The following is a 55,663-nucleotide window of genomic DNA, read 5'->3' as shown; positions in this document are numbered from 1 at the left end:
TATGTAACAGAAACGTGACAAAAAAAAGCCGCTCCGGAGAGCGGCAAGCCATTACTGGCTGAGGGAGCGTCGAATAATGTCCAGCGCCTTACGGAACTGCGCGTCAGGAATGGTGAGAGGGTAAAGGAAGCGGATCACGTTGCCGTAAACACCACAGCTCAGCAGCAACAGGCCCTCTTTCATCGCCTTGTCCTGCACCTGTTTGGTAAATTCCGGGGACGGCGCGCCGGTCTGCGGATCGTTGAATTCCACGGCGACCATCGCCCCCTGGGCGCGAACGTCGACGATATGTGGGCAATCGGCTTTGGCATTGTTCAGCACTTCCACCAGATGATGACCGAGCTTTGCGGCACGCGAACAAAGTTCCTCTTCGTCGATGATGTCGAGCACCGCATGCGCCGCCGCGACCGCCAGCGGGTTACCGGCGTAGGTGCCGCCGAGACCGCCAGGGGCCGGGGCGTCCATCACGTCGGCACGGCCCGCCACCGCTGACAGCGGCATCCCACCGGCCAGGCTTTTCGCCATGGTCATCAGGTCGGGCTTGACGTCGTAATGTTCCATCGCAAACAGTTTGCCGGTTCGGGCGAAGCCGGTCTGCACTTCATCGGCAATCAGCAGAATACCGTGGGTGTCACACAGCTTACGCAGAGCCTGCATAAAATCGGCAGGGGCGACGTTGAAACCACCCTCGCCCTGCACCGGCTCCAGAATAATGGCCGCGACCTGATCCGGGGCGATATCCGCTTTGAAGATGCGCTCCAGGCTGTGCATCGCATCAGCGGTGCTGACCCCGTGCGCCGCATTCGGGTACTGACCGTGGTAGACGGAACCCGGGAACGGGCCGAAACCGATTTTGTACGGGGCCACTTTGCCGGTCAGCGCCATGGTCATAAAGGTACGGCCGTGGAAGCCGCCGCCAAAGGTGATCAGCCCCGGGCGTTTGGTGTAGGCGCGGGCAATTTTCACCGCGTTTTCGACCGCTTCAGCGCCGGTGGAGAAGAATGCGGTTTTCGCCGGGCCGTTGACCGGCACACGGTCGTTGATGCGTTCGGCCAGCGAGATATAGCTTTCGTAAGGGACAATCTGATAGGCAGTGTGGGTGAAGGCCTGCAGCTGTTTTTCAATTGCCGCAACGATTTTGGGATGGCGATGGCCGGTGTTGAGCACCGCAATCCCGGCGGCGAAATCAATCACCTCGTTGCCTTCCACGTCCCACAGGGTGGAATTTTCGGCTTTCTCGGCATAGAAGCCACACATCACGCCAATCCCACGCGGTGTCGCCTGTAAGCGGCGCTGATTCAGTTCAGTGTTTTTCATCGACCTTACCCCATCTCAAATACGTTTAGTGTTAACAACTTTGAAACAATACAAGTGTTTTACTCTCTGAGCGGTTCTATAATCGAGTACCAGTTTTGAATAATTGAGGGATCCAATTGCGTTCTTTAGTGTGCGATCTCCTGCAACTGCGTCTGGATGAACAGCCTGACGATAAATTGCACAAGAAGCTGTACAACGCCGTGCGCCTGTCGATCCTCGACGGCAGCCTGCCACCACAAAGTCGCCTGCCGCCGTCCCGCGATCTCGCCAGCCAGTTACGCTTATCGCGCAACACGGTGCTGACCGTGTATGAGCAGTTGCTGGCCGAGGGCTATATCGTTTCCCGTTCCGGGAGCGGCACCTTCGTGGCGAAAACCGTGCCGGACGCGCTGCTGTTCGCTCCCGGCAGCCATCAGGAACATGCCAGCGACTCACGCAGCGTGAGCTTTTCAGAACGCGGCCAGGCGCTGCTGGCACACCGCCGCGCCAGTCCACGCCAGTGGGGTGCTTTTTTGCCCGGCGTGCCGGACGTGAACGAGTTTCCTCATGCCCTGCTGCGTAAAATCCATACCCGCATCAGCCGGAAACCGCAGGCAATGCAGCTCTCTTACAGTCCCTCCGGCGGCAGCCCGGCGCTGCAACAGGCGCTGATGGAGTATCTGCGGGTAGCGCGGTCGGTGCGCTGTACGCCGGACCAAATCCTGATAACCGAAGGCATTCATCAGGCCATTGATCTGGTATCACGCATGTTGTGTAACCCCGGGGATCGCGCATGGATTGAGGAGCCCGCCTATTGGGGCATTCGCAACGTGCTGCAGATGAATGGGGTAACGTTACAGGCGGTGGATGTCGACCTGAGCGGCATGAACCCACCAGAGCCGGGCCAGACGCCGCCCCGGCTGATTTTCGTGACGCCGTCGCATCAGTATCCGCTCGGCTGTGTGATGAGTCTCGAACGCCGTCAGCGTCTGCTGGCGGTGGCGCGACAAACCGGCAGCTGGATTGTGGAAGACGATTACGACAGTGAGTTTCGCTTCTCCGGCCAGCCAATCCCGGCTTTGCAGGGGCTGGTCGAAGACGCGCCGGTGATTTACATCGGCACCTTCAGTAAAACCATGTGGCCGGGTATGCGGTTGGGCTATGTGGTGCTCCCGCGTCCCCTGGCGCAATCATTACGCACCGCCCATGCCGAACTGTATCGCAGCGGCCGTTTGCTCGACCAGGACGCGCTGGCGCTGTTTATCCGCGAGGGACATTACACCGCCCATATTCGCCGGATGCGACTGCTGTATGCCCGCCGACGTCAGCGGCTGACGGGCCTGATAACCGATTATCTCGGCAAAGAGGCACTGAGCGAATTTAACGATAACGCCGGGCTGCATCTGGTACTGAAGCTCGACGCCGAGTGTGATGACGTGGCGCTGGCGCAAAAAGCCAATGAAAAAGGGGTGCTGGTGCGACCGCTGTCGCGGTATTACCTGAACAATGCAACGCAGCGCGGGCTGCTAATGGGGTTTGCGGCGATGCGCGAGGAAGAGATGGAGGGGGCGTTTAAGGTATTAATGGAGTGTATAACGACGGGATAATTTTTGATTGGGTGCGATCTGATGCCCTCACCCCAACCCTCTCCCCCAAGGAGAGGGAGCAAAAACTAAAAACGGCAACCTGAGGTTGCCGTTTTGCTTTTATTACGCTTCGATCGCCATACGCAATTTTTTCATTGCGTTCTTTTCAAGCTGACGCACACGCTCTGCGGACACGCCATAGCGGTCAGCCAGCTCCTGCAGCGTGGACTTGTTGTCTTCGTCCAGCCAGCGGGCGCGAATGATATCCTGGCTACGTTCGTCCAGGCCTTCCATCGCGTGAGTCAGTTTGTTCGCGGCCTGCTCTTCCCAGTTGTCGTCTTCAATGCCGTCGGCAAAGTTAGACGATTTATCCTGAAGGTAGAGCACCGGTGCGACAGAATTGCTTTCGGAATCATCGTCAGACGACATATCAAACGCCATGTCCTGTGCGGACATTCGCGATTCCATTTCACGCACGTCTTTGCTGGATACGCCCAGTTCACGCGCCACCATTTCGACTTCATCCTGATTAAACCAGCCCAGACGCTGCTTGGTTTTACGCAGGTTAAAGAACAGCTTACGCTGTGCTTTGGTAGTTGCGACTTTCACGATACGCCAGTTACGCAGAACGTATTCATGAATTTCGGCTTTGATCCAGTGCACGGCGAAAGAGACCAGACGCACACCCACTTCAGGGTTGAAGCGGCGCACGGCTTTCATCAGGCCGATGTTACCTTCCTGAATCAAATCCGCCTGCGGCAGGCCGTAGCCAGAGTAGTTACGAGCAACGTGAACAACAAAGCGCAGGTGAGACAGGATCAGCGTCTTCGCTGCTTCCAGATCGCCCTGGTAATGCAGCTTTTCCGCCAGTGCCCGTTCTTCATCAGCCGTCAACATCGGCCATGCGTTTGCCGCCCGGATATAGGAATCCAGGTTGCCAACAGGGGCTAAAGCTAAAGTTTGCATATCTTTGGTCATTCAAGTCCTCTCAATTTACGTCCTGGCCGTGCTACGTTCCCATCAGGCAACTTTCGGGCCAGTTGTTTCGTGCAGCGAGATTAACATTCACATTTTTATCAGACAGTGATGTTATCCACAAGTTCCATGCAACGGTGTGAATAGATTACGCACAAAATGTGACATCACGATGATAACGTTTGGACAGGGAAAGCAGATGGGTTTTGAAACTCTCCCTGCGAACAGGAATCTTCTTTGCAGCAGGGAGAGAGTATATCAGACTTTTTTTATTCCGGCGTAAAGTGGCGTAAATGTTGAACCGTCGCCAGCCAGGCGGCTACCCAGCCGATCATCGAGCAGACAATCAGCATCAGCAGACACTCGTCGAGACCTAAGCCGCTGAGTTCAAACTGGGTGCCGAAGACCTTGGCGACCTCGGTGACCGCCGATGACAAACGCAGCACCAGAATTTCAGACAGAATCAACGACAGGAACGCCCCGGAGAAACCAAGCAGCGCCCCGCCATACAGGAATGGACGCAGGATGAAACCGTCGGTCGCGCCAATCAGTTTCTGCACGTTAATGGTATCCCGACGGGCGAAGATGCTCAGACGCACGCTGTTACCGATGACGAGGAAGACCGCCGCCACCATCAGCACGCCAATCATTGCCGCCACGCGTCCGACCAGGCCGGTGATGGAAGACAAACGAGCAAACCAGCTGTCATCCATCCGCACTTCATCCACGCCCTGAATGCGGGATACGCGATCGCGCAGGGTGTTCAGCGAATCGGTGCCCTGGAAATCAAGCTTCGGAATGACCACCGCCACCGCAGGCAGCGGGTTCTCTTCAAGCATATCCAGCGCGCCGCCAAAGCCTGACCAGTTGCGGAACTCACCCAATGCTTCATCACGGGACAGGTAATTCACTTTGTCCACGCCCTGCTCGGCCTGCAGTTGCCCTACGACTCTCGCCGCAGCGTCATCGTCCAGCGTTTTTTCGAGATAGACCGTGATTTGCGGCGACGGATAATACTGTGAGGCCGCGGTATTCACGTTCTTGTAAACCATATAGCAGACGCTCGGCAGCGTCAGGGAGATGGCGATCACCATCACCGTCAGGAACGTGGCGATTGGTTTACTTTTGAGGTCCTGCAACGCGCCGTTAAACGCGTAACGTACCTGTTCGTTAAAGACGTTGGTTTTGCGCGAGTTCGGCTTCGGGGCCGGTTTCGCACGTTTCGGCGCATTGCCGCCGTTGTGACCGGTGCCACCGCCGTTACGCAACCGGTCAAAGCGGTTGCCGAACTGGCGGATGTGGTTCATCGCGTCGCGTTTATTCACCGTAGCCTCCGTGCAAATGCCCGTCGCTGAGGGTCAGCATACGGTATGAGCGGCTGGAGATCAGGCCCAGATCGTGGGTGGCCATCAGCACCGTCACCCCAACGCGGTTAAACTCTTCAAACAGGCGCAGAATACCTTCCGACAACGCCTCATCGAGGTTACCGGTCGGTTCATCCGCCAGCAGCACCGCGGGTTTGTTCACCACCGCACGGGCGATGCCCACGCGCTGCTGCTCCCCGCCTGAGAGCTGAATAGGCAGGTTCTTCGCTTTGTCGAGCAGCCCGACTTTATCCAACGCCGCCGATACGCGACGGCGGATATCATCGAAACTCGCCCCGGCGATAATCAGCGGGATCGCCACGTTATCGAACACGGTGCGGTCCATCAGCAGGTGGTGATCCTGGAAAATCATCCCAATCTGACGACGCAGGAACGGCACTTCGCGGCTTTTCAGACGGCTGATGTCATGCCCGCCGAACCAGATTTTCCCGGTGCTTGGGCGCTCGATACCGCAGATGAGCTTCAGCAGGGTACTTTTCCCCGCGCCGGAGTGGCCGGTCAGAAAGGCCATCTCACCCGGCTGCAGCTGGAAGTTAATCCCCTGCAGCGCTTGTCTCCCGCCGAGATAGGCTTTGCTGACTTGTTCAAAGCGAATCATTGTTAGTCCTCTCGGGCAAAAAGTGCCTCAATAAAATCGTCCGATTTAAACGGACGTAAATCTTCGATACGTTCGCCCACGCCAATGTAGCGAATCGGAATTCCGAACTGATCGGCCACCGAGAAGATAACGCCACCCTTGGCGGTCCCGTCCAGTTTAGTCAATGTGATGCCCGTCAGCCCAACCGCTTCATGGAACAGCTTCGCCTGACTGATGGCATTCTGACCGGTGCTGGCATCCAGCGTCAGCATAATTTCATGCGGTGCTTCTTCGTCCAGTTTTTTCATCACGCGGACGATTTTTTTCAACTCTTCCATCAGGTGCGATTTGTTCTGCAAACGCCCTGCGGTGTCGGCGATCAGCACATCAACGTTACGCGCTTTCGCCGCCTGAATCGCATCGAAAATGACCGATGCGGAATCTGCGCCGGTGTGCTGCGCAATTACCGGAATGTCGTTGCGCTGGCCCCAGACCTGGAGCTGCTCAACCGCGGCGGCACGGAAGGTATCGCCCGCCGCCAGCATCACCGATTTACCCTGCTGCTCAAACTGACGCGCCAGCTTGCCGATAGTGGTGGTTTTGCCCACCCCGTTGACGCCGACCATCAGAATAACAAACGGGGATTTGCCTTCAATATTAAGCGGTTCATCCACTTTTGCGAGGATTTCGCCCATTTCATCTTTCAGCAGACCGTACAGCGCTTCGGCATCGCGCAGCTGTTTGCGGCTCGCGCCTTCGGTCAGATTGGCAATGATTTTACGGGTGGTGTCCACGCCGACATCGGCAATCAACAGCTGTTCTTCCAGTTCTTCGAACAGATCATCATCGATTTTCTTGCCGCGGAACAGGCTGATAAATCCGGAACCGAGATTTTCTTTGGTTTTTAGCAGGCTGCGTTTGAGCCGCGCGAAAAAGCCCTCTTTGGTTGGGCGTTCCTGCTCCTGCTGTGGCTGCGCAGGTTCTTCGGCGTCTTCTTCAACCGTTTCTTGCGGCGCGTCAATGGCGTTTTCCGCGGCATCCGCGGCGGCCAGGGCCTGGGCTTCGAGTTCTTCGTCGCTCAGTTCGTCTTCCGCAAGTTCGTCTTCCGGGAGCACATCTTCCAGGATGACGGCTTCGACAACTTCGTCAATAACGGCTTCGGGTTCGACTTCGGGTTCAGGTTCGACTTCTGGCTCGGGTTCAGCTTCTGGCTCAGCCTCAACGTGAACCACAGCTTCAGCCTCAACGATGACCTCTTCCGGCTCGACGGGCTGCGGCGCGGCGCTGTGAACAACCTCTTCGGTCACCTCAACAACGTCGTTGGCAAACGCCTGAGTTTCGGTTTCACTGTGCGCAGTGACTTCCGCTTTCTGTTCCGCTTCGGCGACGGGCTCAACGGCGATATCTTCAACAGTTTCCTGTTCGATAACCGGTTCTACAGGTGCCTGCTGCGCTTCGCTTTGCTGCTGTTCGGCTTCCTGCTGCTGCTCTTCTTCTTTCTGTCCAAAGCCCAGCCAGGAGAAAAAGCCTCTTTTTTTATCTTTTGCCATTTGCGACCACGCTCTTCGCTGTTGATTCCCGGTACTGCGTCACTGCGCTATGTACATGGAAGCTAAAAAAATGATGAAATAGTCTATCACTTAACTTAACGCGCATCACCGCCTGGAAGAGTAATCCGGCATTGAGCTGAGCATAGATATGAAAAAACCAAACCACTCCGGCAGCGGCCAAATCCGCATTATAGGCGGGCAATGGCGGGGCCGTAAGCTCCCGGTACCCGACAGCCCAGGCCTGCGCCCGACCACCGACCGCGTCCGCGAGACGCTGTTTAACTGGCTTGCACCGTATATGGTCGATGCCCGCTGCCTCGACTGTTTCGCCGGAAGCGGCGCGCTGGGGCTGGAAGCGCTGTCCCGTTATGCCGGTAGCGCGACGCTGCTGGAGATGGAACGCCACGTGGCACAACAGCTACAAAAAAACCTCGCGACGCTGAACGCCAGCCATGCCAAAGTGGTGAATACCAACAGCTTAACGTTCCTGGCGCAGGCTGGCACGCCGCACGACGTGGTGTTTATCGACCCGCCGTTCCGTAAAGGACTGCTGGAAGAGACGCTAAATCTGCTGGAAACCCAGGGCTGGCTGGCGGATGATGCGCTTATCTACGTCGAAAGCGAAGTGGAAAACGGCCTACCGCCGGTGCCTGCACACTGGGATTTACACCGTGAGAAGGTGGCCGGTCAGGTCGCTTATCGTCTTTATCACCGTAAAGCACAAGGAAATAATGATGCTGCTTAATATAGGCCGTCTGCTGATGCTTTGCGTCTGGGCCTTCCTGGTTCTCAACGTGGTGCACCCGTTCAAATTTCCGGTCAATATCTTCGTCAACGTGGCGCTGATCTTCATGATCCTGATGCACGGCCTGCAAATGACGCTGCTGAAAGCCACGATGCCGAAAGATGGGCCACAAATGACCCGGGGCGAACAGGTTCGCGTGTTTCTGTTTGGGGTGTTTGAGCTGGTTGCGTGGCAGAAGAAGATGAAACTGACGCCGAAGAAAAAATGATTTTATGCGCGGCCGCCAACCGCGCCCGAAACCGTAGACCCGGCAACGTTACGCCGCCGGGCACCCCATCATGGCATCGTAAATGACACGAACCGCGAGCCTTTATAGCTCAGCGTGCCCTTATCCCCGACCGTTAACCGATCATAGGTTTTTTCTTCCAGACGGAAGGTCACTTCCAGCCCGCCGGTTTCCGGCTTAAAGCTCGCTTCATACCGGATATCGCTGCCCGCCGGGGCGACGATTTGCTGGCGCGAACGTCGCTCATTAATCACTTTTTGCCGCTTACTGGTCACCACCACCCGCTTTTGTTGCACCGGCGCGGCGTCGTTCTCCAGCTTCTCGCGACGCTGTTGCACGAAACGGAACGAGGCGGCGACGACGATAATCGCAACCACAATTACAAAAAAGAGCGGCATTTTGCTCATTGGAACGTTCTCTTGATGTCTGGTAAGAATTGGCGCAAAAGAGGATACCCCGCCCGACCCGGCATTGCCATCATCCCACTTGCGCCACTACACTGAACTGAAGAGAACTTATACATCAATAACAGATACAGGGACTTATTATGTTGTGGTCATTTATCGCGGTCTGTTTATCCGGTTGGCTGTACGTCGATGCGTCCTATCGCGGCCCGGTGTGGCAGCGTTGGGTGTTTAAACCCGTCACGCTTATCCTGTTGCTGCTGCTCGCCTGGCAAGCGCCCATGTTCAATGCCATCAGCTACCTGGTGCTGGCGGGCCTGTGTGCGTCACTGATTGGCGATGCGCTGACGCTGTTATCGCGTGAACGCCTGCTGTACGCCATCGGGGCCTTCTTCCTGTCGCATCTGCTGTATACGATTTGGTTTGCCAGCCAAATGACGCTGTCCTTCTTCTGGCCGCTGCCGCTGGTGCTGCTGGTGATTGGCGGGCTGTTGATCGCCGTTATCTGGTCACGGCTTGAGGAATTACGCCTGCCGATTTGCACGTTTATTGCGATGACGCTGGTGATGGTGTGGCTGGCCGGGGAACTGTGGTTCTTCCGCCCGGTCGATACCGCGCTATCGAGTTTCCTCGGCGCGACGCTGCTGCTGGTGAGCAATATCGTCTGGCTGGGCAGTCACTACCGCCGTCGTTTCCGCGCTGACACCGCCATTGCTTCGGCCTGCTACTTCGCCGGACACTTTTTGATTGTCCGGGCGCTTTACCTTTAAAAAGAAGCTTGACTCTGGAGTCGACTCCAAAGTGTATGCTCTGTGTTATTGAGAATTTTATCATTAACAGGAGAATGCCATGTCGACTCCAGAAACGGATGGCAAAAAGGTTCCCCAGTTCGCCTCATTCCAGCTCAAGCCGGTCACACCCGACGCAGAGAGCTGCGGCTGCGGCGAGACCTGTTCTGCCCCTGAGCAACTCCCCGCCCCACAGAGCGCGCACCGCTATAGCTGGCTAATCAGCGGCATGGACTGCGCGGCCTGTGCCCGAAAAGTCGAAAACGCCGTGCGTCAGCTGCCCGGCGTCAGCCAGGTGCAGGTGCTGTTCACCACCGAAAAACTGCTGGTCGATGCCGACCATGATATTCGCCCTCAGGTTGAAACCGCGGTCAGCCAGGCGGGCTACGCTCTGCGTGCCGAAGATGCGCCACAACAACCCGCCCCATCGCGTCTGCGTGAAAACCTGCCCCTGATAGTGCTGGTCGTGATGATGGCGCTGAGCTGGGGTCTGACGCAGGCAAACCATCCGTTGGGTAACCTGGCGTTTATCGCCACCACCCTGGTCGGCCTGTTCCCTATCGCCCGTCAGGCGCTGCGTTTGATAAAAAGCGGCAGCTGGTTTGCCATCGAAACGCTGATGAGCGTGGCGGCCCTCGGGGCGCTGTTCATTGGCGCGACCGCCGAAGCGGCGATGGTCCTGCTGCTGTTTATCATCGGCGAACGTCTTGAAGGCTGGGCCGCCAGCCGCGCCCGCAAAGGCGTCAGCGCGTTGATGGCCCTCAAACCCGACACCGCCATTCGGCTGCGTAACGGCCAACGTGAAACCGTGGCCCAGCGCGACTTACGCCCGGGCGACGTAATTGAAGTCGCCGCCGGGGGCCGTCTGCCAGCCGATTGCACCCTGGTGTCATCGTTCGCCAGCTTTGATGAAAGTGCGCTCACCGGGGAATCGGTGCCGGTCGAGCGTAGCCAGGGCGAAACCGTTCCAGCGGGTGCCACCAGCGTCGACAGACTGGTACAACTGAGCGTGGTATCAGAGCCCGGCGACAGCGCCATTGACCGCATCCTGCGTCTGATTGAAGAAGCAGAAGAGCGTCGGGCCCCTATCGAGCGTTTTATCGACAAATTCAGCCGCATCTACACCCCGGCGATTATGCTGGTCGCGCTGCTGGTTGCCGTTGTGCCGCCGCTGCTGGCGGGCGCGGAGTGGCAGCCGTGGATCTACAAAGGTCTGACCCTGCTGCTGATTGGCTGTCCGTGTGCGCTGGTGATTTCCACCCCGGCGGCGATCACTTCCGGGCTGGCGGCGGCTGCGCGCAGAGGGGCGTTAATCAAAGGTGGCGCTGCGCTGGAACAGCTCGGCAGCATTCAGCATATCGCGTTTGATAAAACCGGCACTCTGACGGTGGGTAAACCGCGCGTAACCGCTATCGTGCCGCTGAACGGTGCGACGGAAGCGTCCCTGCTGACGCTGGCCGCTGCGGTAGAACAGGGTTCCAGCCACCCGCTGGCCACGGCGATTGTGACGGAAGCCACTGCGCGTCAGCTTGCCCTGCCCCAGGCCCTGAACCAGCGCGCGCTGGCCGGGTCAGGTATCGAAGCGGACGTGGACGGCGAGAAGGTGCTGATTTGTGCCGGAGATAAATTCCCGAGCGGAGAACACGCCGCGCAGATTACCCAGCTTGAAGACGCCGGGCAGACGGTGGTGGTGGTGGTAAAAAACCAGAGGCTACAGGGCATTCTGGCGCTGCGCGATACCCTGCGTGACGATGCCCGGGAAGCGGTCACCGCCCTGCATGATATGGGCATCCAGGGGATTATCCTCACCGGTGACAACCCGCGTGCCGCCGCCGCAATTGCCAAAGAGCTGGGGCTGGATTTCCGCGCCGGGCTGCTGCCTGCGGATAAGGTCACAGCGGTCACTGCGCTGAACGCACAGGCCCCGCTGGCCATGGTCGGGGACGGCATCAACGATGCCCCGGCGATGAAGGCTTCAACTATCGGTATTGCGATGGGCAGCGGCACCGATGTGGCGCTGGAAACGGCCGATGCGGCGCTGACCGGCAACCGTCTGACCGGCCTGGCGCAGATGATAAGCCTGGCCCGCGCCACCCGCGCCAATATTCGGCAGAACATCGCGCTGGCGCTGGGGCTGAAGGGGATTTTCCTGGTGACGACGCTGCTGGGCATCACCGGTCTGTGGCTGGCGGTGCTGGCAGATACCGGCGCGACGGTGCTGGTCACCGCGAATGCGCTGCGGTTGCTTAATCGCAAACCTTAAGGCGTAAGCCCGGCCGCGCTGGCCGGGCCTACCCACGACTACATTCCCAGGACGTGTGGCAACCACAGCGATATCGCCGGGATGTAGGTCACCATTGCCAGCACAATCAGCAGCACGCCGTAGAACGGCAGCATCGCGCGCACCACGGTTTCTATCTTCTGCTTACTCACCGCACTGGCGACAAACAGCACCGATCCCACCGGGGGCGTGATCAGGCCGATCCCGAGATTTACCATCATGATCATCCCGAAATGTACCGGATCGATCCCCAACGCATTGGTCACCGGCAGCAGCACCGGGGTCAGGATCAGGATGATCGGAGCCATGTCCATCAGGGTGCCAATCAGCAGCAGCATGACGTTGAGGTACATCAAAATCACGTACTTATTGCTGGAGAGCGAGGTAAAGAACTCGGTGATGCGCACCGGCAACTGCATGTAGGTCATCACCGCACCAAAGGCGGCGGCAAAACCAATCAGGATCATCACGATACTGACGGTTTTCACCGTGCGATACATCAGCTTCGGCAGCTCACTCCACTGATAGTCGCGATAGATGAACATGGTGACGAAGAACGCCCACAGGCAGGCGACCGCTGCCGATTCCGTTGCGGTAAATATCCCGGAGAGGATCCCGCCCAGAATAATCACCACCGTCATCAGCCCCCACAGGGCGTCGAGGAAAATCTTCACCGCCTGTTTGAACGGGATAACCTCTCCTTTCGGGTAGCCTCGCTTGCGGGCGAAGCAGAGGCACATCGCCATCAGGCTGAATCCCAGCAGCAGCCCCGGTAGTACGCCAGCGATAAACAGCGTGGCGATAGACACCGTGCCGCCCGCCGCCAGCGAGTAAATCACGGAGTTGTGGCTCGGCGGGATCAAAATCGCCTGTACGGAACCGCTGGCCGTGACCGCCGCCGCATACTCACGCGGATATCCCTTCTTCTCCATCTCCGGGATCATCACGCTGCCAATCGAGGCAGTATCCGCCACCGATGAGCCGGAGATCGCCCCGAAAAAGGTCGACGCCACGATGTTCACCAGCGACAGCCCGCCGCGAATAAAGCCGACAAACAGATAGGCGAAATTGACCAGACGGCGGGCAATCCCGCCTTCCGCCATAATAGCCCCGGCCAGAATGAAGAACGGGATCGCCAGCAGGGTAAATTTGTTGACCCCGCTGGTTATCTGGATCATCAGCGCTTCCAGCGGTAAATCAATCCAAAGTGCGCCCGCCACTGCGCTGAGCCCCACGGCAAACGCCACTGGCATGCCGATAGCCAGCAGAATAGCGAGGGTGAAAAGCAGAATAAATGCGTCCATCTGACACCCCTTAACCGTGATTACCGATGAGCACCACCGGACGGTTCTCCTGAGAACCGAACAGCACTCGCTCGATGACGAACAAAATCAATACCGCCGAACCGACCGGCAGCGGCAAATAGGTCTCGCCGGAGGTCAGCAACGGAAACTCCGCCACCGGCTGCTCCCACAGATCGACGCACAGCCAGGCGCTGTACCAGAACATCAGCCCGGTTATCAGCAGCATCATCAAATCGACCAGCCTTGCCGCGCCGCGCTGTAACGCCGCAGGCAGGCGGTCGGTCAGCATGTTGACCGCGATGTGCGACCCGGCGCGGTAACCCACCGCCGCACCGACGAAGGTAAAGGTCACCATGCACAGGATGGCGACGGGTTCAGGCCAGGACTCGCCCCGGTTCAGCACGTAGCGCGAGAAAATCCCGATCGGAATGACGATGGTCATCACCAGCAGCGACACGCCAGCCACCCACATCGCCAGCATGTACAGCTTGTCCATCAGCCTTGAAAAAGAGTCGGACATAGGTCCTCCGGTCACGGTGCGGCTCACTGGACGTCAGCAATGGCTTTCATCAGATCCTGGTGCTTTTCGCCATAGGCTTTGCGCACCGGTTCCGTTGCCTGAACGAAATACGTTTTGTCGATGTCATGGAACTGCACGCCACCGGCTTTCATTTTTTCCAGCGCCTGCTGGTTGTAGGCGTTCCACAGCTGGCGTTGTTCCATCTGCGCTTCACGGGCCAGGGTCATGATTTTTTGCTGCTGCTCGGGGTTCAGTTTGTCCCATTTCACTTTGGAATAGAGCAGCATTTCCGGGGTGATGAAGTGGCCGCTGAGGGTGTAGTGCTTCGCCACCGGCATGTAGTTATGGGCGATAAAGGTCGGCGGATTGTTCTCCGCCCCGTCGATAACCCCGGTCTGCATCCCGCTGTACACCTCACTCACGCCCATTGCGATGGCGTTTGCGCCCATATCCTTCAGGGTATCAATCGCTACCGGGCTACCCTGCACGCGGATTTTCATGCCCTTCAGATCCTCAGGCTTGGTGACCGCTTGCTTGGTAATCAGGTTGCGGGTACCGGAGTCCATCCAGCCGAGGAACACCAGTTTGGATTTCGGGTTATTGGTAAGCTTCTCACCAATCTGTTTGCCGATGTCGCCGTCGATGACCTTGTGCATATGATCTTCATCGCGGAACACATAGGGCAAAGTGAACACTTCGATATCGGGCAGGATCGCCGCCACCGGTGCCATTGAGACGCGGATCATGTCGATCGCCCCCATCTGCGCCTGTTCAATCATTTGCTTTTCATCGCCCAACACACCGCCCGGGAAGACTTTAATCTCCAGCTCGCCGTTGGTTTGTTGTTTGAGTTTTTCGCCCATGTGCTGCACCGCCACCACGTTCGGGTAGCCTTCAGGATGAACATCGGCAGCGCGGATGGTCTGCGCTAAAACGGAAGAGGTAAAACAGAGAGTGGCAGTCGAAAGGCATAAGGCGGCCACAAATGGCCTGACAGTCATTTTCATCGGTCGTCTCCAGGGGCATTTAATAAAACGTTGTTTTAGTTTTGCGTGTAAAAATTAGCCTGGTACGAGAAGCACGACGGTGAGACGCCTCACAAAAGATACAAATATGAAACGTTGGTTTAACCATTTGATAACGATATTTCAGGGCAGATCACAGTTTCTGCCCTCGGGGGATCAGTGATTTTTACGAATCAGGTAGCGGTAAGGCAGCGAATCGGTGTGCTGAGCAATCAGCTCATGATCCATAAAACGGCAGAAGCCGGGAATGTCGCGGGTTGTCGCCGGGTCATCCGCGACGATCAGCAGCGTTTCGCCCACCGGCATCGTACGCACGGTTTTGCGGACCATCATTACCGGCTCCGGGCAGCGCAGGCCCTGAGCATCCAGGGTGTGGTCAGCGGCAGAAAAAAGATCGCTCATTGTTCACTCAGTCAGTCAAAAAACCGCCTTAGTTTACCCCCAGTTTTTTGTGACGCAAGGCAGGTTAACGATTGCGCGAAAATTAGCCGTTGCAAAGCGCACAGAACGCAGTATTATGCGGCGGTTTTCATTGGGTTCCCTCACCCCAACCACTAAAAAGGTCACAATATGCTTCAGTTTTCTCAAGCTCAGCGCGTAAAAGCGTTGTTCTGGCTTTCACTTTTTCATCTGCTGGTGATCACCTCCAGTAACTATCTGGTCCAGCTGCCGGTCTCCATTTTTGGTTTTCATACCACCTGGGGCGCGTTCAGTTTTCCCTTTATTTTCCTCGCGACCGATCTGACCGTGCGTATTTTTGGCGCACCGCTGGCCCGTAAAATCATTTTTGCGGTGATGGCCCCTGCGCTGCTGATTTCTTACGTGATTTCGTCGCTGTTCTACATGGGCGAATGGCAGGGCTTTGCGGCACTCGGCCACTTCAATCTGTTTGTGGCACGCATCGCGGCGGCAAGCTTTATGGCCTATGCGCTGGGGCAAATTCTCGACGTACACGTCTTTAACCGCCTGCGTCAGAACCATCGCTGGTGGCTGGCCCCGACGGCATCGACCCTGTTTGGGAACGTCAGCGATACCCTCGCCTTCTTCTTCATCGCCTTCTGGCGCAGTCCGGATCCGTTCATGGCCGCGCACTGGGTAGAAATCGCGCTGGTTGATTACACCTTCAAGGTGCTTATTAGCCTGGTGTTCTTCCTGCCGATGTATGGCGTGTTGCTGAATATGTTGTTGAAAAAACTGGCAGATAAATCTGAAAACCGGGCTTTTCAGCCAGGGTAAAGGTTCATCCAACGGGTTGTGATAAGATAGGTGGATGTGCCATTAATGGCCGTTTATCAAAAGGAAGATGTCAATGCGCAATTTGGTTAAATACGTCGGTATTGGCCTGCTGGTAATGGGCCTTTCAGCCTGTGATAACAGCGACAGCAAAACCCCGGTTCAGGGAGCAGCCGCCGAAAGCAACGCCGCTGCACAGTCTGTAAAACTGCTGGATGGCAAACTCAGCTTCTCCCTGCCGGCCGATATGACCGACCAGAGCGGCAAACTGGGCACCCAGGCCAATAACATGCACGTCTATTCTGACGCCACCGGTCAGAAAGCGGTGATCGTGATTGTCGGCGACAACACCGACCAGGATCTTGGCGCGTTGGCTTCCCGCCTCGAAGAGCAGCAGCGCAGCCGCGACCCGCAGCTGCAGGTCGTGACCAACAAATCCATCGAGCTGAAAGGCCATACCCTGCAACAGCTCGACAGCATCATCTCTGCCAAAGGCCAGACCGCGTACTCTTCCGTGGTATTGGGCAAAGTGGACAACAAATTGCTGACCCTGCAAATCACCCTGCCTGCTGACGACCAGCAGAAAGCGCAGGCGACCGCAGAGAACATCATCAATACCATCGTCATCAACTAAGTTTACCTGCTGACGACTCAGCCCCCGGTTTCGCGACCGGGGGCTTTTTTTTGCTTACTGAGCCAGCATCTGAGCAAATCTTGCGCATCAGCATATCCCAGGCATATACTTGAGCAAAGCGATGAGCGGCATATCCCTGCCCTATACCAGCCACATTTTAAAGGAGAGCCAACATGCGAACTGTATCGGTATTTAAAAACGGTAATAACCGCGCGATCCGTCTGCCACGCGATATGGACTTTGAAGGCGTTAGCGAACTGGAGATCGTACGAGAAGGCGATACCATTATTCTGCGTCCGGTCCGCCCTACCTGGGGTTCATTTATGCAGGAAGAGAAAGCCGACCCGGACTTCATGGCAGAGCGCGATGAAATTGTCAGCGACGAAGGACGTTTTGACCTATGAGCAAAACTTACATGCTGGATACCAACATCTGCTCTTTTATCATGCGCGAGCAGCCAGAAGGCGTGATTCGGCGTCTGGAGCAGGCAGTGCTTCGTAACCACCGAATTGTGGTCTCGGCCATTACTTACGCCGAGATGCGCTTTGGTGCGATCGGTAAAAAAGCCTCACCACGCCACACGCAACTGGTTGAAGCCTTTTGCTCCCGACTTGACGCAGTACTGGCCTGGGACCGGGCAGCCGTAGATGCCACAACAGAGATCAAGGCAGCCCTGAGCGCCGCTGGCACACCGATTGGGCCGAATAACACCGGCATTGCGGGCCATGCAATAGCGGCCGGGGCCATTCTGGTAACCAACAATGTGCGGGAGTTTGCGCGGGTGCCAGGACTTACGCTGGAAGACTGGGCAAAATAACACGCCCTTACAACACTCAATGATAAGACAAATCGTCATTCTTTCCGATAGTCAGCGCGGCGCAACGCACTACACTTAATGCCGGTAAACAATAAGGAAATGACCATGACAACGCCTGCCGCTGATAAAGCGGGACTACACATCCTATTAAAACTGGCGGCGCTGGTGGTGATCCTGGCTGGGATCCACGCTGCTGCCGATATTATTGTTCAACTGCTTCTGGCCCTCTTTTTCGCCATTGTTCTCAACCCGCTGGTAACCTGGTTTATTCGTCGGGGTGTTTCCCGACCGCTGGCCATCTCCATTGTGGTGTTCGTGATGTTGTGCGTCCTCACCGCGCTGATAGCCGTGCTGGCGGCCTCCGCCAACGAGTTTGTCGCCATGCTGCCGAAGTACAACAAAGAACTTACCCGCAAACTGCTGGCGCTACAGGATGCGATGCCGTTCCTGCACATGCACATGTCGCCAGAGCGAATGCTGCAACGTGTCGACTCCGACAAGATGATGACCTTCGCCACCACCATGATGACCGGACTTTCCGGGGCGATGGCCAGCATCGTGCTGCTGGTGATGACGGTGGTGTTTATGCTGTTCGAGGTGCGCCACGTACCGTACAAACTGCGTTTCGCGCTGGTTAACCCGCAAATTCACATCGCTGGCCTGCACCGCGCGCTGAAAGGCGTTTCACACTACCTGGCGCTGAAAACGCTGATAAGCCTATGGACCGGGCTGATTGTCTGGCTTGGCCTGATGCTGCTCGGCGTGCAGTTCGCATTGATGTGGGGCGTGCTGGCGTTCCTGTTGAACTACGTGCCGAACATTGGCTCGGTAATTTCCGCCATTCCGCCGATGATTCAGGCGTTCCTGTTTAACGGCTGGTACGAGTGCCTGCTGGTCGGCGGCTTATTCCTCGCCGTGCATATGGTGCTGGGAAATATCGTCGAGCCGAAGATGATGGGTCGCCGCCTCGGTATGTCCACGCTGGTGGTCTTCCTGTCGTTACTGGTCTGGGGCTGGCTGCTCGGTCCGGTCGGAATGCTGCTGTCGGTGCCGCTCACCAGCGTCTGTAAAATCTGGATGGAGACCACCAAAGGCGGCAGCAAACTGGCTATCCTGTTGGGGCCAGGCCGACCTAAAAGCCGATTGCCGGGATAAAGGCATTGCCCGGCGGGGCTGCGCTAGCACGTGTCTACTGCTCCCGTAGGCCCGGCAAGCATCGCGCCGCCGGGTAACATTAATAATACCCTAAGCAAAATGAGCATCTAATTAAAATAAAAAAATGCTGAAATGTTAATTAAGCAGAATCTTATAGGCACATTAATAGATATTCCGGTTGCAGCCCTCTACAGACTCCCTTATCATTTTTAACGTCGAAATAACCAAAAAAACATCTGATATCGCACCAGGCTCATATTCACCTTACGTTGATGCCGGGTTTGGATAATGCTTGGTTTAATCACGCATTACTTTTATTTAATGGAGTTATTGATGAAAAAGTCAGTGAAATGGTTTGCCGCCGCGGCGGTCGTCGGTGCACTGGCGGGGTGCGTCTCCCGCACCGCGCCGATTGAAACCGTTCAGAGCCCGGTGACGGCAGGTCACACTGAAGCTCAGGTGCGTAATGCCATTTTAAAAGCGGGACTCAACCGTCAGTGGATCATGACCGACGCGGGTCCGGGTGTGATTAAAGGCCGTCAGCAGGCGCGCGACCATACCGCCAATATTCTGGTCCAGTATTCAGCCAACAGCTATATCATCAAATACGACGGCAGCACCAACCTGATGGCCAGCGGCGGCCAAATTCACAAGAACTATAACCGCTGGGTGCATAACCTCGATAAAGATATCCAGATCAGTCTTTCCAGCGCCGTCCAGCAGTAATCTTTATTTTGGATATCAGGCCGCTATCGGTCTGATATCCCGCTGCGTTTTCCAGCCTGATGAAAGAAAATAGCGAAATTAAGACCACTCTGCCTGACAGATAATCGCCAGACTGCCGACAACATTGTAGGATGTGGCCGAAAACACCGGCCGTCCTGCAAAATGCCGCGTGAATAAAATGATAATAAATGGCATAACCTTAAAGAAAATCGACAGACCAGGCTCGAATTGATGATATTTGCATTAAACCTTATCGACTGGCAGGCCCGGGCGCCTGGCTTAAGCGACGACGCGCAATGGCATCATTGGGCGCATCACGCTCAGCCCATCGACCCCACCGCGCCGCAGGCCAAACTGACCGCGCTGCCGATGATGACCGCTCGCCGCCTCAGTTCGGGCAGCAAGCTGGCGGTGGAGTGCGGGCTGTCGATGCTGAATAAGCACGCCATTGATGCGGTGCTTTACACCAGCCGTCACGGGGAACTGGAGCGCAACTACCGCATCCTGCACGCCCTGGCGACAGAGCAAGCCGTCTCTCCAACCGATTTCGCGCTGTCGGTGCATAACTCCGCGGTCGGCAATCTGACTATCGCCGCCCAACAGCCGGTAGTCTCCTCATCGCTTGCCGCCGGAAAAGACACATTTCAGCAAGGTCTGTGCGAAGTCATCAGCCTGTTGCAGGCGGGCTATCAGCGCGTGTTGATGGTCGATTTCGATGGCACGTTGCCCGCGTTTTACAAGGATAACGTCCCGGCCTCGATGCCCGGTTGGGCCTACGCCTGCGCGATGGTTTTCGAAGCCGGTAACGCCCTGACCTGCACCACCCGTCCAGGCGGCAGCCAAGCGGAAAACCCGTTGCCGCAAAGCCTGACCTTCTTACGCCATTACCTGAATCACGACCCTGACTTTGCGATTGACGGCGAAGTGGCCCGCTGGTGCTGGAGCCGCGCATGAAAACCGTCAGTTCACGCCTGAATCGCCTGTGGCGTATTTTCGCCACCGGATTCTGCTTTTCGCTGTTCGGCCTCGGCGGCCTGCTGCTGTCGCTTATCTGGTTTAACATCCTGTTAGTGTTTGTGCGTCAACCTGCGCGCCGCCGCAGCCTCGCCCGACGCAGCATTGCCACCAGCTTTCGTTTTTTCCTGTGGGTGACGAAAGTGATGGGCGTTCTCGATTACCGTTTTCACGGCAAAGACATTTTGCGCCAGGAGCGCGGCTGCCTGGTGATCGCCAATCACCCGTCACTGCTCGACTACGTATTATTGGCCTCCGTAATGCCCGACACCGACTGTATGGTGAAAAGTGCCTTACTGAAGAATCCGTTTGTCAGCGGCGTTATTCGCAGCGCGGATTATTTGATTAACAGCCAGGCCGACAGCCTGCTGCCCGCCTGTCAGCAGCGACTGGCACGCGGCGACACGATTTTGATTTTCCCGGAAGGCACCCGCACGCGCGTCGGTGAGCCGATGACGCTCCAGCGCGGGGCGGCGAATATTGCCGTGCGTTGCGCAAGCGACGTCCGAATTGTGACTATCCATTGCAGTCAACGCATGCTTGATAAACAGAGCAAGTGGTATGATGTGCCGCCGGTGAAACCCATATTCGACGTGAATGTAGGCGAGCGTCTCGCCATCGCCGACTTTTATGATGCAAACTTACAAGAACCAGCCCTGGCTGCCCGGCAGCTCAACCGCCTGTTTTTGTCTCAATTGCAGCAGACCAACCCGGAAAGCTAACCGGGAAAGACCTATATTTGGCAGGAATTAATGATGCAAGCCCTCTATCTTGAAATAAAAAACCTCATCATTCAGACCCTGAATCTTGATGAGCTGTCAGCGGATGATATCGACACCGATGCCCCTCTCTTTGGCGATGGCTTAGGCCTGGATTCCATCGACGCGCTGGAGCTGGGGCTGGCGGTAAAAAATCAGTACGGCGTGGTGCTTTCAGCAGAAAGCGAAGAGATGCGCCAGCATTTCTATTCCGTCGCCACACTGGCGTCCTTTATTAACGCGCAACGTGCGTGAAGACGAGTCCGTTATGACTGAACAAGAAACGATTTATCAGGAAGTGAGCGAGCTTCTGCACAAACTGTTTGAACTCGATCCTCAGGACATCAAGCCTGAGTCCCGCCTGTACGAAGACCTGGAGCTGGACAGCATCGACGCCGTCGATATGGTGGTCCACCTGCAGAAAAAAACCGGCAAGAAAATTAAGCCTGATGAGTTTAAGTCGGTCCGCACCGTTCAGGATGTGGTCGATGCCGTAAGCCGTCTGCTGCACGACGAGTAACCCGAATGCGCGGCTTAGGCTCGCAGCCGTTACTCCGGCTGGCGACGGGCGCGATTGTGCTGGCCTGGCCTCTGCTGGTCGGCTTTGGTCTGGCTCACAACGGCCTGCACTGGCTGCTGCCGCTGATGGCGCTGCTGTTGCTGGCACGTCTGTTCCAGGTGCGCAAACAGGCCGGGCCGATGCGCCGGGTGCTGCAAACCGTGGCCCTGGCCGGGATTGCCCTGTGCGCCGCCAGCGCCTTGCTGAAAGCGCACCAGTTGTTGCTGTTCTATCCGGTGGTGGTGAACGCGGTGATGCTGGCGGTGTTCGGCGGCTCTTTGTGGAGCGCGATGCCGCTGGTTGAACGTCTGGCGCGGCTGCACGAGCCCAATCTGCCCCCGCAAGGCGTGCGCTATACCCGGCAGGTGACCCGCATCTGGTGCCTGTTTTTTATCGTGAACGGCACGATAGCCCTCTTCACCGCGCTGCAAGGTGACATGCGGCTGTGGACCGCCTGGAACGGCGTGATTGCCTACCTGCTGATGGGCAGTCTGATGGCCGGAGAATGGCTGGTTCGCCGACGTTTGATGAAAAGAGAACAACCATGAAACACCCCCTTCCGCTGTCGCAGTGGCTGAATCCAACCCGCCCGGACGAGACCTGCATCGCCTGGCTCGGCACGCGTGAATGGCAGCTCGGTGAGCTGCGCCATGACGTCGCCACCCTGATGCAGGCGTTACACACCCAGCCCGGCACGCGGTGGGCGCTGTGTTTTGAAAACAGCTATCTGTTTATCGTGGCGCTGCTGGCCACGCTGCATGCGGGCAAAATTCCGGTCATCCCCGGTCATTGCCGCGCCTCGGTGCTCAACGAACAGCAGGACTTATTCGACGGCATTCTGAGTGAAGCGTCGCTCGACTGCGCGGGCCCGCAGATCGTGGTCAGCGCCGGGTCCGCCTCGACGCACGGGCACGACATTACCCTGCCACCGATTGCCGCCGACAGCGTTATCGAACTGTTCACCTCCGGCTCCACCGGCCAGCCGAAAAAAATCATCAAGCCGATAGCCCTGCTCGACGCGGAAGCGCAGATGCTGCATACCCGCTTTGAGCAGCGCCTCGACGGCTGCCGGGTCGTGGCTTCCGTGGTCCCGCAGCATCTGTATGGCCTGACCTTCCGCATCTTTTTACCGATGGCCTGCGGGCTGCCGCTGCACGCGTCGATGCTCTATTACGCCGAGCAGCTCAGCGCCCTGCCTGCTGAGCACCGCTATGTGTTCATCAGCAGCCCGGCATTTCTCAAGCGCCTGGACGCGAATCTCACCCCGCCGCCGGTCAGCATGCTTCTCTCCGCAGGCGGAATGCTGCCGTGGAAAGAGGTGAAAGAGACCCAGAGCTGGCTCAACGTCTGGCTCGATGAAATCTATGGCAGTACCGAAACCGGGGTCATCGCCTGGCGACAGCGTATCGACAACGGCACCTCCTGGCAGCTGTTCCCGGGCGTGACGCTGCGCGCAGAAGACGACGAGTGGCGCTTGCTGTCGCCATTGCTGAACGATGATCAAGGATTGTTGCTGGACGACATGATTGAGCTGGTCGACGACGGTTTCCGCCTCGCGGGTCGCCGGGGGCGGGTGGTCAAAATTGAAGAAAAACGCGTGTCCTTAAGCGAGATTGAACAACGCCTGATGGCGCTGGAAGGCATCCAGGATGCCGCCGCCCTGCCGGTATCACGCGGCGGTCGCCAGGGGATCGGCGTGGTGCTGGTGCTGAGCGAAAGCGCACGCCAGCAGTGGCAGGCCAGCGGCGGGAAAGCGCAAGAGCAGGCCTGGCGTCTGGCACTGATGCCGTGGCTGGAATCGGTCGCCGTACCGCGCTACTGGCGGGTACTCGATGAAATCCCGGTCAACAGCATGAACAAGCGCGTCTACGCCCAACTGCAGGAGTTATTTTCGTGAAGCCTCGTGAAATTGAGCGCCATCAGCCCGCGCCGCAGGTGCTGTCGATCGTGCTGCATCTGGATCCTGACCTGTTCTGGTTCCAGGGCCATTTTGACGTGCAGCCGCTGTTGCCCGGCGTGGCGCAGCTCGACTGGGTAATGCACTATGCCACCACCCTGCTGGCCCCCGGCTTTCGTTTTCACAGTATTCAGAACGTGAAGTTTCAGGCTCCGCTGCTGCCGGAAACTACCGTCACCCTGGAACTGGCCTGGCAGGTGGACAAACAGCTGCTGACCTTCAGCTATCAGCGCCACGACGGCGACGAACGCCACACGGCGAGCAGCGGAAAAATTCGGTTATGTCAGTAACCTTCCGCCCCTGCATTCTGATCCCCTGCTACAACCACGGCCCGATGATGGGGAGCGTGCTTGCCCGGCTGTCCGCCTTCCGGATGCCGTGCATTGTGGTGGATGACGGCAGCGATGATGCCACCCGCACCACGCTGGACGCTCTCGCCGCCACCCATGAAAACGTGACCCTGCTGCGGCTGGCACAAAATGCGGGCAAAGGTGCGGCGGTGATCCGGGGTCTGGCAGAGGCGCAGCGCGCCGGTTTCAGCCACGCAGTGCAGGTTGATGCCGACGGCCAGCACGCGATTGAAGATATCCCACGCCTGTTAACGCTGGCGGAAAAGCACCCGCAGGCGCTGATTTCCGGGCAGCCGATTTACGACGATTCAGTGCCGCGCTCGCGTCTGTACGGTCGCTACGTGACCCACGTCTGGGTATGGATTGAGACGCTGTCTCTCCAGCTGAAAGACAGCATGTGCGGGTTTCGCGTCTACCCGGTGGCCCCCACCCTGCAACTCGCGCAGCAGGTGGCGCTCGGCCAGCGGATGGACTTCGACACCGAGGTCATGGTGCGCCTCTACTGGCAGGGCACTCCCAGCTATTTTGTGCCGACCCGTGTGACCTATCCGCCGGATGGCCTGTCGCATTTTGATGCCCTGAAAGACAACCTGCGCATCTCGGGGATGCACACCCGGCTGTTCTTCGGCATGTTGCCACGCATCCCGTCGCTGCTGTTCCGCCGTCGTCGCCAGCACTGGGCGAAACAGCCGGAAGCCAAAGGGCTGTGGGGAATGCGGCTGATGATTTGGGTGTGGAAAACATTCGGTCGCGGCGCGTTCTCCCTGCTGCTGTGGCCGGTGATCGCGGTGTTCTGGCTCACCGCCCGCGAACCGCGTCGCGCCTCGCAGCAGTGGATTGCCCGGGCGAAAAAAGAGCTGGCGGCGCGCAATTTGCCGCCGCCCAAACGCTTCAACAGCTTTCATCATTTTATGGGGTTCGGCCACGCGATCCTCGACAAAATTGCCAGCTGGCGCGGGGAACTGAAACCGGGCCGCGATATCGTTTTTGCCCCCGGGGCGCAGGCCGCGCTGGATATGTCGGCCCCGCAGGGCAAGCTGCTGCTGGCCTCGCATCTGGGTGATGTCGAAGCCTGTCGGGCGTTGTCGACCCGCACCATTAACGCGTTGGTATTCAACGACAACGCCCAGCGCTTCAAGCAGGTGATGGAAGAAAACGCCCCGCAGTCGGGCATCAATCTTATTTCCGTCACCGACGTCGGCCCCGATACCGCAATGCTGCTGAAAGAGAAGCTCGATCGGGGCGAGTGGGTGGCGATCGTCGGCGATCGCATTGCGGTTAATCCGCAGCGCGGCGGCGACTGGCGCGTTATCTGGAGCGATTTTATGGGCTCCCCCGCGCCGTTCCCACAGGGACCGTTTATCCTGGCCTCGGTGCTGAAATGCCCGGTGCTGATGATTTTCGCCCTGAAACAGCAGGGCAAATTGCAGGTCCACTGTGAACCCTTCGCCGACCCGCTGTTGTTACCGCGCGGCGAGCGTCAGCAGGCATTGCAGACCACCGTCGATCGTTACGCGCAGCGGCTGGAGCATTACGCCCTGCTGTCGCCGCTCGACTGGTTTAACTTTTTTGATTTCTGGCGACTGCCGGACGCGACTGAGAAGGAGTAACGGGTGCTCAACGATCCCCGCTTTACCACCGAGATAGAACTGACCGTACCCTTTCACGACGTCGATTTGATGGGCGTGGTGTGGCACGGGAACTACTTCCGTTATTTCGAAATCGCCCGCGAGGCGTTGCTCAATCAGTTCAACTATGGCTATCGCCAGATGAAGGCATCCGGCTACGTCTGGCCGGTGGTCGATACCCGCGTGAAGTACCGCGACGTGGTCACCTTCGAGCAGACCATTCGCGTGCGCGCCAGGCTGGAAGAGTACGAAAACCGTCTGCGCATCGGCTACGAAATTTTCGACGCCGCCAGCGGGAAGCGCACCACCACCGGCTACACCATTCAGGTGGCGGTGGACGAGAAAACCAAAGAACTGTGCTTCGTCAGCCCGCCGGTTTTATTTGAACGCATGGGAGTAAACGCATGAAACTGTGGCCGCTTGTGGTCCTGCTGCTGGCCCCGCTGGCGCACGCCGTCACCCTGGATCAATTGCAGCAGCGCTTTACCGAACAGCCGCTGGTGCGGGCGCATTTCGAGCAGACCCGCACCATCAAAGCCATGCCACAGCCGCTGCGCTCGCAGGGCGAAATGCTGATTGCCCGCGATACCGGGCTGCTGTGGGATCAGACCGCGCCGTTCCCGATGCGTCTGATGCTCGACGATTCGCGGATGGTGCAAATCATCAACGGTCAGCCGCCGCAGACCCTCACCGCCGACAACAATCCGCAGATGTTCCAGTTTAACCATCTGCTGCGGGCGCTATTCCAGGCCGACCGCAAGGTGCTGGAGCAGAACTTCCGCATTGATTTCCAGGACCAGGGCAACGACCGCTGGACGCTGAAGCTGACGCCAATCACTACCCCGCTGGATAAGATTTTCACCTCTATCGATCTCGGCGGGAAAACGTATCTGGAAACCATCCAGTTGAACGATAAACAGGGCGATCGCACGGATATTACCCTGACCAACCAGCGCCTGACCCCGGCCACTTTGACCGATGATGAACGTCAACGCTTTGCCGCCCACTAGCGCCCGTCGTGCAGCCTGGGGCTGGCTGGGGCTGTGCCTCGTCCTGCTCACCGCCCTGGCGCTGATGCTACCGCGGGCGCGGATCAACAGCAGCGTGCTGGCGATGCTCCCAACCCAAAGTATGGGGGCCATTCCTCCGGCGTTGAGCGACGGCTTTATGCAGCGCCTCGACCGCCAGGTGGTGTGGTTGGTCAGCCCGGGTAAAACCGCCGATCCGGCGGTGGCCAGCCGCTGGCAGACCCTGCTGGCGCAGTCCGGCGCGTTAAGCGACCTCAAAGGTCCGATGGATGCGACCAGCCAGCAGGCGTGGGGCACCTTCTTCTTCCAGCATCGTAATGCGTTGATTGACAGCGCGACCCGCAGCCGTCTGCAACAGGGCGGTGACGCGCAGGCACAGTGGATTTTATCCCAGCTGTACTCGGCGTTTTCCGGGGTGAGCGGCAAAGAGCTGAGCAACGATCCGCTGATGCTGATGCGTGGCTCGCAGCTGGCGCTGGCGGCGAACGGACAGAAGCTGCGGCTGATGGACGGCTGGCTGGTCGCCGAGGACAGCGTGGGTAACTACTGGTATCTGCTGCACGGCGAGGTGAACGGCGCGTCCTTCGATATGCAGCAAACCCACCAGCGCGTTAGCCAATTGGCGGGACTGGAGGCTGAACTCAAAGCCCAGTTCCCGCAGGCGCAGCTCCTGTCGCGCGGGACGATGTTCTACAGCGATTACGCCAGCCAGCAGGCGAAACACGATGTCTCAACGCTCGGGGTGGCGACCGTGCTGGGCGTCATCCTGCTGATTGTGCTGGTGTTCCGCTCGATTCGCCCGCTGCTGCTCTGCCTGCTGTCCGTCGGCGTTGGCGCGCTGGCAGGCACCGTCGCCACGCTGCTGCTGTTCGGCGAACTGCATCTCATGACCCTGGTGATGAGCATGAGCATCATCGGCATTTCGGCGGACTACACCCTCTATTATCTGACCGAACGGATGGTCCACGGCGAGGTTTCCACCCCGTGGCAAAGCCTGGTCAAAGTCCGCCGAGCCCTGCTGCTGGCGCTGCTGACCACCGTGGTGGCGTATCTGCTGCTTATGCTGGCCCCGTTCCCCGGCATTCGCCAGATGGCGGTATTTGCCGCGGCGGGTCTGAGCGCCTCATGCCTGACGGTGATTTTCTGGCATCCGTGGCTGTGTCGCGGTCTGCCGGTGCGCCCGGTGCCGCTAATGACCGTGATGCTGCGCTGGCTGGCGGCGTGGCGGCGCAACAAAAAGCTCTCCGTTGGCCTGCCGGTGGCACTGACGCTGTTCTCGCTGGCGGGTCTCGCCACGCTGCGGGTGAATGACGATATTTCGCAACTGCAAGCCCTGCCGCCGCATTTGCTGGCGCAGGAGAAAAAAATCACCGCCCTGACCGGGCAGAGCGTCGATCAGAAATGGTTCGTGGTGTACGGCGATTCCGCCCAGCAGACGCTGGAGCGGCTGGAAGCCTTTACGCCACAGCTGGAGAAAGCCCGCCAGACGGGCCTGTTCGCCCAGTTCCGCACCCTGCCGCTGAACTCCTTGCAGCGCCAGGAGCAGGATTTAGCACTGCTGAAACAGGCCGCGCCTGCGGTGGCGACCGCCCTGAAAAGCGCCGGGCTGAACGCGGTAACGCCTGATCTGAATCCGATGCCGGTGACGGTCGAGGCCTGGCTGAAAAGTCCGGTCAGCGAAGGCTGGCGCCTGCTGTGGCTCACGCTGCCCGATGGGAAAAGCGGCGTGCTGGTCCCGGTTGATGGGGTGAAGGACAGCGCGGCGCTGCAACGCTTAGCGGAACAGGCCGATGGCGTGGCGTGGAACGATCGCAAAGCGTCGTTTGATAGCCTGTTCGCGTTATACCGCACGATATTAACCGCCCTGCTCGGCGTGGCGCTGATCGTTATCGCCATCGGCGCAATGCTGCGGCTCGGCTGGCGCAAAGGGCTGATAAGCCTGGTGCCGTCGCTGTTGTCGCTCGGCTGCGGGTTGGCGGCGCTGTCGTTCAGCGGTCATGCGCTGAACCTGTTCTCATTGCTGGCGCTGGTGCTGGTGCTGGGGATTGGCATCAACTACACCCTGTTCTTCAGCAATCCGCGCGGCACGCCGCTCACCTCACTGCTGGCGATTATTCTGGCGATGATGACCACCCTGCTCACGCTGGGGATGCTGGTCTTCAGCGCCACCCAGGCGATCAGCAGCTTCGGCATTGTGCTGGTCAGCGGCATTTTCACCGCGTTTCTGCTGTCGCCGCTGGCGATGCCGGGCAAGAAAGAGAGAAAACGAAAATGATGATACGTACCTTCTGGCATGGCCTCGCCCTCGTGGCGGTGCTGGCTCTCACCGGCTGTAGTCATTCTGCGCCGGATGAAAGCGGTCGCCCACAGGCGTGGCTGCAACCGGGCACGCAGATAACGCTCCCGCCGCCGGGCATTACCCCTGCGGTCAATTCCCAACAGTTGCTGACCGGCACTTTTCACGGCCAAACCCAGTCCCTGCTGGTGATGCTCAACGCCGATGACAAAAAGCTGACCCTGGCCGGGCTCTCGTCGGTGGGCATTCGCCTGTTCCTCGTCACCTATGACGCCCAGGGCATCCATACTGAACAGTCAATCGTGGTGCCGCAACTGCCGCCCGCCAGCCAGGTGTTGGCCGACGTGATGCTCAGCCACTGGCCGATTAGCGCCTGGACGCCGCAGTTACCGAAGGGCTGGACCCTGACCGATCGCGGGGATAAACGTGAGCTCCGCAATGCCCAGGGCAAGCTGGTGACGGACATCACCTACCTGCAACGCAAAGGTCAGCGCGAGCCGATCAGCATTGAGCAGCACGTTTTCAACTACCACATCACCATTCAATATCTGGGTGACTGAGATGATCTACATTGCTGCCGCAGGCATGATTAACGCGCTGGGTCGCACGCCGGATGAGATTGCCGCCAACCTCGGCGCAGGCGTTGCGCCGGGGATGCGCCTGCGTGAAGGCTGGTTGCAGGGCGAGGTGCCTGCGGTACTCGGCGGCGTGGATGGGGAACTGCCGCCCATCCCTGATGACGTTGCCGAACACCGTTCCCGCAACAATCAGCTGCTGCTGGCGGCACTGGAACAGATCCAGCCGCAGGTCGATGAGGCGATTGCCCGTTTCGGCCGTGACCGGGTGGCGGTGATTATGGGTACCAGCACCTCGGGCCTCGATGAAGGCGATATCCACGCCAGGCTGACGCTGAACGGTAAACCCAGCCCCGACTGGTGCTACGCCCAGCAGGAGCTGGGCGACCCGTCGCGCTTCCTGCGTAACTGGCTGAAGCTGGAAGGCCCGGCCTATACGCTGTCTACCGCCTGCTCTTCGAGCGCCCGGGCGATGATCAGCGGTCGCCGCCTGATTGAGGCGGGTCTGGTCGACGTGGCGATTGTCGGCGGGGCGGATACGCTCAGTCGGATGCCGGTCAACGGGTTCAATAGCTTAGAGTCGCTGTCGACCACGCTGTGCCAGCCGTTTGGTCGCGACCGCGATGGGATCACCATTGGCGAAGGCGCGGCGCTGATGCTGCTCACCCGCGAGCCGCAGGCTGTGGCCCTGCTCGGGGTGGGCGAATCCAGCGATGCACACCATATTTCCGCCCCGCATCCGCAGGGGGAAGGCGCCGTTCGCGCGATCCAACAGGCGTTACACGACGCCGGACTGACGCCGCAGGACGTGGGCTATATCAACCTGCACGGCACCGCCACTCCGCTCAACGATCGGGTTGAGTCGCAGGTGGTACACACGCTGTTTGGCGACAGCGTGCCGTGCAGCTCAACCAAGCATCTGACCGGACATACGCTGGGCGCGGCGGGCATTACCGAAGCGGCGTTGAGCTGGCTTATCCTCACGCGCCATTTACCGCTTCCGCCACAGGATTTCAGCCACGCACCGGCCGACCCGACGCTGCCGGCGTGCGGGATTATCACCGCCCCGCAGCCGCTGCTGCGCCCGGTCATTCTGTCCAATTCATTCGCCTTTGGCGGCAATAACGCCAGCCTTTTGCTGGGGAGAACCGCATGAGCCACTACTTATCACCCGGGGCGTATCTGCCGCACGACGCGCCGATGCTGCTGCTGGAAAGGGTACTGAACGTCAGCGAAGAACAGGCCACCTGTCAGGTGACGGTCACCCGCCAGGGCGTGCTGGCCCCGTTTATTGATGCCAGCAGCAATCTGCCGGGCTGGTTCGCGCTGGAGCTGATGGCGCAAACCGTGGGCGTGTGGTCCGGCTGGCACCGCCAGCAAAAGGGCGAAGCGCAAATTTCACTGGGTATGGTGCTTGGCGCGCGCGAGCTGAAATGCGTCGCGGGCGAATTTGCCGCCGACAGCGTACTCGAGGTGACCGTTTCGCTGCTGATGCAGGACGAGCGCTTCGGCAGCTTTGAGTGCGAAATTATCGCCGACGGCAAGAAGCTTGCCAGCGGGCGGGTCAACACCTTCCAGCCCACTTCCGAAGAATTACACTCCCTTTTTGAACAGAGAAAGTCATCATGAGTCGTTCCGTTCTGGTCACCGGGGCCAGTAAAGGCATTGGACGCGCGATTGCGTGCCAACTGGCCACCGATGGATTTACCGTTGGCGTGCATTATCACCGCGATGCGTCCGGCGCGCAGGAGACCCTCCACGCCATTGAAAGTGCGGGGGGCACAGGCCGTCTGTTGCAGTTTGACGTCGGCAATCGTGAGCAGTGCCGCGACGTACTAACCGCCGATATCGAACGGCACGGCGCGTGGTACGGCGTGGTCAGCAATGCGGGTATCGCCCGCGACGGCGCGTTTCCGGCGCTCAGCGACGATGACTGGGACAGCGTTATCCACACCAATCTCGACAGCTTCTACAACGTGATTCACCCGTGCGTGATGCCGATGATTGGCCTGCGCAGCGGGGGCCGTATCATCACGCTTTCCTCCGTTTCCGGACTGATGGGTAATCGCGGGCAGGTCAACTACAGCGCGGCCAAAGCCGGGATCATCGGGGCGACCAAAGCGCTGGCGATAGAACTGGCGAAACGCAAAATCACCGTCAACTGCATCGCCCCAGGCCTGATCGACACCGGGATGATCGAAATGGAAGACGCCGCGCTGAAAGAAGCGATGAGCATCATCCCCATGAAACGCATGGGTCAGGCCGAGGAAGTCGCCGGGCTTGCCAGCTATCTGATGTCCGATATCGCCGGGTACGTCACCCGGCAGGTGATTTCCATCAACGGAGGCATGTTATGACCCGTCGGGTGGTGATCACTGGCATGGGCGGCGTGACCGCGTTTGGCGAGAGCTGGCAGTCCGTGTCTGAGCGTCTGCGCGGTTATCAGAATGCGGTACGCAAGATGCCGGAATGGCAGATTTACGACGGGCTGCACACCCTGCTCGGCGCGCCGATTGATGATTTCACCCTGCCTGCGCATTACACCCGCAAGCGCATCCGCGCGATGGGCCGGGTATCGCTGCTGTCGACCCGCGCCAGCGAACTGGCGCTGGAGCAGGCCGGGCTGCTGGACGACGCGGTGCTGACCAACGGTGAAACCGGGATTGCCTACGGTTCTTCAACCGGCAGCACCGGGCCGGTGAGTGAATTTGCCACCATGCTGACCGAGAAGCACACCAACAACATCACCGGCACGACCTACGTGCAGATGATGCCGCACACCACCGCCGTGAATACCGGGCTGTTCTTCGGCCTGCGCGGGCGCGTGATCCCCACGTCCAGCGCCTGTACCTCCGGCAGCCAGGCGATCGGCTACGCCTATGAAGCCATTCGTCACGGTTATCAGACGGTGATGGTCGCAGGCGGGGCGGAAGAACTATGCCCGTCGGAAGCGGCGGTGTTTGATACCCTGTTCGCCACCAGCCAGCGCAACGATGCGCCCACCACCACGCCTGCGCCGTTTGACGCCAGTCGTGACGGGCTGGTGATCGGCGAAGGCGCAGGCACGCTGGTGCTGGAAGAGCTGGAGCACGCCAAAGCGCGCGGGGCGACAATCTTCGGGGAAATCATCGGCTTCGCCACCAACTGCGATGCGGCACATATCACCCAGCCGCAGAAAGAAACGATGCAGATTTGCATGGAACAATCCCTGCGTCAGGCCGGGCTTTCGCCGTCGGATATCGGCTATATTTCTGCGCATGGCACCGCCACCGATCGCGGCGATCTCGCCGAAAGTCAGGCCACCGCCGCGGTGTTTGGCTCCCGCACGCCTATCTCATCGCTGAAGAGTTATTTCGGGCATACGCTGGGGGCATGCGGTGCGCTGGAGGCATGGATGAGCCTGCAAATGATGCGCGAAGGCTGGTTTACGCCGACCCTAAACCTGCGCCAGCCTGACGAACAATGTGGCGATTTGGACTACATTATGGGAGAGTCCCGGGCTATTGATTGTGAGTTTTTGCAGAGCAATAACTTCGCCTTCGGCGGGATCAATACCTCGATTGTCATCAAACGCTGGGAGTAACGATGTATCGGCTGTTCCTCGGGAAAATTTCGACCCTCAGTCTGACGCCCCTGCCCTCGGGGCTGGCCCAGCATGCGCCGGACGGGAAGCGTCGCAGCGCATGGCTTGCCGGGCGGGCACTGTTGTGTCACGCCGTCTCGCCCCTGCCGGATATTCGCTATGGCGAGCAGGGAAAGCCGGGGTTCGACGACAGCCATTCCCTGTGGTTTAACCTGAGTCACAGCGGGGATAGCATCGCCCTGCTGCTGAGCGACGAAGGGGCGGTCGGATGCGATATCGAAGCGATTCGCCCGCGCCCGCAGTGGCCGCAACTGGCGAATGCGACCTTCACCAACAATGAACATCGTGAAATTGAACGTGCAGCCGAGGAGCACCGTCTGGCGGCGTTCTGGCGGATCTGGACGCGGAAAGAAGCGATGGTGAAGCAGCGTGGCGGCAGCGCCTGGCAGATTGTCAGCTATGACAGCACCGCGCCGCTGCATCTGCATTTGAGCGACGTCCAGACCGATGGCCTGAGCCTGGCGGTGTGTACCCCGACACCGTTTGATGTGGTGCCGCAGGTTATTGAGCGCTTGGCCTGATACCCCTCACCCCGGCCCTCTCCCCACAGGGGCGAGGGAGAAAACCGTTTATTCCCTCTCCCCTGTGGGGAGAGGGTTAGGGTGAGGGGAAAACGTTATGCTTCGAAGATAAAGCGTGGCGCAGTGAGATCGCTGCGCTGGAGATAACACAAATCGTACAGCAGCCCCACAAGGTTCACTCTGTGTTCGTTGGGGAGTACCACCGAGATCAGCGTGTGGGTCACCGCCTCGCAATACTCAAGCAGCAGTTCGGAATCTGGATTGAAACAGCTGGTCGTTTCCGCCGGGAGCTCTTTCGCGGTCAATTGCAGAATACGCACATCGGATAACAGTTCTCCCAGGGCTGATTTCATCGCCAGCAGGTACGTTTGCATGCAGCGCAGCACGGGCTGCATAGCGTGCTGATCTGTCGAATCCATTAGAATGGCCGCCAGCAGTTCACAGCGCTCAGCAATGGCAATACAGTCGGGGTTTTCTTCCAGTTCGGGATAGAGGGTAAGTTCAACGGGCTGAGAGTCATTAGACATATTCAACATCTCCTTTAGTAAGCTAATGCCACCCCGGAAATGCCAACTTCACGGTGGTGGCCCAGACAGAGTTGGCATACTGGCCTAAAGAACCAGCGAACCTTGCGGTTCCACTATCTGGGTCACCAAGTCCGTGAAGATATCACATACCTTCAAATCATTGGGTGAAGCAGACTACAATCCTGTTAAAAGGGTTGTCTTTAGCGTCAGAATGCCAATTCTGGCACCCGTTAGTGCAGGTGCAAGGCCACTCTAAACCTGTGGTTTTTTAATAAACAGCCCATTTTTTATTCCTGAAAGCACCTCGCAAAATATCGAACGGCTTTGTTGCAGTTGCAGAAAACTTACGGCGATGCTCGTAAACCCTGCCCTGACTTTGGTATAGGATGAGAGGAAACGTGATGCATCGAAGATAAAGCGTGGCGCGTTACCATTTTGCGAGGGCAATCAATTTACGCCTACGGAGAAGGTTTACACTTTTGAATGGAGAGAATAAACGTTAGCAAGGAACCGCTATGTATTACAGACATCACGTTATCCGTCATTTGCAGTCCAATAAAATTCTCGCATTAAAATTAGATCATGCTGTAACAGGCATTGGGAAATCGCGAATATCATTACCCGGATGATTCGATAACTATGATGAATCTAATCCAAAGGTTTTTTAAGCGGCTTTTTACGTCTTCAGTTTTACCCTACTGTCCCGCGTTGCTTACACTTGTCTTCGCAGTCGTTCTGGTTCATTTTTTTCCTGAAGGCCCAATCTGGCCCGTGGGCGTTTTCTTCATATTCATGATATTTATATTTTCACGTAACGTTAAATAGTTCACCAATTATTACCCGTTGTTGGATGCCAACGCGTTTTGCATTCGCAAGGAAATATTATCTACCGTGATACGTGGAATAATCTGTGTATCGCCTGATACCTTCCCGGTCAGGGGCGCAAGCCCCTTTAACGGTTACGTGGCGGCGAAAATATCGTCATCACCCCGGCCATCACCAGCAGTACGCCCGCCAGCCCTTGCAAGGAAAAGACTTCGTGTTGCAGCAACAGCGCGGCGGCCCACACCGCGATATAGCTCAGACTCAACAGCGCATAGGCCTTCGCTAACGGCAAGCGCCGCAGGGCGAAGAACCAGCACACCATCGAAGCCAGATAGCCCAAAAGCCCGGACAGCAGCGTCACGGTGCCTGCGTCGAACCGCAGGAGGTGCCACAGCAAGGTGACAACATCGCTCACCTCCGGCAGGGTCAGCATCGCCTGGCGCAACAGCAGCTGCGCCCCGCTGACCAGACACACACTGAGCAACGCCCATACAATGCCCATCAGTGGCTGCCTCCCAGTATGACGATGCCCAGAATGATCAACCCGACGCCCAGCCAGTGACGCTGCGATACCGGCTCATGCCAGATGAAACGTGCCGCCAGCGTCACCCACACAAAGTTCAGGCTCAGCATCGGGTACGCAATCCCGACGGGTAAACGCTGCAATACCACCAGCCACAGCGCCATACCAAAGCCCAGCGCCAACAGCGCCAGGCCCAGCCATAAGACGAGGTGCGGCCCACGCCGTCCGGATTTCGCCGGGCGGGTGGCCTGTTTCTGGCACAGCATCCCGACACAGCTCAGCAGGCTGGCCAGCAGCAGAGCGAAGGTGGTTATCATTGCGGCAGATACTGCACAAACACCATCCGGCTCATCACATACAGGTTATCGGGTTTCGGCAAACCGAGCTCCTCGAGCTTTTGTCCTGTGTTCAACTGTAGCACCAGCGACACCGGGCCTTCCGCACGATGCGCCGCCAGCCAGCCGTCGAATTCATCATTATCGATAAAACGGCACTGGGCATCCGGATACGCCAGGCCGTATTTCAGTTCGCCCTGCTGGCCGAACATCGTGATGTCGCTGCGTTTCAGATCCCACGCCAGCCCGGCCGCCACCCCCACGCTGTTGGTGAGCACATAGCGGCTCGGGGCCAGTTGTTCACGCACGATATCGGTGATGAACTGCGGCTGTTTGCTGTCGATCACTTTATCCGGGATGGCAAAGCCGACCAGCAGCGCCAGCCCCAACGGACAGCAGGCGGCCAACGCCCAGCGCTTCACGCCATCGCGAATCGACAGCCAGCCCACCAGCGCCCAGGCAGCAAACGCCACCGCCGCCAGCAGACACTTATACAGTTCAATGCTGTTCCACACCGGTTTCGACATCGGGCCCCACGGTGAGACCACCAGCACCGCCACCAGCCCAATCAGGCCGAAAGCGATGTTGATAATCCCGTTGTAGCGCAGCGCCTTCGACCCTTTATCGACGGCCTCGAGCGCACAGCGCGCCATCAGGATGACCAGCGGCGCAAAGCACGGCAGGATGTAGGTGGGCAGCTTGCCTTTGGCGATGCTGAAGAACAGCAATGGCATCACCACCCAGCCCAGCAGATAGAATGCGCTGCGCTGCGGGTCGCGTGCTGTCCAGCCCGTTTTGAGCGCCCCCGGCAGCAGGGCCAGCCACGGTAAACTGCCCGCAATCAGGAACGGAATGTAGTACCAGACCGGCGCTTTATGCTGCGCATCACTCTGCGCGAAACGCTGGACGTGCTCCACCCAGAAAAAGTAGCGCCAGAAATCGGGTTCACGCTGCGCAATTGCCAGACCCCACGGCAGCACGGTGAGGATACACACCCCGACCGCCACCCACCCCCACAGCAGCACCTCTTTCCAGCGTTTCTGTACCATCACCCACGGCAGCACGCTGATAACCGGCACCGCCAGGGCGAGAAAGCCTTTGGTCATCACCCCCATCCCGCAGGCGACGCCCAGCAGCACGTAGCCGCCTAGTTTTCCGGCGCGCGTCGGCGACTGGGTTGCGCCCCAGAAGCTGCACATTGCCAGCATCAGCCACAGGGCAATCATCGGGTCGAGCACCGCGTAGGTCCCGATGCCATACACCAAAAATGCCGTCAGAAAGATGACGGCAGAGAGAATAGCCGTCCGCTTATCCTGCCACAGTTTCCACGCCAGCCAGGCCACCAGCAGCGCGGTACAGGCGGTGGAAAAAACCACCCCGAAGCGCACCGCAAAATTGGAATGACCAAACAGCCACTGACCAATACTGTTGAACCAGTAACCGGCAATCGGTTTTTCGAAGTAACGCAGGCCGAGGAAATGCGGCACCAGCCAGTCGCCCGTCGCCAGCATTTCGCGGCTGATCTCCGCATAGCGGGTCTCATCTGGCTGCCACAACAATCGGAAATTCAGAGGCAGGACATAATACAGCACGAATAAAAACAGCAGCGATGCGCTTATACGTACGGATTTCATAGCACTTAATCCAATAATTGTTCTTGTCCCAGCCAGCCTTCCCGACCCGCCAGTTCACCTCGCACCACATTCCCTTTTGGTAGCGAACTAAAATCCTCCGGCAACAGCTGGCTCAACGGGCAAAAGGTAATGCCCTCCTGTACCGCCTGCCGGATCAGATCTTCAAATTGTGACGCGCCAATAATGCCTTCTACTTCAGCATGGATGGTGTAAACCGGCACGCCATTGTCGTGATGGATTTGCTCCAGCAGCCAGTCGTTATAACCTTCAGCGTCAACGCGGGTGCCCACGGCTTCATCCCAGGTGGGTAACGTGACCGGGATTTGCACGGTGCCCGTTTTCCCGTCGCCCAATACCGGCAAGAAAGGTCGGGTCCCGCGACAGTCGCTGTTGTAGAGAAAATCAAAACCCTCTTTGGCTCTGACCACGCGCCCATCGGCCCGCCAGCCCGCGACGGCGGAACAGGTCACCGGGGTGCCGATAATCGCTTCCAGCGCCTGCAAACCGCGGCCAATTTCCTGCTCTACGTGCGGCAGGTCCCAGACCCCGCTCCACCTCTGCCAGCGATGATGATCCCAGGCATGCAGCCCGACCTCATGCTCGTTGGCGGTGGCGCGGATCACCTCCGCGTTCGCGGTTCCGATGATTTTCCCCGGCCAGGCGGTGCCCGCCAGCAGGATATCCCAGCCGTAGAGCGATGCCGCGCGCGAGCGCAGCATCTTCCATAAGAACTTTGGCTTTAACAGGCGCCACAGATGGCGCCCCATGTTGTCCGGCCCGACGCTGAAGAAGAAGCTGGCCTGAATGTCGTGCCGCCGGAGGATCTCCAGCAGGCGGGGTACGCCATCGCGGGTGCCGCGAAAGGTATCCACATCAACGCGTAAGCCAACTTTTCGCATCATTTTTTCGGTTCCGTTAACTCAACGGTGCGCAGGAAGAAGTCCAGCGTCTGCTCAACCGTTTGCTGCATTTCCACCGTCGGCTGCCAGTCGAGGCAACGTTTGGCGTTACGAATGCTCGGCTTACGGTGCTCAACGTCCTGATACCCTTTGCCGTAATAATCGCTGCTTTCCACTTCGCGGAAGCCCGCAAACGGCGGGAACTGGTTACGCAGCGGATGACGTTCGAAGCAGTCGAGCAGCATTTCAGCCAGCTCTTTGATACTCGCTTCATTATCCGGGTTACCGATATTAATGATCTGCCCGTCGCAGCGCCCGTCTTTGTTCTCAATGATGCGGAACAGCGCTTCGATCCCGTCGCTGATATCGGTGAAGCAGCGCTTCTGCTTCCCGCCTTCGATAAGCTTAATCGGCGAACCTTCTACCAGGTTGAGGATCAGCTGGGTGATGGCGCGGGAACTGCCGATCCGCGCGGCATTGAGGTTGTCCAGACGCGGGCCCATCCAGTTGAACGGACGGAACAGAGTGAATTTGAGGTTTTCTTTGTCGCCGTAGGCCCAGATCACCCGGTCCAGCAACTGTTTGGACACCGAGTAAATCCAGCGCTGTTTGTTGATAGGCCCAACAACCAGATTCGAGGCGTCTTCATCGAAGTTGTTGTCGGTACACATGCCGTACACTTCAGACGTGGACGGGAAGATGATGCGCTTGTTGTACTTCACACAGTCGCGGATTATCTTCAGGTTCTCTTCGAAATCGAGTTCGAATACGCGCAGCGGGTTACGGGTGTACTCGATTGGGGTGGCGATCGCCACCAGCGGCAGCACCACGTCACATTTCTTGATGTGGTATTCGATCCACTCAGAGTGAATGCTGATATCACCTTCAACGAAGTGGAAGCGCGGGCAATCGAGGAAACGGCTGATGGCATCTGAGCCGATATCCAGGCCGTAAATTTCGTAGTTATCGTCCGCCAGCAGGCGCTCGGTCAGGTGGTTACCGATGAAACCGTTGACCCCAAGGATCAGCACCCGCGTGCGGCGTTTCACCGCCACAAACGGTTTGCTCGACAGCAGCGCGCTGGGCACCAGACCCAGCGCCAGCGCCAGCTGTGCGCCCTGCATGTAAACGCCTTTATCGGTTTGACCAGTCAGCACTTCCAGCGCCCCGCTACCGCAGGCCACCACCAACGGGTTCACCGACAGCACGGTGCCCGGTTTGGCCGCCGCCATGTCATGACGCACGCGGGATTTCCAGACGATGAATTTGTGGGTGCCGACGAAACCGAACGCGCCCGGCCACGGGTCAGACACCGCGCGCACCAGGTTGTGCAGCGACGCGGCAGACTGTTCCCAGTTCAGCCGCCCGTCTTCCGGCGTGCGACGGCCAACGTAGGTCGCCTGGCTTTCGTCCTGAACCGTTTCAATTATGTCGCCGGTGGCAATCTGCGGCAGCACATCACGCAGCAGCGTTTGCGCGGCGCTGCACACTTTACGGTGCAGGGTCAGCGCCACGTCAGCATCATCAATCTGCACCTTCAACTGGCCCATAATGTTGCCCGCGTCTGCGCGCTTGACCATTCGATGCAGGGTCACGCCGGTCTCTTTTTCCCCGTTAACCAGCACCCAGTTCAGCGGGGCGCGACCACGATAGCGTGGCAGCAGGGAACCGTGCAGATTGAACGCCCCCTTAGGCGCGAAGCTGACGATATCGTCGCTCAGCAGATGGCGGTAGTAGAAGGAGAAAATGACGTCGGGTGCCATCGCGCGAATACGCTCCACCCACAGGGGATGGTTCACGTCTTCCGGGGCATACACGGTAATGCCCTGCTCGGCAGCCAGACGGGCGACGGAGCCAAAGAAGTGATTCTCCCCGGCGTTATCCGGATGAGTAAAGATCGCCTCGATGTCATATCCCGCGTCAAGCAGGGCCTGAATACCGGTGCAACCCATGTCGTGATAGGCGAATACGACAGCTTTCATGAACGATTTTCCTCTTCTACAGCCAGTTTTTCCTGGCGAACAACACGTTGAATAAAGTAGCGGGGACGGGCTCGCACATCGTTATAGATGCGCCCGATATACTCCCCGAGAAGTCCCATACCGACGAACTGCGCGCCGATAAACATAAACAGCACGGCGAACAGCAGGAATAACCCATCGCCCGCCCATTCGGCGCCCAGCGCCAGACGTAAAATCACCAGCAGAATGGCGAACGCGAAGCCCGCCAGGGCAATCACGCTGCCGACCACGCTCAACAGACGCAGCGGCGTGGTGGTCAGACAGGTCACCAGGTCGTACATCAGGTTAATCAGGCGCATAAAGCTGTATTTGGAGTCACCAAACTCGCGCTCGGCGTGCAGCACCGGGATCTCCACCGCGCGACGCGCGAAGGTGTTGGCGAGGATCGGGATGAAGGTGCTGCGCTCGTGGCAGTTGAGCATCGCGTCGATAATGTGGCGGCGATAGGCACGCAGCATGCAGCCGTAGTCGCCCATCGCTTTACCGGTGGTGCGCTGGATCAAGCGGTTGATCATCTTCGAGGCGGATTTACGGAAGATGCTGTCCTGGCGATTCTGGCGCACGGTGCCCACCACGTCGTAACCTTCGTCGGCTTTTTCCACCAGACGCGGGATCTCTTCCGGTGGGTTTTGCAGGTCGGCATCGAGGGTAATAATCAGGTCGCCGGTGACGTGGCTAAAGCCCGCCATAATTGCCGAGTGCTGGCCGTAGTTACGGTTCAACAGCACCGCCACGATATGGCTGCCCGGGGCTTGCGCGGCGCGGCTCAGCATCTGGGCAGAATCGTCGCTGCTGCCGTCATCGACCAGCAGGATTTCGTAATCACGGTTTAAGGTGGCGCAGGCGGCGTCGGTGCGGCGGATAAGTTCAGGCAGGCTTTCCTGCTCGTTGTACACCGGGATGACCACCGAGACTTTTTGTATTTTAGGCGCTTCAAACATATCAATGTCCTGCGAGCTGATGGAGCGCAGAAATGACGCGGGTTGTGTCGTCATGAGTCATATCCGGGAAGAGAGGCAGAGAACATATGCGCGCGCTGTTCCACTCCGTGTTCGGCAGGGAGAGGTTCGGATAGCGTTCGCGGTAATATTTTTGGGTGTGCGCGGCGCGGAAATGCAGGCCGGTGCCGATACCCTGCGCCTTCAACTGTTCCATCAGCCCGTCGCGGCTGATACCACAGCGGGATTCATCCACCCGAATGATAAACAGATGCCAGGCGTGCTGGTGCGGCCACGCCGGAATGGCGAGCGGCTGAAACGGGGTGTCGGCGAGTTCGGTTAAGTAGCGTTGAGCCATTTCAGCGCGTTTAAGATTGGCCTGAGGCAGTTTACCGAGCTGAACCAGCGCCATCGCGGCGTTGATATCCGCCAGGTTGTATTTAAAGCCCGGGGAAATCACTTCCGCCTGCGGCGCTCGGCCATGGGTCTGGCGGTCATAGGCATCGACGCCGAGACCGTGGAATTTCAGGCTGCGAATCCGCAACGCCAGCCGATCGTTATCGGTGACGATCAATCCCCCTTCGGCGCAGGTCATGTTTTTGATTGCGTGGAAGGAGAAAATCGCGGTGCCTTTGTCGCCGACGTGACGGCCTTTGTAGTACGTTCCTGCCGCGTGGGCCGCGTCTTCAATCACCGGAATACCGTGTGGGTCGGCGAGGGCGCGAATGGCATCGATGTCGCACGGCGCCCCGGCGTAGTGAACCGGAATAATGGCTTTGGTGCGCGGCGTGATGGCGGCGGCAACCGCTTCCGGGGTGATCATTAACGTGTCGTTATCGACATCAATCATCACCGGGGTGGCGCCGAGCAGCTCAATCATATTAAGTGTCGACACCCAGGTCTGCGACGGGGTGATCACTTCATCGCCGGGGCCGATATCCAGCGCCATCAGGGTGACATGCATCCCGCCAGTAGCGGAGCTGACGGCAATGGCGTGGCGGTTGCCGGTCAGGGCGCAAAACGCCTCTTCAAGCTGCGCGTTCTTTGGCCCGGTAGTTATCCAGCCGGACTGCAAGACCGCTTTCAGCGCAGCGAATTCCTCATCCCCCATGGACGGGCGTGAGAAAGGTAAAAAGTTACTCATTGATTATCCTTACCCTGAACGTTGGGGTTTAACCAAAAATCATCCTGCGCCAGCGGAGTTAAACGAATTAATAATAAGAAGGGTCGAAAAGCGCGTGGAGATAAACGCCAGCTCAACGCAGTTGAAATTAGCGGAGGTAGATTAGGATAATATTAAGAATGAGGAGAGCCGGGGAAATAAAGCCCACGCTGACAAGGCCGGTGTCCCTCGCAGCCCGAACGAACCCCAACGCGATCCGCACAAATGTAACTGCATGTTTTTCACCGATCGCACTTAAAGGTTATGCAAAACAATCCGTTAACTATTCTCGCGATTGTGTAAAAAAAGATATCTAACATTCTTGAGGTTTACCCCCCGGGACAATAACCGTACTGTTTAGGACGATAAGCAAGCGACTGAAAAAATTTAAAATTAAATACCACCTCTTGTGTTAGTTTCTTTCAATTACCGCTCAGGAATACTCTTCAATTATGAACATAAGCTTCGTTAGCGATAACTTTTACCTGTGCACAGGTATCGAGTCACAGGTTTTCGACTCTCATCAAATCACCTGTAAGCAGGATATTGATGTGTACCTTCAGTCTTATAATCCAGCGCACTATCTGGTGGTGGGAATTGAGAATCTTTTTCTGCGCGATTACTTCATTAAATCCGTGAAGCGACTTAACGTTAAATATATGATTCTGATGCAGGATATTATTAAAGATCACTGCTTCAAGATGGGCGATGTGGTGTTCTCATCAATGGAGTGCACACCGCACTACATCCAGAAAATTGTCCGTTATTTTCCCAAGCCGCGCCAGAATGTCCTCACCCAACGCGAGCTGGACATCCTTGATGTGTTCCACCTGCAAAATGTAAAAATTGCCCGCGAACTGGATATCTCGCAAAAAACCGCCAGCGGCCACCGGGTCAATATCCAGCATAAACTGCGGATGAAATCGAAAAACACACTGGCAATGCTGCGCATCAAAACTGCGATATCACGCAGCAGTGGCTCGCAGTTGCATGGCCTCTTAATACACTAATCTACTACTCCTCTTTTTCCAGCAATCTCACAGGGAGAAATTTTCTCCTTGGCACTTCTGCATTAAATTAATATTTTTCAATCATTTACAACACAGTCATTTATTCGAAAATACAATTCAATCTATTCATATTGCTCATCACGGCTGAAAAAAGTAGCATCATTGCGACTTTTCTTATTTCTTAATATTGCTATTTGTTGATAAGCGCTGATGAATTCTTTACGTATTTTTTTATGGCTGTGCTGTTTATTTGGCTTCCAGTATACAGCCCTGGCGAGCACCTCCGTGCCGCACCATCCCAATAAACCGGCTAACAAGTATCTTGTCGTTAAGCCCGCTAAAACCGCCGCAAATCTTAAGCGCCGCAAGCGTCTGATGCGTGAGTATCAACACTGGAAAGGCACCCGTTACCGTTTGGGCGCAAACTCGCATAAGGCGATTGATTGCTCCGCCCTGACCCGCCGTCTTTATCGTGATGCGTTTGCCGTTAACTTGCCCCGCACCACCGGGGGACAGATCAACCGGGGTAAGAAAGCGAGACAAAAAACCCTGCGCATTGGCGATCTGCTGTTTTTCAAAACCGGGCGGGCGCAAAGGCATGTGGGAATTTACATTGGTGAGGACCGGTTTATCCATGCGTCAAGCCGTAAAGGGGTCACTATTTCACTCCTGAGTAATCCCTACTGGGCCAGCCGTATCATCGCCGCGCGCCGGGTATTAACCGAAACAACAATAAGGTAATTCTAAATACAGCCTCAACCAAGCTCATTTCCTTATCGAATAAATGGTCGACCTGAATATAATGGCCGCACATTTTAACGATCTCGTTATGGCGAGGCTCCTGTACAAATATAAGTTATCGCCCTGATGGTATCGAGAGAGACCACACAGGGAAATACAGGCATCCATCGAATCAAGGTGTTGCCAAGATAACTTCTGCCGGACATTTATGCCGGGCGGATACGTTGTACAGTGCTAAATCCAGGACGTAGGGATCTGCTCAGTTTGCTATTCCTGTCTTGTTTGTTCGCCCCTATGAGGTATTTTTTATAGGGAAATCAACATGTCTCAAATCCAGTTTGCGGCTAACACACCTACCGCCGTTTTTGACGGTGACACCATCAATCACTATATGTCGCAGAATGTTATCGCACTGGCCGATCATTACTGCGTGCATGAAGCCCGTGAATCCTTTCTCAAGCAGCTGCAAAATGATGATATTCCTGGTCATGTTTTTGTGGTCGCCGGAAATAAGCTGCGGGGAATTTTATCCGTTCGAAAATTATTGCAGGAAAGCGATGAGGGCCAGCCCATTTGTAGCCTGATGGACAGCTGCGTCTTTCATGTAAAGCCGGACGATGAACGCCAGCAGGTTGCGGCCAGGCTGGCTGACAGACAGTTAAGCGTGGTGCCGGTGCTGGAAAACGGCGTGCTGGTCGGCGGCCTGATGGAAAAAGAGATTGACCATCTGCTGGCCGATGACGTCACCGAAGACGTTCAGCGTCAGGGAGCGACGCTGCCGCTGGAGCAGCCGTATCTGGACACCAGTCCGGTGGCGCTGTGGAAGAAACGTTCTGTCTGGCTGCTGCTGCTGTTCGTCGCAGAGGCCTACACCAGCAGCGTTATTCAGCATTTTGAAGAGGCGCTCGAATCGGCCATTGCCCTGGCATTCTTTATCCCGCTGCTGATCGGCACCGGCGGTAACAGCGGTACGCAGATAACCTCTACCCTGGTGCGCGCCATGGCGCTCGGCGAGGTACGGTTGCGCGATATGGGGCGGGTTATCCGCAAAGAGGTAACCACCTCACTGCTGATTGCTATCACGCTCGGTGCGGCGGGCTGTTTCCGCGCCTGGATGATGGGTATCGGGCCAGAAATCACGATTATCGTCAGCCTGACGCTGGTGTGTATCACCCTGTGGAGTGCGGTGGTGTCGTCGGTTATCCCGATGGTGCTTAAGCGCGTAGGTATCGATCCGGCGGTGGTTTCCGCGCCGTTTATCGCCACCCTGATTGACGGCACCGGGCTGATTATTTACTTCAAGATTGCACAGACGTTCTTGGGGCTTAACTGAGCGGGAAGGTAAAGTAAAAGAGCCAGCGCTTGGGCTGGCTCTTTCTTATAAAGGGCGACGTGACTTAAACAACCAGCACGCCAATCAGCTGAGACAAGCCGTAGCTTATCATCCATCCAACGCTGACCACTGCGCCTTTTGCCTTTAAGCTCAATCGCTTAAAAGTATCTCGATTCTTTTTATACAGGGCGTAAGTGAGCAAAAGCTTCACCAACAAAGCAGTAATAAGAATAAGATAAAAGTTCATGCTCTCTCCGTGTGCATGCGAACTGTGAAGGGGTTAGACATATTACCTTCCCGTGATAAAAACAGGGAATTATTTTGTGCCTTCTTATAATCCCCTGCTGAAATCACCTGACTGAAAACCTTACGCCTCCACCAGCGCCTGCGCACAGGCCCACGCCGAGGCCCACGCCCACTGGAAGTTGTAGCCACCTAACCAACCGGTCACGTCCATCACTTCGCCGATGAAATAAAGCCCCGGCGCGTTGCGCGCTTCCATGGTCCGGGAAGAGAGTTCGTGGGTGTCCACCCCGCCCAGCGTCACTTCCGCCGTGCGATAGCCTTCGGTGCCGTTCGGCTGGACGCGCCAGTTAGTGAGCGTCTCCACCAGCTGTTGCTGATCTTTACTGTTTAACTGCTTGAGCTGCACGTCCGGGATTTGCCCTAACTGCTGCAAACATTCCACCAGCCGTTTTGGCAACTGCATCGCCAGGGTGTTTTTCAGGCTTTGGTTAGGATGGGCGTTACGCTGCTCATCGAGGAAGGCGTCGAGATCACACTCCGGCAGCAGATTGATGCTGACGAACTCGCCGGACTGCCAGTAACTGGAAATTTGCAGTACCGCCGGGCCGGACAGGCCGCGGTGGGTAAACAGCAAACTTTCACGGAACACGGTGCCGTCATCGGCAGTAATGACCGACGGAACGGAGACCCCGGAGAGCACCTGGAGCTGTTCCAGGAGCGGTTTATGCAGCGTGAACGGCACCAGCCCGGCACGCGTCGGCAACACCTTCAGACCAAACTGCTCGGCAATTTTATAACCGAACGGTGAGGCCCCAAGGCCTGGCATCGACAGCCCGCCGCTGGCAATCACCAGCTTCTTCGCGGCCACCGTGTCGCCGTTAAGCTGTAATACGTAGTCAGCTTCTTCGGTGCGTTCAACGCTGATGATCTCGGTGCGCAGGCGCGTGGTCACGTTGCCCTTTTCGCATTCGGCCACCAGCATCGCCACGATTTGCTCGGCGGAATCATCACAGAACAGCTGGCCGAGGGTCTTCTCATGCCAGGCGATGCCGTACTTGCCGACCAGATCGATGAAGTCCCACTGGGTGTAACGGGCCAGCGCCGATTTACAGAAATGCGGGTTCTGACTCAGGTACGCCGCGGGTTCGACGTACATATTGGTGAAGTTACAGCGTCCGCCGCCGGACATTAAAATCTTGCGGCCCGGCTTTTTGCCGTTATCCAGAAGCAGCACTCGCGCCCCCGCCTGTCCCGCCTGCGCTGCACAAAACATTCCCGCCGCGCCTGCGCCGACAACAATGGCATCAAACCTTTCCACACGCCCGTCCTCTCATTTTGAATGTCGGGAATTGTAAATTTTCCCTTGCGGTACGACCAGTCAGAATTTTTTGATGAATGGTCATGCCTTTGAAACTTATAGAGTAATTCCTGACGCTATTTTTACGTCAGTGAACATATATCAATAAAAGTCTATATTTCTCTTTGCCCACGCTGCGTTTGTCCTGGATAATGCGCCGCGTTCATGTCCTCATAAATGGCGTAACGTCCTATGCTACATTTGTTTACTGGCCTGGATTTACATACCGGGCTTTTATTATTGCTTGCTCTGGGATTTGTGTTGTTTTACGAAGCGATTAACGGCTTCCACGACACCGCAAACGCAGTAGCGACCGTTATCTACACCCGTGCAATGCGTTCCCAGCTCGCGGTGGCAATGGCGGCAATCTTCAACTTCTTTGGCGTGCTGTTGGGCGGTCTGAGCGTAGCCTATGCGATTGTGCATATGCTGCCAACGGATTTGCTGCTCAACATGGGCTCTGCTCATGGGCTCGCCATGGTCTTCTCTATGCTGTTAGCGGCGATTATCTGGAACCTCGGTACCTGGTATTTCGGCCTTCCGGCATCCAGCTCTCACACCCTGATCGGGGCGATTATCGGGATTGGTTTAACCAACGCCCTGATGACCGGCACCTCAGTGGTGGACGCGCTGAACATCCCTAAAGTGATGGGGATTTTCGGTTCTCTGATTATTTCGCCTATCGTCGGCCTGGTGGTTGCCGGTGGCTTAATCTTCATTCTGCGTCGTTACTGGAGCAACACCAAGAAAAAGGCGCGTATTCACCTGACGCCAGCCGAACGTGAAAAGAAAGACGGTAAGAAAAAGCCGCCATTCTGGACCCGTATTGCGCTGATCATCTCTGCCATTGGCGTGGCGTTCTCCCATGGGGCGAACGACGGTCAGAAAGGCATTGGTCTGGTGATGCTGGTGCTGATTGGCGTGGCACCGGCGGGCTTTGTGGTCAACATGAATGCGTCTGGTTACGAAATTACGCGTACCCGTGACGCCGTCAACAACGTCGAAATCTACTTCCAGCAGCATCCTGATTTGCTGAAAAAAGTGACCGGCGTTGACCAGCTGATCCCTTCTCCTGAGCAGGGCGTAACCCAGCCTGGCGAGTTCCATTGTCATCCGGCCAACACCATTAACGCGCTCAACCGCGTGAAAGGGATGCTGGATAACAACATTGAGAGCTACGACAAGCTGAGCGTTGAGCAGCGCAGCCAGATGCGTCGCATCATGCTGTGCATCTCTGACACCACCGATAAAGTGGCGAAGCTGCCGGACGTGAGTGCCGACGATCAGCGTCTGCTGAAGAAGCTTAAAACCGATATGCTGAGCACCATCGAGTACGCGCCTATCTGGATTATCATGGCCGTCGCACTGGCGCTGGGCATTGGTACCATGATTGGCTGGCGTCGCGTGGCGACCACCATCGGTGAGAAAATCGGTAAGAAAGGCATGACGTATGCGCAGGGTATGTCCGCGCAGATGACGGCCGCCGTATCGATTGGTCTGGCGAGCTACACCGGGATGCCGGTCTCCACCACCCACGTTCTGTCGTCCTCCGTTGCGGGTACGATGCTCGTCGACGGTGGCGGTCTGCAACGTAAAACGGTCACCAGCATTCTGATGGCGTGGGTACTGACCCTGCCAGCGGCGATTATCCTTTCTGGCTCGCTGTACTGGCTGAGTCTGAAGTTAATCTAAGCGTTCAGGCACAATAAAAAACGGGTCAGGAAACTGACCCGTTTTTTTTATCTCAGTACTTTTTAAATTAAGAGTCAGTGCCAAATCATCAATGCAATCATGCTGATAATCACCAGGCCACACAGCGCACTGGTTAAGACAAACTGGCGACGAACGCGTTCACAGCGGCGAATAAACTCATCATCATGATGATCGCGATAGCGCTGCGCGTAGATATACCACACCAAACGCACCTGTTTGCCCGGCTGACCGTGGGAGGTAAAAAAGCCTCCGCCATCCACATACTGATAGAGTAAGGGATCGCAACCACGCAGCACCACCAACAGGGCGCGCAATGATGAGAAGTAGCGCGCCATATTCACCACACACACGATACACAAAGCCCAAAACAGCGCGACAGTGCTTACCATATCTCCTCCCCGGCGACCCGCCCACGGAGACTCCCTCCGGGACTACCGCAACCCGAAACTCAACAGACAGTCAGTGAAAGAGTGAGAATCCGGTCACATTAACTTATCCGACCGGCTCTTTTAATAGTGTAGGAGATCCGCTGATTTTTTTGCCACATCCTTAATCGTAATCAATGGATAAAGATAAAGGATTTGTTTAACTAATTGGTGATCAAGGGTCATTGACGTAACTTAAGGCTCGTTTTAAGGTTGAGTTGACTATACTCAATACGTAACCAAAGACTTAAGGAAGGAGTAACACTATGGCTTACAAACACATTCTTATCGCGGTTGACCTCTCCCCGGAAAGCAAGGTTTTGGTCGACAAAGCAGTCTCTATGGCGCGCCCTTACAACGCGAAAGTTTCCCTGATTCATGTCGATGTGAATTACTCCGATCTCTACACCGGCCTGATCGACGTTAACCTGGGCGATATGCAAAAGCGTATCTCTGAAGAAACGCACCACGCATTAAGCGAGCTTTCGACTAACGCCGGGTATCCGATCACTGAAACCCTGAGCGGCAGCGGTGATCTCGGCCAGGTGCTGGTCGATGCTATTAAGAAATACGATATGGATTTGGTGGTTTGCGGTCATCATCAGGATTTCTGGAGCAAGCTGATGTCGTCGGCTCGCCAGCTGATTAATACCGTGCATGTGGATATGTTGATTGTTCCACTGCGTGACGAAGAAGACGAGTAAGTGTTTGGGGGAGGGTGTTCCACCCATCCCTGATATATCGCTCACGGTGGAATTGTTCCGTTCACCAGATGTTCTGCAGGCTCCGTAAACCGTGCATAACGTGAACGGGATAAGGGGAGCACCACGCTCCCCTTATCAATCCCCGTGCCCGAGGGGACTAAGGGTATTGAGTATCTGGCTGAAAATCGCCATAACGGACGTTGGCGGCTAACCGGAACCACCCCCTCATTCCGCTTCTGTCGTCCCCGCATAAATATCAAATCGATGCCCTTTGGTGAGCACCGCATTCGGCGTTTCCACGTTGGCCAGCGGCGGGGCGTAGTCCGGGCGCTTTACTACCACCCGTTTGGTCGCCAGCTGTTGCGCAGGCCCTAACAAGCCATCGGCATCCAGGTCCGGCCCCACCAGCGACTGGAATACCCGCATCTCCTTTTTCACCAGCGCACTCTTTTGCTTGTGCGGAAACATCGGGTCGAGGTACACCACCTGCGGGCGCGGCGTGATATCGGTCAGCGCCGTCAGGCTGGAGGCGTGAATCAGCTGCAAACGTTCCTGCAACCAGCCGCCAATTTCCGGGTCAGCGTATCCGCGCGCCAGACCATCGTCGAGCAACGCGGCCACCACCGGGTTACGCTCCAGCATCCGCACCCGGCAGCCCACGGACGCCAGCACGAACGCATCGCGACCGAGCCCTGCCGTGGCGTCGACGACATCCGGCAGATAACTGCCTTTGATGCCAACCGCCTTTGCCACCGCCTCGCCGCGGCCCCCGCCGAACTTGCGCCGGTGCGCCATCGCCCCACCGACAAAATCGACAAAGATACCGCCGAGCTTCGGCTCATCGCGCTTACGTAACTCCAGATGCTCCGGGGTTAACACCAGCGCCATCAGGTTATCCGCATCGTGTTCCAGACCCCAACGGGCCGCAAGAACAGATAAGGCGCCATCGCTGGCGCCTGATTCATCTACTAAACAGATTTTCACTAACGTGTCAGCCCTTGATGCCGTAATGCTCAAGCATCGCATCCAGCTGCGGCTCGCGGCCACGGAAGCGTTTGAACAGGGTCATTGGCTCTTCGGAACCGCCGCGGGTCAGGATGTTGTCGAGGAACGACTGGCCGGTTTCACGGTTGAAAATCCCCTCTTCTTCGAAGCGGGAGAAGGCATCTGCCGCCAGCACGTCGGCCCACAGATAGCTGTAGTAACCCGCCGCATAGCCACCGGCAAAAATGTGGCTGAAGGCGTGCGGGAAACGGCCCCACGATGGACCCGGCACCACGGAAACCTGTTTCTTGATTTCAGCCAACGTCTCGAGGATTTTCGCACCCTGCTCAGGGTTAAACTCAGCGTGCAGACGGAAATCGAACAGGCCAAATTCCAGCTGACGCAGAACGAACATCGCCGCCTGATAGTTTTTCGCCGCCAGCATTTTATCCAGCAGTTCTTTCGGCAGCGGTTCACCGGTTTCGTAGTGGCCAGAGATAAACGCCAGCGCGTCCGGCTCCCAGCACCAGTTTTCCATAAACTGGCTTGGCAGTTCGACCGCATCCCACGGCACACCGCTGATGCCCGACACACCCGCGGTTTCGATGCGGGTCAGCATATGATGCAGACCGTGACCGAACTCGTGGAACAGGGTTATCACTTCGTCATGAGTGAACAGCGCCGGTTTGCCGCTGACCGGGCGGTTAAAGTTACAGGTGAGATAGGCCACCGGTTTTTGCAGCGAGCCATCGGCTTTACGCATCTGGCCGACGCAGTCGTCCATCCACGCCCCGCCGCGCTTGTGTTCCCGCGCATAAAGGTCGAGATAGAAGCTGCCGCGCAGTTCGTTTTTGTCGTCGTACAGCTCGAAGAAACGCACTTCCGGGTTCCAGACGTCCACGTCTTTACGCTCTTTGGCGGTGATGCCGTAAATGCGCTGCACCACTTCAAACAGACCGTTGACGGCTTTGTTTTCCGGGAAGTACGGACGGAGTTGCTCATCGCTGATGCTGTACAGATGCTGTTTCTGTTTTTCGCTGTAGTAGGCGATATCCCACGGCTGCAGCTCGTCGACACCAAATTCTGCTTTCGCATAGGCGCGCAGCTGAGCCAGCTCTTTCTCACCCTGCGGACGGGCACGTTTCGCCAGATCGGTCAGGAAGTCGAGCACCTGCTGTGGGTTTTCCGCCATTTTAGTGGCGAGTGATTTGTCGGCATAGTTTTCGAAGCCCAGCAGCTGCGCCAGCTCATGACGCAGGGCGAGGATCTCGGCCATTACCGGGCTGTTGTCCCACTTCCCGGCGTTCGGGCCTTGATCGGATGCACGGGTGGTATAGGCGCGGTACATCTCTTCCCGCAACGCGGCGTTGTCGCAGTAGGTCATCACCGGCAGATAGCTCGGGATATCCAGCGTCAGCAGATAACCTTCCTGCTCTTTGGCTTCGGCCTGGGCTTTTGCCGCCGCCAGGGCGCTTTCCGGCATCCCGGCAAGGTCGGCTTCATCGGTGACCAGCTTGGTCCAGCCCATGGTGGCGTCCAGCACGTTATTGCTGTACTGGTTGCCTAATTCGGACAGACGCGCGGCGATTTCGCCATAGCGTTTCTGTTTTTCTTTCGACAGGCCAATCCCCGACAGCTCGAAGTCGCGCAGGGCGTTATCGACCGCTTTTTTCTGCGCGGTATTGAGGCCCGCATAGTTATCGCCCTCGCGCAGGTCGCGATAGGCCTGATACAGCCCTTCATGCTGGCCAACCCAGGTGCTGTACTCAGACAGCAGCGGCAGGGTCTGCTCATAGGCTTCGCGCAATTCCGGGCTGTTTTTGACGGAGTTCAGGTGGCTTACCGGGGAGAAAATACGGCCCAGCACGTCGTCGACCTCGGCCAGTGGCTGGCAGAGACTTTCCCAGCTGTACGGCGCGCCCTGGGCAACGACGCTTTCTACCGCGGCGCGACAATCGTCCAGCGCTTTAGTGACCGCAGGCACAACGTGCTCAGGCTGGATTTTCGAAAACGGCGGCAGTTCGAAAGGCGTCAGTAATGGATTGGTCATAAGCGCGGTCCTGTTGAAAAAGGTGAATGAGGCGCACGTCCGGCGCGGCACATATCTTTGTAGAATGGGGATAATTGTAGAGGATTTCAATGGCAGCGCTTGTGCTTTCGCGGCGACAGAGACTTTTCTGTATACTGTGCCGATACGCTCTATTTTTGCCCGATGGCACTTCGCTTATCGGGCCTACGCTTACAATCTGGAATACGTTTATCCATGCTCAGTTATCGCCACAGCTTTCACGCCGGCAACCACGCCGACGTCCTCAAACACACCGTTCAGAGCCTGATCATTGAATCGCTGAAAGAGAAAGAAAAACCGTTTCTCTATCTCGATACCCACGCAGGCGCCGGTCGTTACCAGCTGAGCGGCGAGCATGCAGAACGTACCGGTGAATATCTGGAAGGCATCGCTCGTATCTGGCAGCAGGATGATTTGCCTGCGGAATTAGAGCCGTATATCAGCGTGGTACAACATTTCAACCGCAGCGGTCAGCTGCGCTACTACCCGGGCTCCCCGTTGATTGCACGCCAGCTGCTGCGCGAGCAGGACAGCCTGAGCCTGACCGAACTGCACCCGAGCGATTTCCCGCTGCTGCGTTCCGAATTCCAGAAAGATGACCGCGCCCGCGTGGAGAAATCCGACGGCTATCAGCAGCTTAAATCCAAGCTGCCGCCTGCATCGCGCCGTGGCCTGATCCTTATCGATCCGCCGTATGAAATTAAAACTGACTACCAGGCAGTGGTATCCGGCATCAGCGACGGCTACAAACGTTTCGCGACCGGCACCTACGCGCTGTGGTATCCGGTAGTGCTGCGGGCGCAAATCAAACGCATGATCAAAGAGCTTGAAGCCACCGGCATTCGCCGCATCCTGCAAATCGAACTGGCGGTACGTCCGGACAGCGATCAGCGCGGCATGACCGCCTCGGGGATGATTGTTATCAACCCGCCGTGGAAGCTCGAACAACAGATGAAAAATGTTCTGCCCTGGCTGCACAAAAAGCTCGTTCCGGCGGGCACCGGTCACGCTACCGTGAGTTGGATCGTACCGGAGTAATCGCAATCATCGGTGGAACCTATGGATTCCAGGTATACAATCGCGGCAATCAACGATTAAGGAAGAAGCTATGACTAAGCATTATGACTACATCGCAATCGGCGGCGGCAGCGGCGGCATCGCCTCCATCAACCGCGCGGCCATGTATGGCCAGAAATGTGCGCTGATTGAAGCCAAAGAACTCGGCGGCACCTGCGTGAACGTGGGCTGCGTGCCGAAGAAAGTGATGTGGCATGCCGCGCAGATCCGCGAGGCCATTCATATGTATGGCCCGGACTACGGCTTCGATACTACGCTTAACCATTTCGACTGGAACAAACTGGTGTCCAGCCGCACCGCCTACATCGACCGCATTCACAGCTCGTACGACACCGTGCTGGGCAAAAATAAAGTGGACGTTATCAAAGGCTTTGCGCGTTTCATCGATGAGAAAACCATCGAAGTGAACGGGGAAACCCTGACCGCCGACCATATTCTGATTGCCACCGGCGGCCGTCCAAGCCACCCGAGCATTCCGGGCGTGGAATACGGCATCGACTCCGACGGTTTCTTTGCCCTGCCTGCCCTGCCGAAACGCGTGGCGGTAGTGGGTGCGGGTTATATTGCGGTCGAACTGGCGGGTGTGATTAACGGTCTGGGCGCTGAAACGCACCTGTTCGTGCGTAAACACGCCCCGCTGCGCAGCTTCGACCCGATGATTGTCGAGACCCTGGTAGAAGTGATGGCTGCTGAAGGCCCAACGCTGCATACCCATGCGGTGCCGAAGGCAGTTGTTAAAAATGCCGACGGTAGCCTGACGCTGGAGCTCGAAGATGGCCGCAGTCAGACCGTCGACAGCCTGATTTGGGCAATTGGCCGTGAGCCAGAAACCGACAATTTCAATCTGGCGGCGACCGGGGTGAAAACCAACGACAAGGGCTACATCGTTGTCGATAAGTTCCAGAACACCAGCGTGCCGGGCATTTACGCGGTGGGCGATAACACCGGTGCCGTTGAACTGACTCCGGTGGCCGTTGCCGCAGGCCGTCGCCTTTCCGAGCGTCTGTTCAACAACAAGCCAGACGAGCATCTGGACTACAGCAACATCCCGACCGTGGTGTTCAGCCATCCGCCAATCGGCACCATCGGCCTGAGCGAGCCGCAGGCGCGTGAACAGTACGGCGACGATGCCGTGAAAGTGTATAAATCCTCTTTCACCGCGATGTACACCGCCGTCACCTCTCACCGTCAGCCGTGCCGTATGAAGCTGGTTTGCGTTGGCCCGGAAGAGAAAATTGTCGGTATCCACGGCATTGGTTTCGGGATGGACGAAATCCTGCAAGGCTTCGCCGTGGCGCTGAAAATGGGTGCCACCAAGAAAGACTTCGACAATACCGTCGCCATCCACCCGACAGCTGCGGAAGAGTTTGTGACGATGCGTTAATTCGCACTCATCAATTCATTCTGAGCCCCGTGATTTCACGGGGCTTTTTATTGTGCACAGAAAACCCCCAGCTAGGCTGGGGGTTCCGTAAAGCTTTCAGCTTTGAGCCAGTTATCAAAACCCCTTTTGATTTGTTAAAAC

At 57.3% G+C, this 55,663-nt stretch carries 58 protein-coding genes and 1 riboswitch; of the genes, 35 read left to right on the top strand and 23 right to left on the bottom strand.

Annotation, left to right across the window (positions count from 1 at the left end; genetic code table 11):
• Positions 1-51: 51 nt before the first annotated feature.
• Positions 52-1,317 carry a 4-aminobutyrate--2-oxoglutarate transaminase gene (locus ACG0Z5_RS15315; protein ID WP_394448744.1) on the bottom strand — a complete coding sequence of 422 codons (1,266 nt, stop codon included), beginning with the start codon at positions 1,315-1,317 and terminating at the stop codon, positions 52-54.
• Between the two features lie 116 nt (positions 1,318-1,433).
• Between ACG0Z5_RS15315 and ACG0Z5_RS15310 the strand changes: the two genes are divergently transcribed.
• Complete coding sequence (locus ACG0Z5_RS15310; RefSeq protein ID WP_394448741.1) at positions 1,434-2,903, top strand: PLP-dependent aminotransferase family protein; 1,470 nt, start codon at positions 1,434-1,436, stop codon at positions 2,901-2,903.
• Positions 2,904-3,005: 102 nt separating this feature from the next.
• On the opposite strand, the gene rpoH is transcribed toward ACG0Z5_RS15310, so the two are convergent.
• The 4 genes from rpoH to ftsY form a co-directional block, all read right to left on the bottom strand.
• Complete coding sequence (gene rpoH / locus ACG0Z5_RS15305) at positions 3,006-3,860, bottom strand: RNA polymerase sigma factor RpoH (protein ID WP_319627071.1); 855 nt, start codon at positions 3,858-3,860, stop codon at positions 3,006-3,008.
• Positions 3,861-4,126: 266 nt separating this feature from the next.
• Complete coding sequence (gene ftsX, locus ACG0Z5_RS15300; RefSeq protein WP_319627072.1) at positions 4,127-5,182, bottom strand: permease-like cell division protein FtsX; 1,056 nt, start codon at positions 5,180-5,182, stop codon at positions 4,127-4,129.
• Complete coding sequence (gene ftsE, locus ACG0Z5_RS15295) at positions 5,175-5,840, bottom strand: cell division ATP-binding protein FtsE (RefSeq protein ID WP_319627073.1); 666 nt, start codon at positions 5,838-5,840, stop codon at positions 5,175-5,177. The genes ftsX and ftsE overlap by 8 nt, the downstream gene beginning before the upstream one ends.
• Positions 5,841-5,842: 2 nt before the next feature.
• On the bottom strand, positions 5,843-7,369 hold the full coding sequence (ftsY, locus tag ACG0Z5_RS15290; RefSeq protein ID WP_394448736.1) for a signal recognition particle-docking protein FtsY: 1,527 nt from the start codon (positions 7,367-7,369) through the stop codon (positions 5,843-5,845).
• 148 nt (positions 7,370-7,517) lie between these two features.
• Here ftsY and rsmD point away from each other — a divergent pair, with 148 nt between their 5' ends.
• Positions 7,518-8,114 carry a 16S rRNA (guanine(966)-N(2))-methyltransferase gene (rsmD, locus tag ACG0Z5_RS15285; RefSeq protein WP_394448733.1) on the top strand — a complete coding sequence of 199 codons (597 nt, stop codon included), beginning with the start codon at positions 7,518-7,520 and terminating at the stop codon, positions 8,112-8,114.
• Positions 8,104-8,382, top strand: coding sequence for a DUF1145 family protein (locus tag ACG0Z5_RS15280; protein WP_394448836.1), 279 nt, complete (start codon positions 8,104-8,106; stop codon positions 8,380-8,382). The genes rsmD and ACG0Z5_RS15280 overlap by 11 nt, the downstream gene beginning before the upstream one ends.
• A gap of 68 nt (positions 8,383-8,450) precedes the next feature.
• On the opposite strand, the gene ACG0Z5_RS15275 is transcribed toward ACG0Z5_RS15280, so the two are convergent.
• A complete protein-coding gene (locus tag ACG0Z5_RS15275) occupies positions 8,451-8,807 on the bottom strand; it encodes a DUF2500 domain-containing protein (RefSeq protein WP_394448730.1) in 357 nt (118 codons plus the stop codon).
• 140 nt (positions 8,808-8,947) lie between these two features.
• Here ACG0Z5_RS15275 and ACG0Z5_RS15270 point away from each other — a divergent pair, with 140 nt between their 5' ends.
• Both ACG0Z5_RS15270 and zntA read left to right on the top strand, forming a co-directional pair.
• A complete protein-coding gene (locus tag ACG0Z5_RS15270; protein WP_394448726.1) occupies positions 8,948-9,574 on the top strand; it encodes a lysoplasmalogenase in 627 nt (208 codons plus the stop codon).
• Between the two features lie 79 nt (positions 9,575-9,653).
• The gene (zntA, locus tag ACG0Z5_RS15265; RefSeq protein WP_394448723.1) at positions 9,654-11,855 is read left to right on the top strand and encodes a Zn(II)/Cd(II)/Pb(II) translocating P-type ATPase ZntA; all 2,202 of its coding nucleotides are present in this window, start codon (positions 9,654-9,656) and stop codon (positions 11,853-11,855) included.
• A gap of 38 nt (positions 11,856-11,893) precedes the next feature.
• Here zntA and ACG0Z5_RS15260 read toward each other — a convergent pair whose 3' ends face one another.
• The 4 genes from ACG0Z5_RS15260 to tusA all read right to left on the bottom strand — a co-directional run bounded on the left by ACG0Z5_RS15260 (position 11,894) and on the right by tusA (position 15,124).
• A complete protein-coding gene (locus ACG0Z5_RS15260; protein ID WP_394448720.1) occupies positions 11,894-13,177 on the bottom strand; it encodes a TRAP transporter large permease in 1,284 nt (427 codons plus the stop codon).
• 10 nt (positions 13,178-13,187) lie between these two features.
• Positions 13,188-13,697, bottom strand: a complete 510-nt coding sequence (locus ACG0Z5_RS15255) for a TRAP transporter small permease (protein WP_394448717.1) — start codon at positions 13,695-13,697, stop codon at positions 13,188-13,190.
• Between the two features lie 23 nt (positions 13,698-13,720).
• A complete protein-coding gene (locus ACG0Z5_RS15250; RefSeq protein WP_394448714.1) occupies positions 13,721-14,704 on the bottom strand; it encodes a TRAP transporter substrate-binding protein in 984 nt (327 codons plus the stop codon).
• 174 nt (positions 14,705-14,878) lie between these two features.
• Complete coding sequence (tusA, locus tag ACG0Z5_RS15245) at positions 14,879-15,124, bottom strand: sulfurtransferase TusA (protein ID WP_319627082.1); 246 nt, start codon at positions 15,122-15,124, stop codon at positions 14,879-14,881.
• Positions 15,125-15,292: 168 nt separating this feature from the next.
• On the opposite strand from tusA, the gene ACG0Z5_RS15240 reads away from it, so the two are divergent.
• The 23 genes from ACG0Z5_RS15240 to acpT all read left to right on the top strand — a co-directional run bounded on the left by ACG0Z5_RS15240 (position 15,293) and on the right by acpT (position 33,616).
• The gene (locus ACG0Z5_RS15240) at positions 15,293-15,958 is read left to right on the top strand and encodes a 7-cyano-7-deazaguanine/7-aminomethyl-7-deazaguanine transporter (protein WP_319627083.1); all 666 of its coding nucleotides are present in this window, start codon (positions 15,293-15,295) and stop codon (positions 15,956-15,958) included.
• A 73-nt stretch (positions 15,959-16,031) separates the two neighbouring features.
• Complete coding sequence (locus ACG0Z5_RS15235) at positions 16,032-16,589, top strand: DcrB family lipoprotein (protein WP_394448709.1); 558 nt, start codon at positions 16,032-16,034, stop codon at positions 16,587-16,589.
• Positions 16,590-16,762: 173 nt separating this feature from the next.
• A complete protein-coding gene (gene vapB, locus ACG0Z5_RS15230; RefSeq protein WP_394448705.1) occupies positions 16,763-16,993 on the top strand; it encodes a type II toxin-antitoxin system VapB family antitoxin in 231 nt (76 codons plus the stop codon).
• Positions 16,990-17,406: a PIN domain-containing protein gene (locus tag ACG0Z5_RS15225; protein ID WP_394448702.1), complete on the top strand. Its 417-nt coding sequence runs from the start codon at positions 16,990-16,992 to the stop codon at positions 17,404-17,406. Before vapB ends, ACG0Z5_RS15225 begins: the two co-directional genes overlap by 4 nt.
• Before the next feature lie 105 nt (positions 17,407-17,511).
• Positions 17,512-18,561, top strand: a complete 1,050-nt coding sequence (locus ACG0Z5_RS15220) for an AI-2E family transporter (RefSeq protein WP_394448699.1) — start codon at positions 17,512-17,514, stop codon at positions 18,559-18,561.
• Between the two features lie 333 nt (positions 18,562-18,894).
• Positions 18,895-19,287, top strand: coding sequence for a hypothetical protein (locus ACG0Z5_RS15215; protein WP_394448696.1), 393 nt, complete (start codon positions 18,895-18,897; stop codon positions 19,285-19,287).
• 231 nt (positions 19,288-19,518) lie between these two features.
• Positions 19,519-20,241: a beta-ketoacyl synthase chain length factor gene (locus ACG0Z5_RS15210; RefSeq protein WP_394448693.1), complete on the top strand. Its 723-nt coding sequence runs from the start codon at positions 19,519-19,521 to the stop codon at positions 20,239-20,241.
• Positions 20,220-21,023, top strand: a complete 804-nt coding sequence (locus tag ACG0Z5_RS15205) for a lysophospholipid acyltransferase family protein (RefSeq protein WP_394448833.1) — start codon at positions 20,220-20,222, stop codon at positions 21,021-21,023. Before ACG0Z5_RS15210 ends, ACG0Z5_RS15205 begins: the two co-directional genes overlap by 22 nt.
• 33 nt (positions 21,024-21,056) lie before the next feature.
• A complete protein-coding gene (locus ACG0Z5_RS15200) occupies positions 21,057-21,314 on the top strand; it encodes a phosphopantetheine-binding protein (RefSeq protein ID WP_110510180.1) in 258 nt (85 codons plus the stop codon).
• Between the two features lie 13 nt (positions 21,315-21,327).
• Positions 21,328-21,579 carry an acyl carrier protein gene (locus ACG0Z5_RS15195; RefSeq protein WP_394448691.1) on the top strand — a complete coding sequence of 84 codons (252 nt, stop codon included), beginning with the start codon at positions 21,328-21,330 and terminating at the stop codon, positions 21,577-21,579.
• Between the two features lie 5 nt (positions 21,580-21,584).
• Positions 21,585-22,166: a hypothetical protein gene (locus ACG0Z5_RS15190; protein ID WP_394448688.1), complete on the top strand. Its 582-nt coding sequence runs from the start codon at positions 21,585-21,587 to the stop codon at positions 22,164-22,166.
• The gene (locus tag ACG0Z5_RS15185; RefSeq protein ID WP_394448685.1) at positions 22,163-23,515 is read left to right on the top strand and encodes an AMP-binding protein; all 1,353 of its coding nucleotides are present in this window, start codon (positions 22,163-22,165) and stop codon (positions 23,513-23,515) included. Before ACG0Z5_RS15190 ends, ACG0Z5_RS15185 begins: the two co-directional genes overlap by 4 nt.
• Positions 23,512-23,865, top strand: a complete 354-nt coding sequence (locus ACG0Z5_RS15180; protein WP_394448683.1) for a hydroxymyristoyl-ACP dehydratase — start codon at positions 23,512-23,514, stop codon at positions 23,863-23,865. The genes ACG0Z5_RS15185 and ACG0Z5_RS15180 overlap by 4 nt, the downstream gene beginning before the upstream one ends.
• Positions 23,856-25,535: a glycosyltransferase family 2 protein gene (locus tag ACG0Z5_RS15175; protein ID WP_394448681.1), complete on the top strand. Its 1,680-nt coding sequence runs from the start codon at positions 23,856-23,858 to the stop codon at positions 25,533-25,535. Before ACG0Z5_RS15180 ends, ACG0Z5_RS15175 begins: the two co-directional genes overlap by 10 nt.
• Before the next feature lie 3 nt (positions 25,536-25,538).
• Positions 25,539-25,961, top strand: coding sequence for an acyl-CoA thioesterase (locus ACG0Z5_RS15170; RefSeq protein ID WP_394448678.1), 423 nt, complete (start codon positions 25,539-25,541; stop codon positions 25,959-25,961).
• Positions 25,958-26,563: an outer membrane lipoprotein carrier protein LolA gene (locus tag ACG0Z5_RS15165; protein ID WP_394448675.1), complete on the top strand. Its 606-nt coding sequence runs from the start codon at positions 25,958-25,960 to the stop codon at positions 26,561-26,563. The genes ACG0Z5_RS15170 and ACG0Z5_RS15165 overlap by 4 nt, the downstream gene beginning before the upstream one ends.
• On the top strand, positions 26,532-28,856 hold the full coding sequence (locus ACG0Z5_RS15160) for an MMPL family transporter (RefSeq protein WP_394448673.1): 2,325 nt from the start codon (positions 26,532-26,534) through the stop codon (positions 28,854-28,856). Before ACG0Z5_RS15165 ends, ACG0Z5_RS15160 begins: the two co-directional genes overlap by 32 nt.
• Positions 28,853-29,437, top strand: a complete 585-nt coding sequence (locus ACG0Z5_RS15155; protein ID WP_394448672.1) for a DUF3261 domain-containing protein — start codon at positions 28,853-28,855, stop codon at positions 29,435-29,437. The genes ACG0Z5_RS15160 and ACG0Z5_RS15155 overlap by 4 nt, the downstream gene beginning before the upstream one ends.
• A gap of 1 nt (position 29,438) precedes the next feature.
• Positions 29,439-30,608, top strand: a complete 1,170-nt coding sequence (locus tag ACG0Z5_RS15150; RefSeq protein ID WP_394448670.1) for a beta-ketoacyl-[acyl-carrier-protein] synthase family protein — start codon at positions 29,439-29,441, stop codon at positions 30,606-30,608.
• Positions 30,605-31,081 carry a 3-hydroxy-fatty acyl-ACP dehydratase gene (locus tag ACG0Z5_RS15145; RefSeq protein ID WP_394448668.1) on the top strand — a complete coding sequence of 159 codons (477 nt, stop codon included), beginning with the start codon at positions 30,605-30,607 and terminating at the stop codon, positions 31,079-31,081. Before ACG0Z5_RS15150 ends, ACG0Z5_RS15145 begins: the two co-directional genes overlap by 4 nt.
• The gene (locus ACG0Z5_RS15140) at positions 31,078-31,809 is read left to right on the top strand and encodes a 3-ketoacyl-ACP reductase FabG2 (RefSeq protein WP_394448666.1); all 732 of its coding nucleotides are present in this window, start codon (positions 31,078-31,080) and stop codon (positions 31,807-31,809) included. Before ACG0Z5_RS15145 ends, ACG0Z5_RS15140 begins: the two co-directional genes overlap by 4 nt.
• Positions 31,806-33,035, top strand: a complete 1,230-nt coding sequence (locus ACG0Z5_RS15135) for a beta-ketoacyl-ACP synthase (protein ID WP_394448664.1) — start codon at positions 31,806-31,808, stop codon at positions 33,033-33,035. The genes ACG0Z5_RS15140 and ACG0Z5_RS15135 overlap by 4 nt, the downstream gene beginning before the upstream one ends.
• A gap of 2 nt (positions 33,036-33,037) precedes the next feature.
• Positions 33,038-33,616 (top strand): 4'-phosphopantetheinyl transferase AcpT, encoded by a 579-nt coding sequence (acpT, locus tag ACG0Z5_RS15130; RefSeq protein WP_394448662.1) that lies wholly within the window; start codon positions 33,038-33,040, stop codon positions 33,614-33,616.
• A gap of 95 nt (positions 33,617-33,711) precedes the next feature.
• Here acpT and ACG0Z5_RS15125 read toward each other — a convergent pair whose 3' ends face one another.
• The 8 genes from ACG0Z5_RS15125 to arnB all read right to left on the bottom strand — a co-directional run bounded on the left by ACG0Z5_RS15125 (position 33,712) and on the right by arnB (position 42,462).
• Positions 33,712-34,143 (bottom strand): hypothetical protein, encoded by a 432-nt coding sequence (locus ACG0Z5_RS15125; protein ID WP_394448659.1) that lies wholly within the window; start codon positions 34,141-34,143, stop codon positions 33,712-33,714.
• Between the two features lie 952 nt (positions 34,144-35,095).
• Positions 35,096-35,470: a 4-amino-4-deoxy-L-arabinose-phosphoundecaprenol flippase subunit ArnF gene (gene arnF, locus ACG0Z5_RS15120; RefSeq protein ID WP_394448656.1), complete on the bottom strand. Its 375-nt coding sequence runs from the start codon at positions 35,468-35,470 to the stop codon at positions 35,096-35,098.
• Complete coding sequence (gene arnE / locus ACG0Z5_RS15115; RefSeq protein ID WP_394448653.1) at positions 35,470-35,808, bottom strand: 4-amino-4-deoxy-L-arabinose-phosphoundecaprenol flippase subunit ArnE; 339 nt, start codon at positions 35,806-35,808, stop codon at positions 35,470-35,472. The genes arnF and arnE overlap by 1 nt, the downstream gene beginning before the upstream one ends.
• Entirely contained in the window at positions 35,805-37,460 is a 1,656-nt protein-coding gene (gene arnT / locus ACG0Z5_RS15110; protein WP_394448650.1) for a lipid IV(A) 4-amino-4-deoxy-L-arabinosyltransferase, read from the bottom strand. The genes arnE and arnT overlap by 4 nt, the downstream gene beginning before the upstream one ends.
• A gap of 5 nt (positions 37,461-37,465) precedes the next feature.
• Positions 37,466-38,359, bottom strand: coding sequence for a 4-deoxy-4-formamido-L-arabinose-phosphoundecaprenol deformylase (gene arnD / locus ACG0Z5_RS15105; RefSeq protein ID WP_394448829.1), 894 nt, complete (start codon positions 38,357-38,359; stop codon positions 37,466-37,468).
• Positions 38,359-40,341, bottom strand: coding sequence for a bifunctional UDP-4-amino-4-deoxy-L-arabinose formyltransferase/UDP-glucuronic acid oxidase ArnA (gene arnA, locus ACG0Z5_RS15100; protein WP_394448647.1), 1,983 nt, complete (start codon positions 40,339-40,341; stop codon positions 38,359-38,361). The genes arnD and arnA overlap by 1 nt, the downstream gene beginning before the upstream one ends.
• Positions 40,338-41,321 carry an undecaprenyl-phosphate 4-deoxy-4-formamido-L-arabinose transferase gene (gene arnC / locus ACG0Z5_RS15095; protein WP_394448825.1) on the bottom strand — a complete coding sequence of 328 codons (984 nt, stop codon included), beginning with the start codon at positions 41,319-41,321 and terminating at the stop codon, positions 40,338-40,340. Before arnC ends, arnA begins: the two co-directional genes overlap by 4 nt.
• A 1-nt stretch (position 41,322) precedes the next feature.
• Positions 41,323-42,462, bottom strand: coding sequence for a UDP-4-amino-4-deoxy-L-arabinose aminotransferase (arnB, locus tag ACG0Z5_RS15090; protein WP_394448645.1), 1,140 nt, complete (start codon positions 42,460-42,462; stop codon positions 41,323-41,325).
• Between the two features lie 677 nt (positions 42,463-43,139).
• Here arnB and ACG0Z5_RS15085 point away from each other — a divergent pair.
• From ACG0Z5_RS15085 to ACG0Z5_RS15075, 3 genes are all read left to right on the top strand, one after another.
• On the top strand, positions 43,140-43,490 hold the full coding sequence (locus ACG0Z5_RS15085; protein ID WP_394448643.1) for a LuxR C-terminal-related transcriptional regulator: 351 nt from the start codon (positions 43,140-43,142) through the stop codon (positions 43,488-43,490).
• Between the two features lie 210 nt (positions 43,491-43,700).
• On the top strand, positions 43,701-44,231 hold the full coding sequence (locus ACG0Z5_RS15080; RefSeq protein ID WP_394448640.1) for an NlpC/P60 family protein: 531 nt from the start codon (positions 43,701-43,703) through the stop codon (positions 44,229-44,231).
• A 75-nt stretch (positions 44,232-44,306) separates the two neighbouring features.
• Positions 44,307-44,491, top strand: a riboswitch (M-box (ykoK) riboswitch).
• 62 nt (positions 44,492-44,553) lie between these two features.
• The gene (locus tag ACG0Z5_RS15075) at positions 44,554-45,564 is read left to right on the top strand and encodes a magnesium transporter (RefSeq protein WP_394448638.1); all 1,011 of its coding nucleotides are present in this window, start codon (positions 44,554-44,556) and stop codon (positions 45,562-45,564) included.
• Between the two features lie 64 nt (positions 45,565-45,628).
• Here the strand turns inward: ACG0Z5_RS15075 and ACG0Z5_RS15070 are convergent, their stop codons facing one another.
• Complete coding sequence (locus ACG0Z5_RS15070; protein WP_394448636.1) at positions 45,629-45,811, bottom strand: hypothetical protein; 183 nt, start codon at positions 45,809-45,811, stop codon at positions 45,629-45,631.
• A gap of 120 nt (positions 45,812-45,931) precedes the next feature.
• Entirely contained in the window at positions 45,932-47,128 is a 1,197-nt protein-coding gene (locus ACG0Z5_RS15065; protein ID WP_394448634.1) for an NAD(P)/FAD-dependent oxidoreductase, read from the bottom strand.
• A gap of 231 nt (positions 47,129-47,359) precedes the next feature.
• On the opposite strand from ACG0Z5_RS15065, the gene pitA reads away from it, so the two are divergent.
• A complete protein-coding gene (gene pitA, locus ACG0Z5_RS15060; protein WP_394448632.1) occupies positions 47,360-48,859 on the top strand; it encodes an inorganic phosphate transporter PitA in 1,500 nt (499 codons plus the stop codon).
• A 74-nt stretch (positions 48,860-48,933) separates the two neighbouring features.
• On the opposite strand, the gene uspB is transcribed toward pitA, so the two are convergent.
• Entirely contained in the window at positions 48,934-49,269 is a 336-nt protein-coding gene (gene uspB, locus ACG0Z5_RS15055; protein ID WP_319627112.1) for a universal stress protein UspB, read from the bottom strand.
• A gap of 302 nt (positions 49,270-49,571) precedes the next feature.
• On the opposite strand from uspB, the gene uspA reads away from it, so the two are divergent.
• Positions 49,572-50,009, top strand: a complete 438-nt coding sequence (gene uspA, locus ACG0Z5_RS15050; protein WP_003861223.1) for a universal stress protein UspA — start codon at positions 49,572-49,574, stop codon at positions 50,007-50,009.
• Between the two features lie 225 nt (positions 50,010-50,234).
• Here the strand turns inward: uspA and rsmJ are convergent, their stop codons facing one another.
• Positions 50,235-50,993 carry a 16S rRNA (guanine(1516)-N(2))-methyltransferase RsmJ gene (rsmJ, locus tag ACG0Z5_RS15045; RefSeq protein WP_394448628.1) on the bottom strand — a complete coding sequence of 253 codons (759 nt, stop codon included), beginning with the start codon at positions 50,991-50,993 and terminating at the stop codon, positions 50,235-50,237.
• A gap of 7 nt (positions 50,994-51,000) precedes the next feature.
• Positions 51,001-53,043 (bottom strand): oligopeptidase A, encoded by a 2,043-nt coding sequence (prlC, locus tag ACG0Z5_RS15040; protein WP_394448626.1) that lies wholly within the window; start codon positions 53,041-53,043, stop codon positions 51,001-51,003.
• Positions 53,044-53,256: 213 nt separating this feature from the next.
• On the opposite strand from prlC, the gene ACG0Z5_RS15035 reads away from it, so the two are divergent.
• Positions 53,257-54,099 carry a 23S rRNA (adenine(2030)-N(6))-methyltransferase RlmJ gene (locus tag ACG0Z5_RS15035; protein ID WP_394448624.1) on the top strand — a complete coding sequence of 281 codons (843 nt, stop codon included), beginning with the start codon at positions 53,257-53,259 and terminating at the stop codon, positions 54,097-54,099.
• A gap of 70 nt (positions 54,100-54,169) precedes the next feature.
• Positions 54,170-55,522, top strand: coding sequence for a glutathione-disulfide reductase (gene gorA / locus ACG0Z5_RS15030; RefSeq protein ID WP_394448622.1), 1,353 nt, complete (start codon positions 54,170-54,172; stop codon positions 55,520-55,522).
• Positions 55,523-55,663 lie beyond the last annotated feature (141 nt).

This window comes from Scandinavium sp. M-37 (assembly GCF_043558715.1).
Taxonomy (GTDB): Bacteria; Pseudomonadota; Gammaproteobacteria; order Enterobacterales; family Enterobacteriaceae; genus Scandinavium; species Scandinavium vulneris_A.
The sequence above is the reverse complement of the archived record's forward strand: the minus strand, read 5'-3'. Positions and strand labels throughout refer to the sequence as shown.

Coding starts and splice junctions, on each gene's coding strand:
- prlC (WP_394448626.1), bottom strand. CDS start 53,043: ATGACCAATCCATTACTGACGCCTTTCGAACTGCCGCCGTTTTCGAAA.
- arnC (WP_394448825.1), bottom strand. CDS start 41,321: ATGTTTGAAGCGCCTAAAATACAAAAAGTCTCGGTGGTCATCCCGGTG.
- ACG0Z5_RS15235 (WP_394448709.1), top strand. CDS start 16,032: ATGCGCAATTTGGTTAAATACGTCGGTATTGGCCTGCTGGTAATGGGC.
- zntA (WP_394448723.1), top strand. CDS start 9,654: ATGTCGACTCCAGAAACGGATGGCAAAAAGGTTCCCCAGTTCGCCTCA.
- arnB (WP_394448645.1), bottom strand. CDS start 42,462: ATGAGTAACTTTTTACCTTTCTCACGCCCGTCCATGGGGGATGAGGAA.
- ACG0Z5_RS15085 (WP_394448643.1), top strand. CDS start 43,140: ATGATTCTGATGCAGGATATTATTAAAGATCACTGCTTCAAGATGGGC.
- arnF (WP_394448656.1), bottom strand. CDS start 35,470: ATGGGCATTGTATGGGCGTTGCTCAGTGTGTGTCTGGTCAGCGGGGCG.
- arnE (WP_394448653.1), bottom strand. CDS start 35,808: ATGATAACCACCTTCGCTCTGCTGCTGGCCAGCCTGCTGAGCTGTGTC.
- ACG0Z5_RS15185 (WP_394448685.1), top strand. CDS start 22,163: ATGAAACACCCCCTTCCGCTGTCGCAGTGGCTGAATCCAACCCGCCCG.
- ftsY (WP_394448736.1), bottom strand. CDS start 7,369: ATGGCAAAAGATAAAAAAAGAGGCTTTTTCTCCTGGCTGGGCTTTGGA.
- ACG0Z5_RS15035 (WP_394448624.1), top strand. CDS start 53,257: ATGCTCAGTTATCGCCACAGCTTTCACGCCGGCAACCACGCCGACGTC.
- ACG0Z5_RS15225 (WP_394448702.1), top strand. CDS start 16,990: ATGAGCAAAACTTACATGCTGGATACCAACATCTGCTCTTTTATCATG.
- ACG0Z5_RS15190 (WP_394448688.1), top strand. CDS start 21,585: ATGCGCGGCTTAGGCTCGCAGCCGTTACTCCGGCTGGCGACGGGCGCG.
- ACG0Z5_RS15075 (WP_394448638.1), top strand. CDS start 44,554: ATGTCTCAAATCCAGTTTGCGGCTAACACACCTACCGCCGTTTTTGAC.
- rpoH (WP_319627071.1), bottom strand. CDS start 3,860: ATGACCAAAGATATGCAAACTTTAGCTTTAGCCCCTGTTGGCAACCTG.
- ACG0Z5_RS15260 (WP_394448720.1), bottom strand. CDS start 13,177: ATGGACGCATTTATTCTGCTTTTCACCCTCGCTATTCTGCTGGCTATC.
- ACG0Z5_RS15150 (WP_394448670.1), top strand. CDS start 29,439: ATGATCTACATTGCTGCCGCAGGCATGATTAACGCGCTGGGTCGCACG.
- ACG0Z5_RS15155 (WP_394448672.1), top strand. CDS start 28,853: ATGATGATACGTACCTTCTGGCATGGCCTCGCCCTCGTGGCGGTGCTG.
- ACG0Z5_RS15210 (WP_394448693.1), top strand. CDS start 19,519: ATGATATTTGCATTAAACCTTATCGACTGGCAGGCCCGGGCGCCTGGC.
- uspA (WP_003861223.1), top strand. CDS start 49,572: ATGGCTTACAAACACATTCTTATCGCGGTTGACCTCTCCCCGGAAAGC.
- ACG0Z5_RS15270 (WP_394448726.1), top strand. CDS start 8,948: ATGTTGTGGTCATTTATCGCGGTCTGTTTATCCGGTTGGCTGTACGTC.
- tusA (WP_319627082.1), bottom strand. CDS start 15,124: ATGAGCGATCTTTTTTCTGCCGCTGACCACACCCTGGATGCTCAGGGC.
- ACG0Z5_RS15070 (WP_394448636.1), bottom strand. CDS start 45,811: ATGAACTTTTATCTTATTCTTATTACTGCTTTGTTGGTGAAGCTTTTG.
- uspB (WP_319627112.1), bottom strand. CDS start 49,269: ATGGTAAGCACTGTCGCGCTGTTTTGGGCTTTGTGTATCGTGTGTGTG.
- acpT (WP_394448662.1), top strand. CDS start 33,038: ATGTATCGGCTGTTCCTCGGGAAAATTTCGACCCTCAGTCTGACGCCC.
- ACG0Z5_RS15165 (WP_394448675.1), top strand. CDS start 25,958: ATGAAACTGTGGCCGCTTGTGGTCCTGCTGCTGGCCCCGCTGGCGCAC.
- ACG0Z5_RS15220 (WP_394448699.1), top strand. CDS start 17,512: ATGACAACGCCTGCCGCTGATAAAGCGGGACTACACATCCTATTAAAA.
- ACG0Z5_RS15240 (WP_319627083.1), top strand. CDS start 15,293: ATGCTTCAGTTTTCTCAAGCTCAGCGCGTAAAAGCGTTGTTCTGGCTT.
- ACG0Z5_RS15200 (WP_110510180.1), top strand. CDS start 21,057: ATGCAAGCCCTCTATCTTGAAATAAAAAACCTCATCATTCAGACCCTG.
- ACG0Z5_RS15140 (WP_394448666.1), top strand. CDS start 31,078: ATGAGTCGTTCCGTTCTGGTCACCGGGGCCAGTAAAGGCATTGGACGC.
- arnT (WP_394448650.1), bottom strand. CDS start 37,460: ATGAAATCCGTACGTATAAGCGCATCGCTGCTGTTTTTATTCGTGCTG.
- ACG0Z5_RS15280 (WP_394448836.1), top strand. CDS start 8,104: ATGCTGCTTAATATAGGCCGTCTGCTGATGCTTTGCGTCTGGGCCTTC.
- gorA (WP_394448622.1), top strand. CDS start 54,170: ATGACTAAGCATTATGACTACATCGCAATCGGCGGCGGCAGCGGCGGC.
- ACG0Z5_RS15255 (WP_394448717.1), bottom strand. CDS start 13,697: ATGTCCGACTCTTTTTCAAGGCTGATGGACAAGCTGTACATGCTGGCG.
- vapB (WP_394448705.1), top strand. CDS start 16,763: ATGCGAACTGTATCGGTATTTAAAAACGGTAATAACCGCGCGATCCGT.
- ACG0Z5_RS15315 (WP_394448744.1), bottom strand. CDS start 1,317: ATGAAAAACACTGAACTGAATCAGCGCCGCTTACAGGCGACACCGCGT.
- ACG0Z5_RS15145 (WP_394448668.1), top strand. CDS start 30,605: ATGAGCCACTACTTATCACCCGGGGCGTATCTGCCGCACGACGCGCCG.
- ACG0Z5_RS15160 (WP_394448673.1), top strand. CDS start 26,532: ATGATGAACGTCAACGCTTTGCCGCCCACTAGCGCCCGTCGTGCAGCC.
- arnD (WP_394448829.1), bottom strand. CDS start 38,359: ATGCGAAAAGTTGGCTTACGCGTTGATGTGGATACCTTTCGCGGCACC.
- rsmD (WP_394448733.1), top strand. CDS start 7,518: ATGAAAAAACCAAACCACTCCGGCAGCGGCCAAATCCGCATTATAGGC.
- ACG0Z5_RS15135 (WP_394448664.1), top strand. CDS start 31,806: ATGACCCGTCGGGTGGTGATCACTGGCATGGGCGGCGTGACCGCGTTT.
- ACG0Z5_RS15195 (WP_394448691.1), top strand. CDS start 21,328: ATGACTGAACAAGAAACGATTTATCAGGAAGTGAGCGAGCTTCTGCAC.
- pitA (WP_394448632.1), top strand. CDS start 47,360: ATGCTACATTTGTTTACTGGCCTGGATTTACATACCGGGCTTTTATTA.
- ACG0Z5_RS15250 (WP_394448714.1), bottom strand. CDS start 14,704: ATGAAAATGACTGTCAGGCCATTTGTGGCCGCCTTATGCCTTTCGACT.
- ACG0Z5_RS15275 (WP_394448730.1), bottom strand. CDS start 8,807: ATGAGCAAAATGCCGCTCTTTTTTGTAATTGTGGTTGCGATTATCGTC.
- ACG0Z5_RS15080 (WP_394448640.1), top strand. CDS start 43,701: ATGAATTCTTTACGTATTTTTTTATGGCTGTGCTGTTTATTTGGCTTC.
- ACG0Z5_RS15125 (WP_394448659.1), bottom strand. CDS start 34,143: ATGTCTAATGACTCTCAGCCCGTTGAACTTACCCTCTATCCCGAACTG.
- arnA (WP_394448647.1), bottom strand. CDS start 40,341: ATGAAAGCTGTCGTATTCGCCTATCACGACATGGGTTGCACCGGTATT.
- ACG0Z5_RS15215 (WP_394448696.1), top strand. CDS start 18,895: ATGAAAAAGTCAGTGAAATGGTTTGCCGCCGCGGCGGTCGTCGGTGCA.
- ftsE (WP_319627073.1), bottom strand. CDS start 5,840: ATGATTCGCTTTGAACAAGTCAGCAAAGCCTATCTCGGCGGGAGACAA.
- ACG0Z5_RS15175 (WP_394448681.1), top strand. CDS start 23,856: ATGTCAGTAACCTTCCGCCCCTGCATTCTGATCCCCTGCTACAACCAC.